Here is a 56,995-nt window from a genome sequence, read left to right as displayed (position 1 = left end):
CTCGTAGGTCGGTGGCAGGATGCCGAGGGCGTTGTACGCGGCGGTGAACTCAAGCTCGACGCGGTAGGCGCGGGCGAACCACTCCTCGTCGGTGCCGGCGGCCAGGTCGAGGACCTTGTCGTCGATGTCGGTGACGTTCCGCACCAGGGTCACCCGGTACCCGCGGTGGGTCAGCCAGCGACGCCAGATGTCGTAGACCAGCGCGGACCGCAGGTGGCCGATGTGCGGCGACGACTGCACCGTCGGACCGCACACGTACATGCTCACGTGTCCGTCGACCAGCGGGACGAGGTCGACGACGGCTGCGGCGCGGGAGTCGTGGAGGCGTACGGTCACGCCCCAAGCCTAGGACGTCAGGCCGGACGGACGACGGCCGTCGCGATCGCGGCGAGCCCCTCGCCCCGGCCGGTGAACCCGAGGCCGTCGGTCGTCGTGCCGGACACGGCCACCGCGGCACCGACGACGGCGGCCAGGGCGTCCTGCATCTCCTGCCGCCGGCCGCCGATGCGCGGGCGGTTGCCGATGACCTGCACGGTGACGGAGACGGGGACGAGCCCGGCGTCGGCGAGCAGCGCGACGGCCCCGCGGACGAAGACGTCCCCGGTGGCCCCGGCGTACCGCGGGTCAGCGGTGCCGAAGCGTCCGCCGATGTCGCCGAGGCCCCCGGCGGAGAGCAGGGCGTCGCACACGGCGTGGGCCACCGCGTCGCCGTCGCTGTGTCCGGAGAGACCGGCCTCGCCCGCGAAGTCGAGCAGTCCGACGCGGCAGGCAGCGGCGTCGTCGAACGCGTGCACGTCGACGCCGAGGCCGAACCGCACGGGCGGACCGGCGGCCGCACCGGACCGCGCCCGGACGATCGACTCCGCGCGGCCGAGGTCCCACGGGGTCGTGATCTTGAACGCGTCGGCGTCGCCCGGGACGGAACGGACGGTCCCGCCGGCGGCCTGGAACACCCCGGCGTCGTCCGTCTCGGACCGCGACGACGCGGCGTACGCCCGCCGGAGCGCCGCGAGCGGGAACCCCTGGGGCGTCTGGACGCCGACGAGGGCCGCACGGTCGACGGTCTCGACGACGACGTCGCCGTCCACGCGCTTCACGGTGTCGGTGACGAGGAGCGCCGGCACGAACCCGGCGCCGTCGCCCGCGGCGACCGCCTCGAACACCCGCGCGAACTGCGCTGCCGGCGTCAGGCACCGCGCCGCGTCGTGCACGAGCACCGCGGTGACGGAGTCCGGCAGGACGGCCAGGCCGGCCTCGACCGACGCGTGGCGATCCGCGCCTCCCGGCACGACGGCCGTGTACGCGACCGCAGCCCCGGCGACGGCGGCGACCAGCTGCCGACACTCGTCGAGGTGCGACGCCGGCGCGACCACCACGACGAGCGCGGGCGTCGGCAGGGCGAAGAGCGGCTCGAGCGCCCGCGCGAGCATGAGCGAACCGGCGACGGGCACGAACGCCTTCGCGGTGCCGGTGCCGAGCCGGGTGCCGGAGCCGGCCGCAACGACGACGACCGCCCGGTCCACCCCGTCGGGGAACCGTGCGGTCGTCGTCCGTGCTGTCGTGCTCAGTGCGATGCTGTCGGGCTCAGGAGGCCAGGACCTCGTCGAGGACGGTCGATGCCTTGTCCTCGTCGGTCTTCTCGGCGAGCGCGAGCTCGGAGATCAGGATCTGCCGGGCCTTGGCCAGCATCCGCTTCTCACCCGCGGAGAGCCCGCGGTCCTGGTCGCGACGCCAGAGGTCGCGGACGACCTCGGACACCTTGATGACGTCACCGGAAGCGAGCTTCTCGAGGTTCGCCTTGTACCGGCGGGACCAGTTGGTGGGTTCCTCGGTGAACGGCGCCCGGAGGACCTCGAACACCTTGTCGAGCCCTTCCTTGCCGATCACGTCGCGGACGCCGACCAGGTCGACGTTGTCCGCCGGGACCTCGATCGTCAGGTCACCCTGGGTGACCCGCAGCTTCAGGTAGACCTTTTCCTCGCCCTTGATGACGCGAGTCTTGACTTCAGAGATGGTTGCCGCCCCGTGATGGGGGTAGACGACGGTCTCGCCGACCTCGAATTGCATGTATCAGGCTCCGTTCCCAGACCTCCAGTTTACCACAAGGGGTGATCCGGTAAGGGGACCCTCAACGCTCCCCCTGCCCGGTGATCGCTAGGATGGACCGGGACCGTCCGGTCCTCATCGTGACTTACGGAGGAATCTCTTGCGACCTCGGGTACTCGTGTCCGTCGCCGTTGCGGCAACCATCGCGCTCGGCGCCACCGGGTGCGAGTTCATGTCGCCGGCCCACACCGTCGACATCAAGCAGATCACCGACGGCGTGAACGTCTCGACCGGCAAGGTCGACGTGCGGAACGCCCTCCTGATCTCGGACGACGGGGACGGCGCACGCTTCGTCGGCACCCTCGTGAACAACGACGACGAGGACGACTACACCGTCTCGATCGAGGTCGGTGGCGACACCCAGACCGTCGACGTCCCGGCGAACACGCACGTCGACCTCGCGATGACCTCGGGTCCCGCCAGCGACGACGAGTCGAGCGTGCAGGAGGGCGACACCACGCAGGGCACCGCCGGCGGCGACGCCGAAGAGGTCCTGTTCGACAACGCCGACGCCGTGCCCGGCTCGCTCGTCAAGGTGTACTTCTCCTACCCCGACGCCGAGGGCGTCTCGGCGAACGTCCCCGTGCTCACCAGCGCGCTCGAGGAGTACCAGACCCTCGCACCGAGCCCGACCCCGACGTCCACCTCGACGTCGCCGTCCGAGAGCGGCTCGCAGTCGACCGGCCAGGCCGTGCCCGGCACCCAGCCCGACGACTCGCAGACCGACTCGTCCGAGGGCGACAACGGCACCAACTGACGCCGACGGGCGCGGCTGACACCGCGCCAGGAGCGTTCGCACAGGAGGCCCGGTGCGAGTCCCACGGACTCGCACCGGGCCTCCTGTGCGTGCGCCTCAGGCCTCGATGCGGTACCCGAGACCGCGGACCGTCACCAGGATCTCGGGCGTCGACGGGACCCGCTCGATCTTCGAGCGGATGCGCTTGATGTGCACGTCGAGGGTCTTCGTGTCGCCGAAGTAGTCCGACCCCCACACCCGGTCGATGAGCTGCCCGCGGGTGAGCACGCGCCCGGCGTTGCGGAGCAGGAGCTCGAGCAGCTCGAACTCCTTGAGCGGCATCGGGGTCTCCGACCCGTCCACCGACACCGTGTGGCGCTCGACGTCCATCCGGATGCCACCCACCTGCAGGATGCCGCTGTCGGCCGGGTCGTCCTCGGTGCGGCGCCGGAGCACCGCGCGCATCCGGGCCAGGAGCTCGCGGGTGGAGTACGGCTTCGTCACGTAGTCGTCCGCGCCGAGCTCCAGCCCGACGACGATGTCCACCTCGGAGTCCTTGGCCGTCAGCATGATGATCGGGGCGTTGGACCGGGTGCGGATCTGCCGGCACACCTCGGTGCCGCTCAGGCCCGGCAGCATGAGGTCGAGGAGCACCAGGTCGGGGTTCTCCGCGTCGAACTTGGACAGCGCGGTCACGCCGTCGGCAGCGACGGAGGTGTCGTACCCCTCACGCTGCAGCAGGAACTCCAGGGGCTCGCTCAGGGCCGGCTCGTCGTCGACGATGAGGATCTTGGTCACGATGGCTGCTCTTCCAGTTGCTCTTCGAGTGCTGTGGTCAGTTCGGGATCCGCCTCGGGCAGACGGATCGTGAAGGTCGAGCCCTTGCCGGGCTGCGACCAGACGCGCACGTCACCGCCGTGGTTGCCGACGACGTGCTTCACGATCGCGAGCCCGAGGCCGGTGCCCCCGGTGGCGCGCGACCGCGCGGGATCGACGCGGTAGAACCGCTCGAACACGCGGTCCAGGTCGGACTCGGGGATCCCCACGCCCTGGTCGGTCACCGCGATCTCGACGAAGCCCTTGGTGCTGCGGACGCCGACACCGACACGGGTGTTGTCGGGCGAGTACTTCACCGCGTTGGCGATCAGGTTCGACACCGCGACCTGCAGCAGGCCGGGGTCGCCCATCACGCGCAGCTTCGACTTCTTGGCACGGACGATCTCGATCGACCGGGCCCGGGCGACGACCTCGTTCGCGTCGATCGCCGCCTGGACGATCTTGTCGATGCCGGTCTCCTCGCTGTTCTCGAGGGCGTCCACCGACTGCAGCCGGGACAGTTCGATGATGTCCTTCGTCAGCGCGCCGAGTCGCTCGGACTCGCTGACGAGCTGCGCGGCGAACTTCTTGACGTGCTCCGGGTCGTCCGCGGCGAGCACGAGCGTCTCGGACAGCAGGCCGATCGCGCCGATCGGGGTCTTCAGCTCGTGCGAGATGTTGGCGACGAAGTCGCGCCGGACCTCATCGATCCGCCGGCTCTCGGTCAGGTCGTCGGCGGTCAGGAGCACGTACCGGTTGCCGAGCTGGGCGGCGCGGAAGCTGAGGTAGCCGACGAGTTCGCCGTGGTGCCCCCTGGGCAGTTCGAGGTCCTCCGAGGCCATCTCGCCGCTCCGGCGCACGCGGTCGATCAGCTCGAGGAGCTCGCGGTGCACGAGTCGGCGCCGCACCACCAGGCCTGCCGTGAGCGCCTGCGGCGACGCGGCGACGACGGTGTTCGACGGGTCGATCACGACCGCCGGGTTGTGCATCGTCGCGATGACCGCTGCGACGCCGTCCGGCAGGGTCCGTTCCGCCACGTCGGCAGCACGAGCCGTGCGCTCGGCGGTGATGATCAGCACCACGACGCCCGCGCCGAAGACCCCGCCGAGGAGCATCGACAGTGGCACGAGCCACGCGTTGTCCATGCCGCCAGTGTAGGGATGGTCACGCGGGGTTCCGGTACCGTTCACCCGCACCGGAAGGCCGGAACGCGAAGCGTTCAGCCGCGCGTCACCGTTCGTTCACCTGGGCTGACGACACTCGACCGGTACGCATCAGAGAGGCACTCCCCCATGCGCGAAGTCTTCCAGCAGGAACTCCAGGACGTCCAGGAGCGATTGACCGAGATCGCCGGGCTCGTCGAGTCCGCCATCACCCGGGCCACCCAGGCCTTCAGCGACTCCGACGTCGCCCTGGCCGACGAGGTCATCGCCGACGACGTGAAGATCGACGAGGCGGCGAACAGCCTCGACGAGATCGCGATCGACATCCTCGCCCGGCAGGCCCCCGTCGCCCGCGACCTGCGCGTCGTCGTGACCGCCCTGCGCGTCAGCTCCTCGCTCGAGCGCATGGGCGACATGGCCGAGCACATCGCGCAGCTCGCACGCCAGCGCTTCCCCGAGAAGGTCGTGCCGAAGGGCCTCCGCCCCACCTTCAAGGAGATGGGCCGGCACGACGTCGCGATGGCGCAGAAGCTCACGCGCCTGCTCGCCACCGAGGACATCGCCCTGTCGGCCGAGATCCGCGACGAGGACGACGCGGTCGACGAACTGCACGCCAGCGTCTTCGACTTCGTGCTCGGCGAGACCTGGAAGGGCAACCCGATCGACACCGTCGACGCGACCCTGGCCTCCCGCTACCACGAGCGATTCGCCGACCACGCGGTGTCGATCGCGAAGAAGGTCGAGTACCTGGCGACCGGCGACTGGACCGGCGCGTCGAGCTCGGCCGTCACCGTCTGACCCGGTTCGGCGTCGTTCCGCACCACCGGGGTCGCCCCGCACCACGGATCGCCGTGGCGCGGGGCGACTTCCGTTGCGTGGCGCGCGCTCGACGGGTCGGCGCGGGTCCGCACCGCCACGGTCTGCGAGGATCGACGCATGGCCCAGGTCGCGATCATCGTCAACGGCATGCCCGGTTCCGGCAAGAGCACGATCGGCGCCGCCCTCGCCGAGGTGCTCGGTTGCCCCTTCCTGTCGAAGGACCGCATCAAGGAGCCCCTGGCCGACGTCGTCGGCCCGATGATCGCGTCCCGCCCGCTGGGCGGCATTGCGATGGACACGATGTGGGCGATGGCCGGAGCGGTCGAGAACGGCGTGGTCCTCGACGCCGTCTGGCTGCCGTCCCGTGACCGGGACCGCCTGGAGGCCGGGCTCGCCTCCGCCGGGTCGCCGCGCGCCGTCGAGGTGTGGTGCGAGACGGACCGCGCCACCGCCGCGGACCGGCTGCGCGACCGGTACGAGCCGGGTACCGTGCCGGTGCGGCACGACGTGCACGGCGACCTGGCCGGCGTGCTGTCGTTCTGGGACGAGCACGGCGACGACGCACGACCGGTCGGGTTGCCCGGCGTCCCGGTGATCCGCGTCGACACGACGTCGCCGTACGACGTCGGGGTCCTGGTGCAGGAGATCGCGTCGCACTTCGTCTGAGCGCTGCGACCGGTACGACGAACGCCCCGCCTGACGACCAGGCGGGGCGTTCGTGTGTCGTGCTACTTCTTGGCGCCCTGGGCGGCCACGGCGGCGGCACCGGCAGCGGCGGCCTCGGGGTCCAGGTAGTACGCCGGCTTGGTCGGACGGAAGTCGTCGTCGAGCTCGTACACCAGCGGGATGCCCGTCGGGATGTTCAGGCCGGCGATGTCGTCGTCGGAGATGTCGTCGAGGTGCTTCACGAGGGCGCGGAGCGAGTTGCCGTGCGCCGTGACGAGCACGGTCTTGCCCGCGCCGAGGTCCTTCGTGATGTCGGACTCCCAGTACGGCAGCAGCCGGTCGATCACGAGCTTGAGCGACTCGGTGCGGGGCAGCTGGTCACCGAGGTCGGCGTAGCGGCGGTCACCGGCCTGCGAGTACTCGGCGTCGTCGGCGATGGGGGGCGGCGGGACGTCGAACGAACGGCGCCACTCCATGAACTGCTGCTCGCCGTACTGCTCGAGCGTCTGCGCCTTGTCCTTGCCCTGCAGGTCGCCGTAGTGCCGCTCGTTGAGGCGCCAGTCGCGCTTGACCGGCAGCCAGGCCAGGTCGGCCTGGAGCAGCGCGATGTTCGCGGTCTGGATCGCGCGGGTGAGCAGCGAGGTGTACAGGACGTCGGGGACGATGCCGGACTCGGCGATCAGGTCGCCGGCGCGCTTCGCCTCCTTCTCGCCCAGCTCGCTGAGCCGGACGTCGACCCAACCGGTGAACAGGTTCTTCTGGTTCCAGTCACTGTTGCCGTGACGGAGCAGGACGAGCGTGGAGGTCATGCGCCCGAGTCTACCGAGCGGCACGCGGCCCGTACCCTGGACGCATGCCCATCGGGAACGTGACGCGCGGGACGACCGGGTACAACCGGCTCCGCCGTGTCGACCGGTGGATCGCGACGCTGCCGGCGCTCCGCCGCACCGACGATCCCCTGGTCGCCGACGTCGGGTACGGGGCGTCGCCGACGACGACGCTCGAACTGCGGGACCGGCTGGCCGCGGTCCGCCCGGACGTCGAGGTGACCGGCATCGAGATCGAACCCTCGCGGGTCGCGCTCGCGAACGCGGGCACCCGCGACGGCGTGACGTTCCGCCTGGGCGGCTTCGAGACCCCGACGCCCGGTGGCCGACGCCCGGCTGTGATCCGGGCGTTCAACGTGCTGCGACAGTACGACGAGTCAGCGGTGGTCGGCTCCTGGCGGATCATGCAGGACCGGCTGCAGCCCGGCGGTGCGCTGGTCGAGGGGACGTGCAACGAGGTCGGGCGGGTGGCCTCGTGGGTGACGCTCGACGAGGTCGCGCCGCAGACGTTCACGGTGTCGCTCCGGCTCGCCGGGCTCGACGTGCCGAGCATCGTGGCGGAACGGCTGCCGAAGGCCCTCATCCACCGGAACGTGCCCGGCGAGCGGGTGCACGCGTTCCTGCGGGACCTCGACCTGGCGTGGGCGGTCGCCGCGCCGCTCGGTACGTACGGCCCCCGGCAGCGGTGGATCGCCACGGTGCGGGGCATGCGCGACCGGGGGTGGCCGGTGCTGCACGGGGTGACGCGGTGGCGGCTCGGCGAGCTGTCCGTGCCGTGGTCGGCGGTCGAGCCCGGCTGACCGGGCACGGCCCGGGCAGCGCGGACTACGAGCGGCGGACGGCGCCGAGGCGGGGCAGGCGCGGGACGTTCGCCGTGGCGCCGGCCTCCGGCGGGACGATGGTCTCCTGCGCGGCCGTCACCACGACGTCGTCGGCCTCGAGCCGCAGCGTCGCCGTGGGGTCGAGCGAGCGCTTCACGACGGCGAGCCCGATCGGACCGAGCTCGTGATGGATCGCCGAGGCCGACAGCCGACCGACCTGCTTGTCGTTGAGCAGCACGGGTGTGCCCGGCGCCGGCAGCACCCCGTCGGAGCCGTCGAGGTGCAGCAGCACGGCCCGACGCGGCGGGTGGCCGAGGTTGTGGACCTTCGCGACGGTCTCCTGCCCCCGGTAGCAGCCCTTCGACAGGTGCACGGCGGAACGGAGCCAGTCGAGCTCGTGCGGGATCGTCCGCTCGTCGACGTCGGACAGCGTCGGGCGCCAGGCGGCGATCCGCAGGGCTTCGACCGCGAGCAGTCCCGCGACGGGGACGTCCGACGCGGCGATGGCGGCCGCGGTGCCGGGGGTGACCACGGCGATGCGGAGGGTCCAGTCGGAGCCGGGGTGGGCCTCCAGGGCGGCGTAGCCCCACCCACCGGGCGCGACCGCTCCCCAGGGGTCGACCCACTCGGCGACGGGCGGTTCGGGCAACTCCACGGACGCGAACGGGGCGTCCGCGCCGAACCAGCCGAGGGTGACGACGTCAGCGGAGCGGTCGGCGACCTCGACCCGGAGCATGAACCGCATCGAGTCGAGCCAGGCGGCGAGCGGGGCGGCGTCGGCGCGCTCGGTGAGCAGCCAGGCGACCGAGCCGTCGTCGACGACGCGAGCGGCGTGCTCGACGCGGCCGGCCTGGTCGAGCACGAGCGTCTCGGTGCTGACGCCCGTCGGCAACCCGGTGAGCTGCTGCGACGTGATCGAGTTGAGCCACGACAGGCGGTCGGGTCCGGAGACCGTGACGACCCCCAGGCCGAGCTCGACGACGGCACGGCCGCGGGTCAGCAGGCGCTGCTCCCCGATCGGGTTGCCGAAGTGCGCGGCGACCCCGTCGGCCTCGACGAACCCGTCGCGTGCCGCGAACGCCGCCATCACTCGACCTTCGCGAGCTGCCCCGAGGCGTGCGAGGTGAGTTCCCGACCGAGCGCGGCGATGTCCCACGCCCAGAACAGCTTGCCCTCGACCAGCCCGTACAGCCGGGTGGCGGCGGAGTAGTCCTTGGCGTTCGGCGAGCGCATCACGGCGTCGGTCGACAGGTCGATCCGGCCCTTCGCGACACGGCCGACGTAGAGCTCGTTGACGCCCGTCGGGTGGATGATCGCGGCTTCGACGTCGAAGCCGTCGGTCGTGTTCCGGAGCGCCTCGACGCTCTCCACCGTGCTGAACGGGGTCGGCCCCTCGCCCAGGAGCATCGCGGGACCGCGGTCGCCCGGCTCGGTGGGCCGGTCGATCCGCCAGTAGCCCATCTCGGCGGCGAGCGGGGTGCGGTCCTCGTCGAGGAGCCAGGTGGTGGACGAGTAGTTCAGGTAGGGCAGGCCGTCGTGGCTGAAGCTGACGCGCTGGCCGAACTCGTACTTGCGGACCTCGTCGTCGTCACCGACCGGGTACTCGACGACGCCGGTGCCCTCCCAGACGCCCACGAGCCACGACAGCGGGACCAGTTCGGGTGCGAGCCCCTCGGGCAGGTCGATCAACGCTGGCCCTTGAACAGCTTCACGACGACGACCACCGAGATGAACGCGATCGCGAGCGACGCCAGGCCGAGGAGGCCCACGTAGAAGAGCTCGAGCGCAAGCAGCGAATCCATGCTGCGGAGTCTACGCGGCTCCGCTCAACGCGCCAGGAGCACCACGGCGGTGACCAGGACGACGACGAAGGCCCCGGACGACGCGATGCTGATCCGCTCGACCAGGCCGTCCTTCGTCGCGGTGATGAGCTGCAGCACGAAGCTCACCATCACGCAGGCGACGAAGACGAGCAGCAGCCAGGCGAACGCATCGCGCTGCGCCAGCGCCAGCACGAGCACCGCTCCGACGACAGCGAGCACCCAGACCGGCAGGACGGACGTCAGCTGGAGGCGACGCTGGTCGGTGGGGTGCGCGGGCTCGGTCACGCGTCCCATCATGGCAGGCGGGCGCGGCGGGACGGAGCAGGCCGCCTGCTCGGTGCCGAGCGCGTGGCGGCGGCGGTCGTGGCACGGCGCGGTGCGGCGGCACCGAGCGCCGCACCGCGCGGTCCGTCCGGCCGGGTGGGCCGTTCCCGCACATCACTAGGATGTCTCCACGACGTCATCCACCTCCGGAGGTCCTGTGGCACAGCTCCTGGTACTCACCTCGACCGCGCCCGGAGACGTCCTGCCGAGCCTGGGCCTCCTGAGCCACCGGATCCGCCACGTGCCCGCCGAGGCCGCGCAGCTGGTGAACGCCCCGCAGAGCGACCTGATGTTCGTCGACGCCCGCACCGACCTGGTGAGCGCGAAGGCCCTGTGCAAGATCCTCGCCTCGTCGGGGTCGACCACCCCGATCGTGCTCGTCGTCACCGAGGGCGGGTTGACCGCGGTCACCAGCGACTGGAACGTCGACGACGTCGTGCTCGAGAGCGCCGGACCCGCCGAGATCGACGCCCGCATCCGCCTGTCGGCCGGCCGTGGGGCGAAGGGCCAGACGAGCTCGAAGATCCAGGCGTCCGGCGTCGTCATCGACGAGGCCAGCTACTCGGCCAAGGTGCGCGGCCGGCCGCTCGACCTGACGTTCAAGGAGTTCGAGCTCCTGCGCTTCTTCGCGACGCACCCGTCCCGCGTCTTCACCCGCGAGCAGCTGCTCAGCGAGGTCTGGGGATACGACTACTTCGGCGGCACGCGCACGGTCGACGTGCACGTCCGGCGACTCCGCGCGAAGCTCGGCGACCTCGAGTCGCTCATCGGCACGGTCCGCAACGTCGGGTACCGCTTCAACGTCCACGACGACGAGGCCGAGCGCCTGGCGGGCCAGTAGTGGCCGACCTCACGCGGTTCGTCGTGCCCGACGAGGCACCGCCGTTCTCCGACCAGACGCTGGTCGACGTGCGCGCGGGTCGCGCGACCGTGCTCGAGCACGGCGACGGCGTCGCGGTCGTCCGCGACGGCGAGCTGGAGCTCGTGGTCGCCCGGGAGGCCCGTGGGCGCGGCACCGGCACCGCGCTCGTGACGCAGGCGCTCGCCCTGGGCGGCGGGGCCGCTCCCCGGCTCGCCTGGGCACACGGCGACCACCCGGCAGCCCGGGCACTGGCCGACCGGTTCGGCTGGCACGCCGTCCGGACCCTGCTGCAGCTGCGTGCGCCGATCGCCGAGGCCGCTCCCGACGTCCGAGTGCCCGACGGCTACGACCTGTCGGCGTTCCGACCGGGCACCGACGACGAGACCGAGTGGCTCGCCCTGAACGCTGCCGCCTTCGCACACCACCCCGAGCAGGGGCGGATGACCCTGGACGACCTGCACGCCCGCGAAGCCGACGCCTGGTTCGCCGGCGAGGACCTGCTGCTGCTCCGCGACGCCGCGGGGACGCTGGCCGGCTCGTGCTGGCTCAAGGTCGAGGACGGCGTCGGCGAGTTCTACGCCGTCGCCGTGCGTCCGGACCTGCAGGGGCAGGGGTTGGGCGGGGTGCTCATGCGCGCCGGGACCGCTCGGCTGACCGGACGTGGGCTCACCGCCGCCGCGCTGTACGTCGAGGGGGACAACGAGCCGGCGCTCGCGCTCTACCGACGGTCGGGCTTCACGCAGTACGCGATCGACGTGCAGTACGCGGCGCCGTCGCAGTCCGGCCGGTAACATTGCGTCGTCGGCGAGGGGTCGACCATCGGGGGGATCGGGGAACGCGTGGCGCAGTACGGTCAGGGTGAGCCGCTCGGCGCGTCGTACCGGCTGGTCGAGCTGCTCGGGACCGGTGCCACCGGTGAGGTCTGGCGGGTCGAGTACACCGCCACCGGCGAGCCCTTCGCCGCGAAGCTCCTGCGCGCCGAGCTCGCCGCCGACCCGCAGATCGTCGAGCGATTCGTCCGCGAACGCTCGGTGCTCCTCGCGCTGCAGCACCCGTCCATCGTGCGCGTCCGCGACCTGGTCGTCGAGGGCGACCGGCTCGCGATCGTCATGGACCTGGTACCCGGCGGTTCCGCGCGCGACCTGCTCGCCGCGAGCGGACCGCTCACGCCGCGGGACGCCCTGACCATCACCGCGGAGACCCTCGACGCCCTCGCCGCGGCGCACGAGCAGGACGTCACCCACCGTGACGTCAAGCCCGACAACGTGCTGCTCCAGACCACCTGGGCTCCCGGCGCCACCGGGGACGTCCGGGTCACCGACTTCGGCATCGCGTCGGTCGTCGCCGAACGCGAGCGCACGACCACCGGGCTCCTCGGCACACCGCAGTACATGGCGCCCGAGTCGATCAGCCACGGCCGCTCCGGCCCGGCCGCCGACGTCTACGGCGCCGGGGTCATGCTCTACGAGCTGCTGTCCGGCCGCACACCCTTCGCCGGCCCCGGCACGGACTTCGCCGTGGCCTACCGACACGTCACCTCGAACCCGCCGCCGCTCGACGTTCCCGATGCCCTGTGGTCGGCGGTGTCCGCGCTGCTCGCGAAGGACCCGAACGCCCGTCCGTCGGCCGCAGATGCGGCGGCGACCCTGCGTCGGCTCGCCCGTTCCCTCGCGTCGGCACCCGCGCTGGTCGCCTCCAGCGACCCGGACTCGTTCGACGAGGTCGAGCGTCCGGCGACCGTCGTCCGGGGGATCCGTCCCGCCGGCGACACCGACCAGGGCGGCACCGTGACCACGGACGACGAACCGGTGGCCGGGCCGCTTCCGGAGCTCGGTCCCGCCGGGTCGCAGACCGTCATCCGGCCGATGGCGCGGCAGCCGCTGCCCGCCGCGCCGGCTGCTGCGCCCGGACCGACGCGCCGGTTCACCCGCCCCGAGTGGTTGACGAACCGTGCCCTCCTGTTCGGCGGCATCGGCGTCGTGCTCGTTGCCGCACTCGTCGTCGGCGGCGTCGTGTGGCTGCCAGGAGCCCTCCGCAAGCCCCCGGGCGCCGGCACCGCGACCGCTCAGGCCGCCAACGCCTACCAGCAGGACCGGCCGTTGCCGACCGGTCTCGCCACCACCCGCCGCGCCACCGTCGACCCGGCGAAGGGGACCGTCGACCTGCGCATCACGTACGCGGCACAGGCGGCCGCCCTCGGCGGGCCGTTCCTCGAGGTGCTCCCCGGTGCGGGATCGGGAGCGTCCTGCCCGGCCGTCACCTGGTCCGGCGAGGGCATCACCGCGAAGCGCAACCAGCCGTCGCTGACCGGCGTGGACACCGCGTGCGCCTGGAGCCTGTCCGGTGTCGAGGTCCCCGCCGGCGGGGACGTCACGGTCGAGGCCTCGGTGCCGCTCGCGTCCGTCGAGGACGGCACGGCGCTGCAGACCTGGCTCGACGGCGTCGGCGAGGCGACGACCGCGGCCGTGAACGACGACTCCGTGCGCGGGACCGCCTACCCGGTCCAGCGGCTGCAGGGCGTCGAGGTCCGCACGCCCGACCGGACGGTCAGTCAGACGGCCCTGCCGGTGACCCTGGTGCCGGTCTGGCCGAGCGGGGCCGACGAGCTCAACCCGCTCTACCGCAGTCCGAGCAGCGGTCGCCCGTCGCAGATGCTCGTCGACGTGGCCGGCGGCGAGTCCGGCGTGCGGTTCGCCGACGGCTGCTCGGGCGCGTTGGCCGTGTCGTCCGACGGGCTCGTGGTGACCGCGCTGTCCGTCGCCCCGTCCTGCACCGTCCGGGCGACCGTGGGGAACTTCACGAACCTCGAGAGCTCGCCCTTCGGGATCACGACGCGCGACTGAGCGCGTCCGACAGGCGGCTGCGCGCGTCTCTCACGCGGCTGCGCGGCTCCGCGCGTCCGGCCGCGGCTGCGCGCGTCCGTCGCGTGACCGCACGCCGGACCGGAGGCGCGTGGCGACGCCGCCACGGGCCTCCAGTCCGGCTCTCCGGCGCCCTGGTGGGGGTCAGCTGCCGGCGGACGCGGTCTGCACGAGGCGGACGGCGCCGCCGGAGGACGCGTACCCGCGGCCCACGGTCAACGCGACCGGCGCACGGCGTGGGAGCGTGACGCCGAGCAGTTCGCCGTCGTAGTCGACGTCCGGCTGCAGGAGCACGCCGCAGCGTGACTTGCGGACCGCTCGCGTCCAGTGGCTGTAGAGCGAGCGGAGGTCCGCCGAGCGACCCGCCGCGACGACGCAGAGGCCGGGACGCTCGGTCGCGAGCAGCGTCGCGATGGCCTGGTCGCCGTCGTCGAACCGCTCCGCGTCGTCGATGAGCAGCAACACCGGCCCGCGCTCGAGCCGCAGCCCGGCCAACAGGGCGGGCACCTCGTCCGGGCCGACGGCGATCCGGTCGAACGAGCCGGAGGCGAGCGGTGACCGACGGTCGCAGATCGCCCAGACCGCCGGGCGGACGCCCTCTGCAGCACGGGCCAGGGCCGCCAGCGCCAGCAGGACGGACGACTTGCCCGAGCGGGCGGGACCCGCGACCAGGACGTGCTCGCCGTCGTAGACCTCGAGCGCCGCTGCCTGCAGGTCGTCCTCGGCGATCCCGACCGGGATGCGCCACGGTTCCCCCGCGAACACCGCGCCGGCGCCGAGCTCGTCGACCAGGACGGCGTCGGGCAGGCGGCCGACCGCGCTGGCCTTCGGGGTGGCGCCGGACCAGGTGCGGGCGACGTCGGCGACGGCCTCCGCGAGGGGCACGTCGGGGGTGGCGACGTGCGACTGCAACCGCATCGTCGAGTCGATGAAGCGGCCGGGCACCGGCGGTGGGACGTCCTTGGGGCGGACCCCGATCGAGGCGTAGTCGTAGGGGTCCGCCAGGCGGAACATCCACTTCTGCGTGGTGACCTCGTCCATCGCGGACGGCACCGCCTTGGCCCGGGTCGTCGACACCGCGAACGAGATGCCGAGCGCGGGTCCTTCGGCGTAGACGCGGTACAGGGCGTCGAGCAGCTGCTGGCCCTCGAAGTCCTGGAACTCGTCGCGCAGGGCGGCGAGCCCGTCGATGAGCACCACGGCACGGCGCCCACCGGGTGCCGTGCGACGACGCTCGAGCTCGACCCGGAGGTGCCGCAGGAACCGGGTCTGCAGCTCCCCTGCGCCCGCACCGGATCCGACGTAGGCGGTCGTGTGCGGCAGCTGCGCGAGCGGAGCGAGGTCACCCGGACCCATGTCGAGCACCAGGACGTCGAGATCGTCGGGGCTCGACGCGGCAGCGAGCTGGAGCGCGATCGTGGCGAGGGCCGTGCTCGTCCCGCTGCCGGGGATGCCCATGAGCATGAGGTTGCCCTCGTCGAGGTCCCACCCGCTCGTGATCTGTCGCTGGTGGTCCGGGTCGTCGGCGAGCGCGACGGGGACGGTGCCGGGTCGTGGGTCGCTCAGGGCGGACAGCTCGACGCGGTCGCCGAGTGCCTCGGGCCAGATCGGTCGCGGCGGCGCGTACCCGGCGGCCTCGTTGGCCTCCCCGATCGCCTCGATGAGCTGGTCGAGGTCGGTGACGTCCGACGCGGTGGGAGCGGCGGCGGGCATCGGCGCGGGCACACCGAACACGTCGGTCGGCCGGACGGAGACCGGCTGCTCGGCACGCTCGTCGCGGGCGCGGCCGGTGACCAGGGCGGTCTGCACCGGGGTGATGTCGTCCTGCCCGAGCTTCACGTACGCGCGGCCGGTCTGCTGCCGCCCGATGCCGGCGGCGGCCGGGACACCGATGACGTTCGTCGAGTCCTCGCGGCTCTGCACCCGCAGGGCGACCCGCATGTTGGTGTTCGCGAGGATGTCCTCGCTGACCACACCGGCCGGACGCTGGGTCGCCAGGATCATGTGGACGCCGAGCGTGCGGCCGACGGCCGCGATGCTGACGAGCGACGTCAGCACGTCCGGGAAGTCCTTCGCGAGCATCGCGAACTCGTCGACGACGAAGAGCAGACGCGGCATCGGCTCGACCGGCTTCGTCGCCAGGTAGGCGTCGAGGTTGTCGATGTCGGCTCCGGCCGCGGCGAAGACCCGCTGACGCCGTTCGAGTTCGGCCTCGAGTGCCCGGATCGCACGGTCGGCCAGCTGCTCGTCGAGGTTGCTGATCGTGCCGATGGTGTGCGGCAGCCGCTCACACGCCGCGAAGGCGGCGCCGCCCTTGAAGTCGACGAGCAGGAAGTTCAGGCGCGTCGGGTCGTTCCGCGCTGCGAGCCCGGCGACGAGCGACCGCAGGAACTCGCTCTTGCCCGATCCCGTCGTGCCGCCGACCAGGCCGTGCGGTCCGTCGCGGACGAGGTCGATCTCGAGGACGCCGCTCTCCGACGAACCGATCGGGGTCGAGAACCCCGCGCGGGTGTCCCAGGCAGCGCGGATCCCCTCGCTGGACAGCAGGTCGGGCAGGCGGACGAGCGAGGGAAGGGACGCGCCGGGGACCGTGAGCTCCGGATCGTCGAAGTGCGCGACACTCCGGGCACTGCGCTCGGCAGTCTCGACGCTCAGACCAGCGAGCACGACGTCCTCGACGCGGGTCCGGTCCTCCGGTCGGTAGACCGTGGCCGCGGCGTCCGCACCGACGGTGATGATCGACGTGCACGCGGCGGGGAGCTGCTGCTCGTTCGTCGCGATGACGATGCCGCTGACCCGCCGGGGTCGTTCCCCGGGACGCAGCGACTGGCCGGGCACCGTGCGGCCCTCGCCGAGCAGGTTCCGAGCGGGTGCGTCGCGGCCCTCGGTGAGCACCTCGGAGTCGACCACGACGAGCAGGTTCGGGGTCGGCAGGTCGTCGAGCGACTCCCGCAACCCGCGCAGCATCGCCGCGCTCTGGTCACGCTGCGCCGACATCCAGCGGGCTCCGGTGCTGCTCCCCGCCACTCGCGCGTGCGGCAACCAGGAGGCCCAGCTCCAGTCGTCCGCACGGCCCGCGTCGCAGAAGACACCCACCGTCACGTCCGCGGGGCCGCAGTGCACGGTGGCCTGCGTGAGCAGGCTGCGCGCCAGCGCGAGCGCGCCGTCGCGGTCGCCGACGATCCCGACGACGCCCGCGTCGGACAGGTCGGTCACCACGGGTGCCGCGGTGAGGCGGCTGTCCGCGATGGCCGCCTTCGCCTCGTCCTCGAGCCTGGTCGACGCCGCGCGCTGATCGAGCCCGGGGCGCCACGGTGCATCACCCGTGCCGGCATGGAGACTGAGGAAGTCGGCGTCGTCCGAGCGCCGCTGCCACAGCAGGGTGGTGGGGAGCTCGGCCCGGCGGACGACGGTGGCCGGGTCGGGGACGAGTTCCTGCCTGCGGGCGGCCTCGACCGCTGCGGCCTCGGCGATCTCGCCCCGGAAGGACTCCACCGCCTCGGCGAAGCGGGTGTCCTCCTCCTTCAGGTTCTTCGCGCGGCGGTGTTTCTGTTCGAACCACATGCCGATCGCGGTGACCGGCGACAGCAGCGCGAACAGCGCGAAGCGGGCGTCGCCGAGCAGGAGCACCATCGCGCCGGCGAGCACCAGTGGCGCCGCGACCGTGATCCAGCTGAACTTCGAGGCCTGCGGGACCTCGCGCCTGGCCGGTGGGTCGACGGTCTCGGTGTCGGTGTTCCGCCCGGCTCGGGGTGGGCGGTTGAACGGAGCGGTCGATGCAGGGGTCAGGTTCGCCAGCGAGCCTGCGGCCGGCACGGGGACCTCGTCCAGCTCCGGGCGGACCAGGAGCACGGCTCCGCCCACGATGACGCTCGTGGTGCCGGTGAGCAGGACGCCGTCGGCGTCGATGCGTTCGCCAGCGATCACCGTGCCGTTCGTCGAACCGGCGTCGCGCACCCGGATCCCGTCGTCCTCGCGCTCGATCGTGCAGTGCTCCCACGAGGCGCTCTCCGTGGGCAGCACGACGTCGGCCTGCGGTGCCCGGCCCACGATCAGCTTCCGACTGCGCGTGACCGGCACGACGAGACCGGCGTCGAGTCCCCCGGCGAGCGTGACGCTCCACCCGTCGACCGTCTGCGGCCGCTCCTGCGGTGAGCGGCCGATGCGGGAACCCTCGAGCAGGACGAGGTCACGCAGTGGGGTCGCCGCACTGGTGCGGTGACCGTCGACCGCGAGGGTCGTCTCGGCAGGGAGTTCGACGCCGATCGCCGCCGCGATGAGCTCCCCCAGCGAGGACGCGCCGGACCACCCGTCGACCTCGACCGCTTCACGTCGGTCGTCGAGCTCGATCAACAGGCGCATGGTCGCGTGTCCTCCTCGGGGTCGTGCGTTGATGGGTCAGCGGGCGGTGGAGTCCTCGAACCACACCAGCGAAGCGGATCCGACCGCATCGTCGCCGGATGCGTCACCGGAACCAGCAGCGCCGGCGTCGCCGGGTCGGAGACCGAGCTGCTGTGCCGAGGCCGCCAGCACCGTCGCGCGCGCACCGAGCGCCTGCTGCCGCGTGAAGTCGAGCGCCGGACCGGCGATGCCGGCTGCGGAGTCGAGGTCCAGCGCGGCGAGGGCGTCGGTCACCTCGGAAGGCTCGGCACTCTCCGCCGCGCCGACCGCGCGGACCAGGGCGATCACGGCGTCGTGACTGCGCGAGTCCGCCGCTCCGGCCACCGCCGAGAACGGACGGTCACCCGTCAGGTTCTGCGCGTCCGTGTCGTCTGCGAGGACCCGGACGCCACCGAGGAACGCGGACATCGCTCGACCTTCGGCGTCCGAGGAGAGCGCACGAGCGTCGTCGGTGGCCACGCCGACCGTGCGGAAGGAGCCGCTGAGGCTGCCCCCCGCGTCCACGAGGGCGGAGCCGAAGGCCGGGCTCGTCGCATCCGGGGTGAGGACGACCGGCACGGTGACGTCGGCGGCCTGCAGCGCCGCCACGAGGGCGCCCTGTCGTTGCGCGGAACCGCTGACGACGACCGCGTCGGAGTCCGGCTCGGCCGCCGGCTCAGCGTCCGCGGCTTCCTCGGCGCCGTCGCCCGCGCTGGCCGCACCGGTCCGCGAGGCGATGGTCTCGGCGAGCGCCGTGGTGTCGGCGGTGGCGTCGCCGTCGAGGACGTGCGCGACCCGGAGGCCTGCGGGCGCACCGCCGCCGAGGTCCACCAGGAGCGGTGACTCGGCGTCGCCGAGCGCCGCGGTCATGGCGGCGCTGATCGAGTCGGCCGCCGGGGCGGTCGACCAGGAGTCCTTCTCGGCGGTTGCGTACGGCAGCACGACCGGGACGCCCTCCGCGGCCGCGGCGCTGAGGGCACCGGAGACGTGCGTGCCCGACGAAGCGACGACGATGCCCGCGACCCCGCTCCCCACCAGGGAGCGCACCGCTGCCTTCGCGCCGGCGGACGTCCCGCCGTCGTTCTTCGTGACGAGGGCGATGTCCGTCCCGCCGAGCGCCAGTCGCCGCTCGGCGACCAGCGCGCCCTGCGCCGCTTCGTTCCACTCGGACCCCTCGCCGTCACCCAGGGTGACGACGACGCCGATCTTCGTGGCGGCGGGGACGTCCTCGACGGCGATCCGCACGGGAACCGTGGCCGGGACGGCCTCGGCGGGCGTGCTGCTGCCGACCGCCCGGAAGGTCAGGACGGCGGCGACCACCGCGGCGACGAGGAGCACCGCGATGGCGATGATCACCAGCGGGCGACGGTTGCGCGCACGCCCCGCCTCCGCTCCCTCGGCCTCGTCGATCGTCTGGTCGCTCATCGGTCCGCTCCGATCCGGAAGCTGTACAGCGTGGTCGACGTCGCGCTGGCCGGCACCTCGAGCTGGAACGCCGGGAGCGTCGTCGCGGCGTCGAGCGAGGCGCGGAACTGTTCCTGCTGGATTAGGATCCCCGCGACGTCCTCGGCGCGGACGTTCGCGTACCCGGCGGCGTTCTGCGATGCCAGGGCGAGCTGGTAGTCGGCGGAGTCGGACTTCGCCGCGCTCGTGGCCATCGCGCCGAGGATGCCGGAGCCGTTCACCTTGCGGTCACCGAGGTCGAGCATCACCCGGTTCAGGTCGCCCGTGAGCAGCGTCGACGCGCCCTGCACGTCGCGCGTCGAGGCGCTCGTGCTCGCAGCGATCTGCTCGAGGCTCGACGCCGTCTGGCGGTCGACGGCTGACGCCAGCTCGGAGCCTTCCTGCTCCAGGGTTCCCCGCTGCTCGTCGATCGTGCCCTTCGAGTCCTTCGTGACCTCGCCCGAGGTGGACCGGAGACCGGCGATCGACTTGTCGAAGGCCGAGATGACGGCATCACGACTGCCGTTCGCCGTCTCGCTGACCTGCCGCACCTGCTGGTCGATGATCTCCTGGACGTCCTTCTCGGACTGGGTGGAGGCATCGGCGAAGGCCTTGCGGACGGCGTCCTGCAGTTCCGTCTGCTGCGTGCTGATCGCCGTCAGCTGCGTCCCGACCACGGCGCTCGACTCCGTCGCCTGCTCGACGAGCTCCTGGAGCTCCCGGGCCGCTCCTTCGACCGAGCCGCCGTCCTCGCGCACCGCTCGGCGCACGTCGGCGATGCCGTCGTCGAGCGCGTCGATGTCGTCCGACAACGTCGTGACCGCGCCACCGATGCCGGTCGCGGAGCGGAGGTCGGTCGCCGCGATCACGGCGTCCCACTGCTCCGCCTGGTCCGTCAGGCGTTCGTCCATCGGGGTGTCGAAGCGGCCTGCGGGCTGCAGCGTGGTGCCCTCCTCGGCGCCGGGGCACGGCGTGGCGGTCAGGTACCCGCGCAGCACGTCCGCCTGCTCGGCATCGAGCTGGTCGGTCGCCGCGAGGGCGCAGAGCTGGTCCGCGACCTCGCGGTTCTGTGCCTGCATCGAGGTGCTGAACAGTCCGTCCTCCGCGTTGCCCACCAGTCCGCGTGCTGCGAGCGCCTGGCGGTTCACCGTCGTGACGGCATCGCGGACGGGGCCGAGGTCGTCGGCGGTCTGGTCGCGGAGGTCCTGCAACGCCTGCAGGGTCCGTGCGACCTCACCGGTGCCGTCGCTGCCGAGGGCCCGCACCGCGGTGTCGATCTCGACGAGCGTGGCGCGCAGGGCGTCGGACTGCTCGATCGCCGTGTCCGCGAGCTTGGGGTCGAGCTGGTCGGCGAGCTGCTGCCCGGTGCTGACCAGACCGATCAGCGAGGTGCTCACCGCGCGCGAGGATTCCCAGAGGGCGCAGGTCAACGAACCACGGGCCTCCTGAGGGGCGCACGTCGCCGCGTCCGGCGATGCCGGACCGACGGCGCCCGCGAGCTGTGCGCTCACCTGCTGCTTGCACGCCTCGCTGGCATCGGCGTAGCCGGTGAGCTGCGCCGAGACGCGGAGGAGGTTGCCGTAGACGCTGCCGTCCGAGGACGGGGTCTTGGGCGTCGCGGCGCACCCGTTGCCGTCGAGCACCGTTGCCGGCGCGGTCGCGGACGTGTCGCCGAGCAGACCGTCGAGGCTCGTGGTGGTCTGCTGGAGCTGCTGCAGCACCGTCGACTGCGTGGCCTCGACCGTGGCGCCGAGATCGCTGTTCAGCGAGCCGAGCTGTCCGGACAGCGACTGCATCGTGCTGGCCAGTGAGGAGCTGCTCTCCTTCAGGCGCTCGGCAGTCCTGACACCGAGGGTCTCTGACGTGGTCTCGAGGTTCGAGCGGACCTCGGTGATGGTGCCACCGGCGCGCGCCAACACTTCGTTGACCTGCGAGATGAGGTCGATCGTGCGGCGCTGCAGCGCGAGTTCCGAGTCGCTGTCGGACCCGAATGCGGCGTTCACGACACCCGTCGAGGACAGGTCCGTCGACAAGCCCGGCTGTGCCGCGACGTCGATGGTCGGCGCGGCGAAGTCCTGCACGTCGGCGACGAGGTGCAGCGTGCTGCTCGCACCGGAGGTGGGCGGGGCGAGCAACCGGCCCCACTGGACGACCGCGTCGCCGTCCTCGTTGGTGCTCACGACACCGTCGGTCGAGGCGCCGGAGTCCGCCGAGTCCGTGACGACGCGGTCGGCGGCGGTTCCCGTCAGCACGGTCGACGCTGCGATGCTGAACGGAGCGCCCACGAGCGCCGGGGTCGAACGCGACGTGCCAGCGACGTCGTAGGTCAGGTTCTTCGACGTGACCGTCAGGTTCTCGATCGTCAGGTCGATCGACACCCGGCCCGAGTACCCGTCGAGGTCGGCGAGGTCCGTGCCGGTCTTCTTCTCGGTCGAGTACTGCGTCGTGATGCGCAGTGGCAGGTCGCCCGCCGCCTTCGCGGGGTCGTGCTCGGTCGTCGCCGACGAGGACTCCGTACCCGCGACCGAGATCGCGGTGTCCGAGATCGACGTGATCGAGCCGTCCGCGGCGAGCCGCGTGTCGACGGTCTGCAGCACCCGCGAGGGATCGGTCACGGCCTTGTCGTCGGAGGTGCAGCCGGCGAGCACCAGCGCAGCGATCCCCGTGACGGCGACCGTCCCCGCGATCCGTCGTCCGGTCCGTCGTGCTCCGGTGTTCCCGGCACGCTGGTTCATCACGGTCTTCCCCCCAAGAGAATCGTCGAGCACGTCGATGCTAGTTGCTGAACGGCGACAGGTCCGGGCCGGTCCGCCCCGGGAACGACCCCCGTTCGGGCCACATGCAGCGACTGAAATCCAACATAGGTCATCCGGGTCGTCGCCCGCTGCTCTCCACAGGGCGCTGGTACGGTGCTCGCATGATCCAGGGGGACCAGGGCTGCGCGCCCTCCGAACGACGACGTCTGCACGCCTGCACGGGGACGGGCCGGTGAACATCAACCTGTCGCCGGTCGTGATCGCCGTGGCGGCCATGATTGCCATCCCGGCCGCTGTCAGCGCGCTCGTCCGCCAGAGTGACCGGAAGCGACCACCGTCCACTGTGGTGGGCGACGAGGCCCACGGCGTCCTGTTCACGGTCCGAGCTCGCCGGTGGAACTACCTGCTGCTCCGGATCGTCGGGATCGTCGTCATCGTCGTGGGTGGGTTCTTCTTCCTGATCACGCTCACCCTGCTCGACGACCCCGACGCGATCGGCATGCTCATCGCCGCCGTCGGCATGGTGCTCTTCGGGCTCCTGTTCGTCTACCTCGGCGTCGGGCAGAAGCGCCGACGCATCGAGGCGTACGACTCGCAGCTGGTCGTGACGCCGATGTTCCGTGCCGCGCGGACCGTCGACCCGGCGGCGATCAATCGCATCCGTCCGACCACGAACCGGTTCGGAGGCCTGGACATCAAGGTGCACGGCCAGCGTGGCGTGATCACCGTCATGGCGATCGATGCTGTCTACCCCGAGTTCTGCGCATGGCTCGAGCAGCGGGCGCCCGCGCAGTGGGGCGAGTTCGTGCGGGTGTTCGGGCGCTGACCACGCTGACGTCGAACCGATGGCGCGTCCCGGCAGTCGGACGTCTCGAACACGACTCGCGACACCGGTAGGTCGATGCCCTCGAGGAAGCGAGACGAGCCGTCGCTGCTGTGTGCGGAGCTGACGGTGCGAGCCGTTCGGTCCTGGGTCATTCGACTGCAGCCCCGAATCCTGTCGTGCGGTGCGGGCCACCTTCGCGTCGCACCGCTTCGGAGAAGGCCAACACCAGTGCTCCCAGCTCACTCTCGTAGGGCCACGTGTCGGAAACAAGGCGGGCAGCGCCCTGTATCCCGTTGCGGTGCGCCGGATGATCGGGCGCCTGCTCAGACGCGGCGACGAGGGCAGAGCGTACGACGGCTATCTGCACAGCCGACGCGGCGTCCTCGGCGGCGTGGTCGTCGAGTCTCCCGAGCAATTCCGACAAGGTCATGTTCAGCCGAGCCCGTTTCAGCGCTGGAACAGCGAGTCCATCACGGGAACGTGCGCGTTGCTCGCAGCAGCGCGGAGTGCGACCGCTGGAACGCTTCGGTCGCAGAGACATCGCCCGCGCCGTCAGGCGTGATGACGAACATGTCACCCATGCCACCTGCACCCGAGTTCGACGCAGAGTAGATCCTTCGGTAGATCCGCCGCCGAGCAAGCCACGCTTCCTCGACACGAAGCGCCTCGGCCTGGCGGAGGTAGAAGCCCTCCGCTTCCCGAGCCCCCATCCGACTGAGGAATCCGGCCACCTCGTTGCACAGCGCGACGACCTCGTCCCGCCCACTCCTTCGTCTCAACATCACCACTTCAGCTCTCTCGTCGTCCTGGCTGTCCCGCGCTCCGCGCCGGGACAACATGGTCGAACATCAGTCCTGTGCTCGAGCCGACGAGTCCGGCAATTTGAGAGTCGATCCCCTTGCGCAATCTCGGCGAACTCATGTCCTACTGTGCTCCTTTCCGCACCGAGGTCAGCTGTGCCTTCGGGGAAGCACGCAGAACCACCCCGGCGATCACGGCAGCCGAGGCCGAACACTCAACACTTCTTCACCGCGCATCGATCCTGCGACACCATCGGCCTCCTTCCCCGCAAGGAACTCTCCGACAACCCGCCACGCCGCTTCGACGTTCAAAGTGAGGCCTCGCGCGACAGGAGCGGCAACGTTCCCCATGGCGACCTCGACGGTGTCGGACGCATCGACCGTGCTGCCGAGCGGAACCTGCCAACGCTCCTCGTCGGTCACGTCCTCTGTCCTGAACACGATGATCTCCCGTGTGGCATCACCACACACGTCGATTCGACGAGCCTCATCGACCACGACGACCAGCGTCCGTGCACGCCCGTCGAGGGCACGGACCTTCGCCTCTACTTGAGCCGCTGTCGGGGCGTTCTGCACGTATTGCCGACCGCGTATCCACCACTGCAATGCGGGTCCGGAGCTTCGGTCAAGGCCCGGGAGTCCCTTGTCGACGTGCCGCCGGACGAGTGCTCCGAGCGTCCATCCGGCGATGAGGCTCATGAACCAGGTCTGGATCGACAGCTGCGCGCCCACGAGCACGAACGTGGTTGCAAGAGGCCCTCCGAAGAACGCAACCGCAAGGCCGACCATCGCCCACCCTGAACCGATGAACCCCAGGAAGCCAGAAACGGCGACGGCGAGCAGCACGTTCGCCAAGACGGCCGGAAACGTCAGCTGTTGCAGTCCGAAGAAGAACGCGACGGCAGTTGTGAAGGTGATCAGCGTGATGCTGCCGACGACCCCCGTTCGGTCAACCGGACGGTAACGGCGCACTCGATGAGTCAATCATCCACCTCCAGTCCGCTGTTCTGGGCTCGGACGCGTTGCGGTCACGGAACGGGTCGAGCACTTGGACAAGGACGGTCCCCTTCGCATCGACGAGTGCGCAACAGCCTGTCCATCCTCGTGTTGTTTCACTCAGCTCAGAGTCGCAGCCTGCGACGGATTGCTGCCTCGGACCTGATCCTGACCACGAGATGACGAAACAATCGGGATCGCTCCACGTCTGGGGAACCATCATCAGCAGTGACGTAGCGGTCCGCCAACGTGCCCGAGCCCTCGCGAAGCATTCCTTCAACATCAGCCAGAGCCCTGATGCGTCGTTCCCTGTTCCCGCTGCGGAGGGAGATCACATCCAGTTCGAACGCCTTTGCGAAGTCCACCTCCTGCATCTTGAGAAGCAGCGGGACGAACTGCTCGATTCTCCCGATGAACCTACGCATCAGCACTCCTACGATAGCGGCCGTCGACTGTCGATCGAACCGTGCAGACGGAGACCGGTGATGAGGATCCGCGCCGCGCCACCAGGGTCGATCGTATCTCGCAACGACCGATGCGGCGCGATCGCACCGTCGCACGTTGCCGGTGTGTGGGCCACCTTCCCGGTCCCCGTGGGGATGCCGCACCGTAAGCTCGCCGAATAGCCCGCTGAACTATTCGCGCACTTCTGCATATCTGTAGATCGTAGGGGCCACCTTCAGAACGCCGAGAACCGAACGCAGATTGTAGGAGCCCGCCCCGACTTCGAATCGATAGTCTTCACCGGCATCGATTGTGGAAGCCACCTGCTTCATGTTGGATCTATCGATACCGTCTAGGTAGAGGAGGTTGCCGCAGTCAGTATCGAAAGCAACTTGCGGTTCCGAACCTCCTGCACCTTTGGCGGATCGTGAAGACGAAATACTCGCCTCCGCAGACCGGACGTTGCAAACAACTTCAATGCGATGCCCGTCGTCATACCACCCGAGGATCGACGGGCCGAATCCGAAGACGATGACCGGGATACCGATCACCAGAAAAAGGATAGCCACGGCACTCAAGCGTTCCCGTCTCATTCGGGCGCGACTCTTTCGCGGACGGGTCACTCGGGCCGGCACGTGATCTTCCGCGGGAGCGCTCACGAGAGAACTCTATCCTCGGTGCCGGCCGGTCGGCTTGTGCACGTCTGGTCCTTCAGTCCCTCCGATAACGCCGCTCCAGAAGGTCCTGCTGAGGTCGACTTTCGAAGCGTCACCGCTGGGCCGAGCTATCTCGTTCACAACGCGCGGAGGGAGATCACGTCCACTTCGAGCGCCTTTGCGAAGTCGACCTCTTGCATGCTGTGAAGCAGGGCGACGAGCTGCTCAATTCTCCCGATGAACCTACTCATCAGCACTCCTACGTTTGCGGCTGCCGGCAGTCGGCAGTCGGCAGTCGCTCGAACCGTGCAGATGGAGATGAAGGAGGTCGTTTCGCTCGACGCCACGGGGGGGTACCGCTCGACGCTCGGTTCGACGCATTGTGTCCGTCAGAGTTGCGCCACTTCGGCCCTCCAGCAGTCGCACCTCCTGTAGCTGCGCCGACGACTGCGGAAGAAGCAATCGCCCCGAGCGCACCGGTGACCGTGTGCGGCCCCGGCGAGGTTGCGTAGTCCGCAAGTCCTGTCGGGCCTCCCTCAGTCGCTCCGGAAGCAGCAAGGTCTGAGAGATCAGGACTGAGGCCGGTCGTTCCGCCGACGGCATCGTCAGCCTCGAGGGGACAGTCGGCGGCGGCGCAGTCTACTTACGGGCCGCTGGCCCACAGCAAACCTCAGTAGCATTTCGGCATGTTGGGAAAACGTGCCTCCCGAACGGGAGAGGTCCAAGTACCGTCACCTTCGACGTGGCATTCCGGTGGCCTTCGGATCACGGCCTCCGCCGAGCCTCGCGGCTTGACCCGTCGCGTCCAGATCGTCGTGACGATGGAGATCGCCAGCAACGTCGCCGTCTTCCGTGGTGAAGAGCTCTCGGCCCTCGTCAACGGGCGGGTGCAGCAGATCGAGTCTGATTCGGCTCCGATCGCCTTCCTGTTCTTCGGCGGAGAACAGGTGACAGGCGCACCTATCGATGCGGCACGACAAAACGTTCCGAGCGACGCGGTCGCTCTTGTCATCACGCCGAAAGTCGAGGCAGTTGTGCGCACGCTCACGGCGGCCGATGTCGATCGACTGCGTTCTTGGTTGGGAGACGGTGCGCGATGACCCGCGGCCCAGCCGAGTGTTGACCGAACAGCGGTCGTCTGTACCCATCAATTCACACGGGACCGATCATCGTTCCGTTCTCGGCTGCGTCGTTCCCCGCCGCCGCATGCTCACGCGATCGCCGATCGCCGCGCCACTGATCAGACCGGCAAAGGTGGTGAGAAGCCACAACCATTGAAGACCCGCAATCGGCCGAGCAGCGCCGACGAGGCCGATGAAGACCAAGATGACAACCACCATCAGCACGGCCAGCACCGCCGGACGACGGTCGCTCAGCTTCGACCAGCATCCGACGACGCCCCCGTAGCCGAGCGCAACGGCGCCGACAACGATCGCGGCGGAGACGTTGATGTCTTCGGGACTACTCTGCAAGCGCCACCAGGCGATTCCTAGGCAAGCGGCGGCTGCAACGACATCAATGATCCATGGTCGTATTCGATGGCCTGATCGGATCGTCATCCGAAGAGACCTCCCACGATCGAACCGCCAACGGCCGATCCCCACAAAGTGCCCGTGTTCTTCTGAAGGAAGTTGAACGCGCCGGACGGGGTTCGAGGATGGAAGTAGGGCATCTGCGCAAGGGTATCCACTCCGTGCTGACCCGGGAAGATCCTCCCGCTGACATAAGTGGCCGCCATACCCGTGGCTCCGTTCTGCGCCACCGTGCCGAGATCGACTCCGTCCCCGCTGATCACCTGACCGACTGCCGTCCCAGCCGCCGTCGATGCACCGCTCAACACGAGAGACGTTCCCTGAGCGAGCGCTCCGGATGCCGAGTGCCCGAGTTCCTTGGCGATCGTGCCCCCGGCCGGACCTGCCATGCCTCCGGCAGCACCAGACACCCCACCTCCGACGACGTCCCCCGCGAACTCCCAACCGTTGCGGATCTGCCAGCCGTTCTTCTGGAGGTTGGTCACACCACCACTCACAGCACCGACCCCGCCGTTGACACCCATGTTGACCGCAACGGCTCGCGCCGCCTGGCCGGCCGGCGCGCCTGCCATCGCAGCCTTGCCAAACATCATGGCTCCGCCACCGGCGGCACCGAGAACGCCGCCCACGGCCGTGTCAACTCCGACCCTGCCCCAATCCACTTCTCCGGTCTGTGCTTTCTGTGACACCACTGAGACACCCCCGCTGAGCAACGCCCCGGACCCGGCCATGAGCGCGATTCCAGCAGGACCGCCCACCCCGGTGCACATGAGTGCGATCCCGCCGACGATCGCCGCCCCCGCGACGACGTACTCCCAGTTGTCGTTCCACCAGTTCCCGACGGCAGCGATCGCACCCTGGTTCGCATCCCGGTACGCCTGCAAGTCCTTGTCCGTCGCCGGCCGCAACCCGAGCGGGTCGACGGCCTGCAACGGATCGTTGCCCGCGTACGAGTACGGGTTCCCAGACCACGCAGCACCCAGGACCGGCGCGAGCGGGTCGACCGACAGGAAGCCCCGCGCCGCGGGGTCGTACACACGGGCCCCGAGCCACTCCAGCCCCGCGACGGACACCCCACCCGAGCCGGTCAGGGACACCCCCGCGGGCAGCCCGACGTCGGTGACGGCAGCGAGCGCAGCCCACGGGTCCGCAGCATCGGTCGCGCGAGCGCTGCGCCAAGCGGGCTGCGTCACGGCAGCACCGATCGCGGTGACACCCCCCGGCAGGTCGAGCACCGACGTGTCGGCGATGCTGATGAGCGACGGCACGACCGAGGCCGAGTCCCACCACGCGGCGACCCCGCCCACCTCGGCGAGCTCTCCGAGCGCGTCGACCCAGACGTCGAGCCGACCGGTCTCGGCGTACGAGGCGTCGCGGTCGACGACGGCAGCGAGGTACCCCAGGTCGGACCACGCGTACTCGGTGGTCGAACCGTCGGCGGCGGTCCGCCGGATGCGTCGGCCGAGACCGTCGTGGACGTACTCGGTCCGGCCGGCTTCGGTCGTCGTCGCGAGCAGCTGGCCCGCGGCGTCGTACTCGTGTCGGATCTCGATGCCGCCGATGATCTCGGAGACGAGTCGGCCACCGTCGTCGTAGGCCCACGTCGAGTCACCGGCGCGCACGAGCTGTCCGGCGGCGTCGTACTCGTACGACACCGCTCCGGACGGTCTGTCGACGGCGGTGATCCGCGCGTCGGCATCGCGCCCGATCCGCGTGCTGGTGGCACCGTCGAGCGTGGTCGAGGTGTGCGCCACGAGGGCGCCACCCTCGTACGACCACGACTGCACCAGGTCGCCCGTGGCTGCCTGGACGATCCGGCCCGAGGCGTCGTAGGAGAACGTGCCGGCAGCGGTGCCGTCACGGTCCACCCCGACGACCCGGCCGACGGCGTCGCGACGGTAGGTCGTGCGGGTCCCGTTCGGGTCGACTCGAGCAGTGCGGTTGCCGTCGGCGTCGTACTCCCACGCGACGGACTGGCCGCCGCGGGCACGACGGACGAGCAGGCCCCGGCGGTCGTGCTGCAGCTCGTGCTCGATCGTTCGACCGGCACCACGGGTGTGGTCGGTCACGACGACCGTGCGGTGGACGGCGTCGCGGGTGATCTCCGACTGCACGGCACCGTCGACGAGCACGGCCCGCTGGCGGCCGGCCGCGTCGTAGGTCCACTCCGTGGTGCGGCCGTCGGGATCCGTCTGGCGGATCTGGCGCCCGGCGGGATCGTAGGCCGCCGTGGTGGTCCGTCCGAGCGGGTCGGTGACGGCGACCACGCGGTCGGCGTCGTCGTACTCGCGAGTGGTGGCCCCGCCCGCGGGGTCGGTGATCGTCACCAGGCGCCCGCGCTCGTCGTACTCGAACGAGGTGACCCCGTCGAGACCGTTGACGACCTCGATCAGCTGCCCCGCTGCGTCGTAGCGGAACCGACGACGGCCGAAGCGTGCGTCGTGGCTGGAGACGAGCCTCCCGGCCTGGTCGTACCGGAACCGCGCGGTGCCGGAACCCGGAGTCGTCTGCGTGACCACGCGTCCGACGGCGTCGTACGTGACCTCCTCGACCTCGCCGGTGGGCAGTGTCCGGGCCACGACACGGGAGTCCGCATCGTAGGTGAGCGTCGTCCGCGCCCCCGCGGCGTCGGTGGCTGCGGCGGGACGGCCGCAGGCGTCGTACTCGTACGTGGAGCGCGCGCCCGAGGGCGTGACCAACGCGACGACGCGACCGGCGAGGTCGCGCTCGAGCCGGGTCAGGCCACCTTCACCGTCGACGAGTTCGACGGGACGACCGGCGGCGTCGTAGGTGATGAGTTCGGAACCGGTCTCGTCAGACGTGGACTCGACGGGTCGGCCGTACTCGTCGAACCGGACGGTCGCGGTGTCGAAGGCGTCGCGCAGGGTCGCGACGCCGGTCGCGACATCGTCCGAGAACTCCTGGCGGACGCCCGTCGGGTCGACGGTCGCCGTCAGCTCGCCGACGACGTCGAACTCGCGGCGCCAGGTCGCGCCGGCGGGGTCGGTGACGGCCTGGAGGCGCGACAAGGCGTCGTGCGCGAACGTCCAGACCGCGCCGCCCGGCAACGCGAGCTCCGCCAGGTTCCCCTGGTCGTCGAAGGTTCGTGAGACGCGGCGACCCAGTGGATCGGTCGTGAGCGCGAGTTCGCCGTTCGGGGCGTACTCGAGCGTCGTGCGCGCTCCGAGCGGGTCCGTGATCGCGGCGATGCGGGCACCCGAGGTGTACTCGAAGCGCCAGACGGCTCCGTCGGCGTCGCGTCGTTCGACGAGGAGCCCGGCGGCGTCGTAGCGGTACTCGCTCCGTGCGCCGGAGGGGCTGATCGCGGCGACCGGGTGACCGGCCGCGTCGCGCTCGACCCGAGCGGTGTCGCCGACGGCGTTGGTGGTCGAGACGAGCTCACCGAACGCGTCGTAGGCAAGCGTCAGGACCACGCCGGTCGGGTCGACGACGTGGGTGAGGGAGCCGTCCTGCCAGGTCAGCTCCGTCCGGCCGCCGACCGGGTCGACGATGACCGACGGGTCGCGGTCGTCGCCTGAGTACTCGTAGCTCACGACGGCACCGGCCTCGGTGACGACCGTCGTCACGCGGTCCTGGTCGTCGTACCCGTAGGTCAGGTCGCCGCCGGACGGTGTGACGGTCCGGGTCTTCCGGCCGCGGTCGTCGTACGCGTGGACGGTCACCGAGCCGTCGCGCTCCGTCGCCGACACCAGGTTGCCGTGCCGGTCGTAGCTCATCGACTGGCGTCGGTCGTCGGAGTCGATGACCCCGACCAGACGCCCCTTGGCATCGGCGATGTAGGAGTTCGACCGCGAGCCGTCGTGGTCGGACACCACCGTGACCCGACCGGGCAGGTAGGCGAAGCGTACGGTGCGGCCGTGCGGGCTGATCTGCTCGACCACGCGACGCTGGTCGTCGTAGGTGTTGTCGACCTCGACGACACCGGCCGCACTCGTGACCGTGGTGATCAGATCGTCGTCATTCCAGCCGTAGGTCCGGGTGCCGACGGGGTCGGTCACCGAGACGAGTCGACCGCGCTCGTCGTACCCGTACTCGACCCGCCGGCCGTCGGAGGCGCGGAGCACCGCCACCCGCCCGTCGACGTGGTCGACGTCGATCGAGCGACCGCGCTCGTGCACCAGGCCGACGACGACGTCGTCGGCGTCCCGCTCGACGCGGACCGCGGTGCCCGCGCCGCCGCGCTGTCCGAGCCACTGCCCGGACGGCGAGAACTCGATGCGCTCACCCTGGTTGTCGCGGACGACGAGCCGGTCGCCCTCGGCCGCGAGCCAGCGGTTCTCGCCCACGCCGCGGGCCCAGCCGTCGCCGTCGCGCGGGAAGCGGACCTGGCGACCGTCGGCGCCGACGAACGACGCACCTTCGTCGTCGAGGAGCAGGCGGGTCTCGAGGATCGAAGCCCACCCCGGTCCGAAGAGCCCGACGTGCTGGTCGAGGGAGTTGTACATGCGGGTCACCTGCAGCGCCGCAGACGCACCGGTGAACGCCAGGTCGAGCTCCGGCTCGAGGAAGTTGCCCGTCGTGGTGTTCACCGGGTCCATCGAGAAGCCGGTGGTGGGTTGGGCGCCGTAGGCCGTCGGCGGTTCGAACTGCAGGTCGGTGCGGGTCTGCGAGACGCCGGCCGCGGCGAGCGCGGCTGCGAGTGCAGCGTCCGAGACCGTGGACACGGCGCCCTCGCCCCCGGCAGCTGCGAACGCGTCGGCGACGGTGTTCGCCCACGTGACGTCCTGGTCGTTGGCATCGAGCCACTTGTCGAACGCCGTCACGAGGCCGTCGGCGTTGATCGTTCCCCACGAGCACTTGCTCGCGAAGTCGGCGAGCTTTCCGCGGAGGCCGGCGGGCTTGCCGACGAGGGCTGTGTTGAGGGAGGCGGACCCGGTGGCGAACGACCGGAGGTCCTCCGGCTTGGCTGAGGAGGTCCCGCCGCCACCGCCACCACCCGCGCCGGGGTTCGGGGTCTGGCGTGTGGTCGACTTGGCACTCGCGGGCGCGAAGGTCGGAGGGTCTTCGTGCTCGACCTTGGGCGGCTCCGGTGCCCCGGCGACCTTGTCGTGTACCCACTCGAAGAAGTTCCGATCACCGTTCTCGGCGTACCAGTCGCGGGCCGTCTTGCGACGAGCGTTCTCGCGCTCGGCGGCCGCCTTCATCTCGTCGACCCAGCCAGCGACGGTACGGAGATTCGTGGCGATGTCCTCGGCGTCGCTCTTCGCGGCACCGGCGTTCTGCGTGAAGAGCTCCGAGAAGTGCCCGCGGAACTCCTGCGACGCGGTGTTGACGTAGGACTGCCGTGAACCGGCCTGCCCCTCGATCGACTCTGCCGCGCCGTTCAGCGCCGTGCTGAGCGCATCGGCCGTGCCGTTGTCGAACTCGACCGGCTCATTGCCGTGCAGGTCCACCATGGTTCATCCCCCGAGATCGTGCTGGTCGTGCTGGTGACGCGGCCCCACCGACCGCGAACGCCCGGACCGCCGCGAGCGCGGCGGTCCGGGCGGGAACAGGCTGGTGCTTACGCGCCGCCACCTGCGGTGAAGATGTCCTGCGAGATCTTGTCGAGCTGCGTGCGGAGCTGCTCGAGCTCGGTCTTCGCCTTGTCGAGCGCAGCCTTGGTCTCCGGCCAGGTGGACCCGCGGAAGGTCGCCGCGAGCGGGCCGTCCCAGACGTTCGAGTCGGAGAGGATCCGGCCCTGGGCGTCGAGCTGCGAGATCTGGTCGGTGAAGCCACCGTTGATGATCGACTGGACCTGACGGATGGCGGTCTTGGCCTGCTCGGTCGAAAGGACACGCGACATGATGAACCTCTTTCATTCGTAGCTGCACCCCCGCGCAGTGGAATCCCCCCGGAGGCTCTGACACGGCCACCATACCCACGAAGCCCGGGAGATGTCACCGTCCGCATATCGTGACGCTTCCTCCACACACCGACGGTTCACCACGGGTTTCCACAGCGGCCACCGGGGCCCCTCCGACGGCGGGAGCCGGGTGGCAGGATGTGGGGATGGACACCGAACCGCAGCTCGACGGCGAATCCGTCGCCCCCGACCTCGACGACTTCGACGAGGTCGTCGAGATCGAGCACGAGTCGCTGCCGACGGACCGCTACTTCGACCGCGAGCTCAGCTGGCTGCGGTTCAACCAGCGCGTGCTCGAACTGGGCGAGGACCGCACGCAGCCCCTGCTGGAGCGGGCGAACTTCCTGGCGATCTTCGCGTCAAACCTCGACGAGTTCTTCATGGTCCGCGTCGCCGGCCTCAAGCGCCGCATCGACACCGGCATCGCCGTGCCGACCAACGTCGGTCGCGCTCCCAGCGACGTGCTGCGCGACATCGCGAAGAAGGCCCACGAACTGCAGGACCGGCACGCGCAGGCGTTCATCGAGTCCCTGAAGCCCGACCTCGACGCCGCGGGCATCCACGTCGAGCACTGGTCCGACCTCGACGAAGCCGACCGCCTGCGGATGCGCGAGTACTTCAACGAGCAGATCTTCCCGGTGCTCATGCCCCTCGCCGTCGACCCGGCGCACCCGTTCCCGTACATCTCCGGACTCTCGCTCAACCTGGCGGTGCGGGTCCGCAACCCGAAGTCGCAGCGGCAGGAGTTCGCGCGCCTCAAGGTGCCGCAGAACTTCTCGCGCTTCATCAAGCTGCCGGACGACAACTCCGGCCGGATGCGCTTCATCCCCCTCGAAGACCTCATCGCGAACCACCTCGACGACCTGTTCCCCGGCATGGAGGTCCTCGAGCACCACGTGTTCCGCGTGACCCGCAACGAGGACGTCGAGATCGAGGAGGACGAGGCCGAGAACCTCATCCAGGCCCTCGAGCGCGAACTCCTGCGTCGCCGGTTCGGCCCGCCGATCCGCCTGGAGATCACCGAGGACATGGACCCGGTGACCCTCGACCTGCTCGTCCGCGAGCTCGACATCACCGAGGAGGAGGTCTTCCGGCTGCCGTCGCCGCTCGACCTCGGCGGCCTGTTCGAGATCGCGAAGATCAACCGGCCCGACCTGCACTACCCGAAGCACGTGCCGACGACGCCGGTGCAGTTCCAGCCGGGCGAGCCGAACACGAAGCCCGACCTGTTCCGCGCGATCAAGGCCCGCGACGTCCTGGTGCACCACCCGTACGAGTCCTTCGCGACGAGCGTGCAGGCGTTCCTCGAGCAGGCGGCGGCCGACCCGAACGTGCTCGCGATCAAGCAGACGCTGTACCGCACCTCGGGCGACAGCCCCATCGTCGAGGCGCTCATCGACGCCGCCGCGGCGGGCAAGCAGGTCCTGGCCCTGGTGGAGATCAAGGCCCGCTTCGACGAGCAGAACAACATCACGTGGGCGCGCAAGCTCGAGAAGGCCGGCGTGCACGTCGTCTACGGCCTGGTCGGGTTGAAGACGCACTCCAAGCTGGTGCTCGTCATCCGGCAGGAGGGCGGGACGCTCAAGCACTACAGCCACATCGGCACGGGCAACTACAACCCGAAGACCTCGCGCATCTACGAGGACATGGGCCTGTTCACGTCGGACGACACCGTGGGCAAGGACCTCACGCGCCTGTTCAACGAGCTGTCCGGCTACGCCATCGAGAAGAAGTTCAAGCGGCTGCTCGTCGCACCGCTCCACCTGCGCAAGGGCCTGCTCAAGCGCATCCAGACCGAAGCGGCGAACGCCCGAGCGGGCAAGCCGTCCGGCATCCGGATCAAGGTCAACTCGATGGTCGACGAGCAGATCATCGACGCGCTCTACCTGGCCAGCCAGGCGGGGGTGCCGATCGACGTCTGGGTCCGCGGCATCTGCTCGCTCAAGCCCGGCATGGAAGGCGTCAGCGACACCATCCGCGTGCGCAGCATCGTCGGCCGGTACCTGGAGCACTCGCGGGCGTTCGCGTTCCACAACGACGGCGACCCGGCAGTGTTCATCGGCAGCGCCGACATGATGCACCGCAATCTCGACCGTCGCGTCGAGGCACTGGTCCGCCTCACCGCCCCCGACCACATCGCCGAGGTGCAGGAGATGTTCGACCTCGCGATGGCCGACACCGCGAGCTCGTGGCACCTGGAGTCCGACGGCGAGTGGACGCGGCACTCCACCGACGATGCGGGCCGCCCGCTCGAGGACGTGCAGAATGTGACCATGCGGAAGATCTCGGCCCGGAAGCGCTCCACTCGGTGAGCGGCGGTCCCACGGGCCCCGTCGTCGCCGCGGGCGCGGTCGTCTGGCGTGAGCAAGACGGCACGCCCCTGGTGCTGCTCATCCACCGCGACCACCACAAGGACGTCTCCCTGCCGAAGGGCAAGGTGGACCCGGGTGAGGCCGTGCCGACGACCGCCGTCCGCGAGATCGACGAGGAGACCGGGTACCGCGTGCACCTCGGCGCTCCGCTCGGCACCGCCGAGTACGTGCTGCCGAACGGCCGCGACAAGGTCGTGCACTACTGGGCGGCCAAGGTCTCGGCCAAGGAGTACGCCCGCGCCGGCGCCTTCACCCCGAACCACGAGGTCGCGGCGCTCGAGTGGGTCACCATCGACGACGCCCGCAACCGCCTGACGTACGAGCGCGACGTCGCGATCCTCGAGCGGTTCGCCGAGCGCGCCGCAGCCGGGCAGCACCGCACGTTCGCACTGATCGCCCTGCGGCACGCGAAGACCGTGCCCGGTTCCGACTGGGACGGCCCCGACGCCACCCGGCCCCTGCTGCCCGTCGGCCGCTCGCAGGCGCGGGCCGTTGCGGCACCCATCGCGGCCTACGGCCCGAAGAAGATCGTCAGCAGCACGGCGGCTCGGTGCCTGGCGACCGTCGAACCGCTCTCCGCGCGCACCAAGCTCGGCGTCTCGAGCACCCCCGACATCAGCCAGGACGCCCACGACCGCGGTGCCGCCGACGTCAAGGGTGCCGTGCGCCGCCGCATCGACAAGGGCAAGACCGCGGTGCTCTGCTCGCACGGGCCGGTCCTGCCCGACATCATCGCGCGCATCGTCACCGCCACGGCCGACGACTCCGCCCGGTTCGACCTGCGCCGCGCCGCGATGCTGTCCGTCGGCGACTTCTCGGTCATGCACATCGCCGACGGCACGCTGGTCGCGGTGGAGACCCACCGCAACACGATCTCGGCGTAGGCCGCGGCGGCCGACGCGGGCCAGCGGTCCGACGACCCGACCACACGCCGGGACCGCACCGATCCCGAGAACGCGCCCGAGCCTCCCGGCCGCCCCGCCGCACCGGAGACGCGTCCGGAGCCTCCCGGCCACCCTGCCGCGCCCATGCGTGCGCATCTTCCGAACGCACGCACATCGCCCCCGATCCTGCTCCCCGCGGGGGCACCGCGCCCGGCGCCCCGACGGCGACAACCCCTCGTTCACCTCCCGTTCACCAACGCGGGTGATCCCGGTCACCTCACGTCCCTACAGTCGCTCCCGGGTCAGCACCGGCCCACGGGACCAGCAGCGGTCCCACCTGCAATGACATTCCCGAAGGGACCCCTGTGAACATCAAGCGAATCGGTTCGGTCGCAGCAATCGCGATCGCCGGCGCCGTCGTGCTCTCCTCCTGCGCGGCGAACGAGGGCGCGGGCAACACCGCCTCCTCCGGCTCGAACGCCAGCTCCGACCTCACCGGCACCCTCACCGCCTCCGGCTCGTCGGCGCAGGGCACCGCGCAGGCGACCTGGGCCGCCGGCTTCCAGGACATGGCCTCCGGTGTGACGGTCAACTACTCGCCGGACGGCTCCGGCGCGGGCCGCGAGAACTTCATGTCGGGCGCATCGGACTTCGCCGGCTCGGACGCCGCACTCAAGGACGAGGAGCTCTCGGGCACCTTCGAGGCGTGCGCCGCGGACACCAAGGGCATCGACATCCCGGTCTACATCTCCCCGATCGCGATCGCGTACAAGGTCGACGGCGTCAGTGACCTGACCCTCGACGCGAAGACCATCGCGGGCATCTTCTCGGGCAAGATCACCAAGTGGGACGACTCGCAGATCGCCGACCTGAACAAGGACGCGAAGCTGCCGAGCGAGAACATCACGGTCGTGCACCGCTCCGACGACTCGGGCACCACGCAGAACTTCTCGGAGTACGTCTCGGCGAACGCCGGTGACGTCTGGACCGAGGAGCCGAGCCAGACCTTCCCGTACTCGGTCGGCGACGCAGCCAAGGGCACCTCGGGTGTCGCCTCCGCGATGGGCGGCGCCTCGAACGCCATCACCTACATCGACGACTCCGGCGCCGGTGACCTGGACAAGGCCAAGCTGATGGTCGGCGACAAGGCCACCGAGCTCTCGGCCGAGGGCGCCGCGCAGGTCGTCGCCGACTCCGACATCGCGTCGGGTCGCGAGGAGAACGACCTCGCCATCGAGATCGACCGCAAGGACACCGCCGAGGGCGCCTGGCCGCTGGTCCTCGTCTCCTACGCCATCGCGTGCCAGGAGTACAAGGACGCCGACAAGGGCGAGCTCGTGAAGGGCTACCTCGACTACGTCGTCAGCAGCGAGGCGCAGGACGCCGCCGCCAAGGAGGCCAAGTCGGCCCCGCTGTCGGACGACCTCGCCGAGAAGGCCAAGGCCGCGGTCGAGTCCATCAAGTAACACCCCTCGAGCGCCCGGACGCCGGTCCCACCCATCGACCGGCGTCCGGGCACTCAGCCGTCCGGGCGGGCGCACCGCAGCACCTCCCGCGCCACCCCGGACGGCACCCAGCACGACCACCACCACCCTGAACCCGTCGCCTCCCCCGGCGTTCCTCCGACAGGAGTACCCATGACGACCGCACCGGCCCAGCCAGGGGCCACCGTCACCCCGACCAAGCCGAAGGCCGTCGTCCGCGTCGGCGACCGCGTCTTCTCCGCCGCCTCGGTCATCGCCGGCGGCCTCATCCTCTTCGTGCTCGTGCTCGTCGCCGCCTTCCTGGTGTGGCAGAGCATCCCGGCGTTCTCCGCCAAGGTCGGCGAGCTGCCGGGCAGCGCGACCAACTTCTGGGACTACGTCGGCCCCCTGGTCTTCGGCACCGTCTGGTCCGCGCTCATCGCGCTCGTGATCGCCGTGCCGCTGTCGGTCGGGATCGCCCTCTTCATCTCGCACTTCGCACCGCGGCGGCTCGCCCCGGTGCTCGGCTACGTCATCGACCTGCTGGCCGCCGTGCCGTCGGTGGTCTACGGGCTCTGGGGCATCGCGGTGCTGGCGCCGCTGGTGAAGCCGTTCTACGTGTTCCTCAACGAGTACATCGGGTGGTTCCCGCTGTTCTCCGGCCAGGTGTCCGGCACCGGCCGCACGATCCTCACCGCGTCGATCGTCCTCGCCGTCATGGCCATCCCGATCATGACCGCCGTCATGCGCGAGATCTTCCTGCAGGCCCCGACCCTCAACGAAGAGGCAGCCCTGGCGCTCGGCGCGACGCGCTGGGAGATGATCCGCCTGTCGGTCCTGCCGTTCGCCAAGTCCGGCATCGTGTCCGCGATCATGCTCGGCCTCGGTCGAGCACTCGGCGAGACGATGGCGATCGCACTCGTGCTCTCCGTGTCGACGAACGTCACGTTCCAGATGCTCACGTCGCAGAACCCCTCGACGATCGCGGCGAACATCGCCCTGCAGTTCGCCGAGGCATCGGGCACGGCCCTCAACGCCCTCATCGCGTCCGGCCTGATCCTCTTCGTCATCACCCTGGTCATCAACATGCTGGCGCGGTACATCGTCCGCAGCCGGGTCAGCTGAGAGGTCGCACCCCGATGTCCCTCGCCCTCCGTCAGACCGGCACCGCCGGCAACGTCTACGCCAACGGCAAGCTGCACCGGTCCGTGCCGTGGCTGCTGCTCGTCGGCAGCTGGGTCGCCCTCGTCCTGGTCTTCGCCCTGCTCAACGCCGGCGGCGCCGTCGAGGACTTCAACGTCGTCGCGGCCCTGTTCCTCGGCACGGTCCTGTTCGACGTGCTCATCGTCGTCGTCTCGCGCATCGTCGAGGGTGGCCGCAAGGCGGTGGACCGGCTCGTCACGTCGCTCGTCGTCACGGCGTTCGTGATCGCGGTGCTGCCGCTGGTGTCGCTGCTCTGGACCGTCATCGCGAAGGGCATCGCCCGCTTCGACGCCAACTTCTTCTCGTACTCGATGCGCGGCGTCATCTCCGAGGGCGGCGGCGCCGTCCACGCGCTGATCGGCACGCTCGAGATCACGCTCTTCGCGGCGCTCATCTCGGTGCCGATCGGGCTCCTCACCTCGATCTACCTGGTCGAGTACGGCCGCGGCGCGCTGGCGCGGGGCATCACGTTCTTCGTCGACGTGATGACCGGCATCCCGTCGATCGTCGCCGGTCTGTTCGCCTACTCGCTCTTCGCGCTGCTGCTCGGCCCGGGTGCCCGCTTCGGCCTCGTCGGCTCCGTCGCCCTGTCGGTGCTGATGATCCCGATCGTGGTGCGCTCCACCGAAGAGGTGCTGAAGATCGTGCCGATGGAACTCCGCGAGGCCTCGTACGCCCTCGGTGTGCCGAAGTACCTCACCATCCTCAAGGTCGTGCTCCCCACCAGCCTCGCCGGCATCACCACCGGCGTCATGCTCTCGATCGCCCGCGTCATCGGTGAGACCGCGCCGCTGCTGGTCACGGCCGGCTTCACCGCGAGCATGAACTACGACCTGTTCAAGGACCCGATGATGACGCTGCCGGTGTACGCGTACACGCAGTACTCGCAGCAGGGCGCCAACCCGGTGCCGTTCGTCGACCGGGCGTGGACCGCGGCCCTGCTGCTCATCCTGATCGTGATGCTGCTCAACCTGTTGGCCCGCTTCATCACCCGTCTCTTCGCCCCCAAGCTCAGCCGCTGACGTCCCGCGTCCGCGAACCCGGCAACACCACCCACCCAGAAGGATCAACGTGTCCAAGCGCATCGAGGTCGACGGCCTCAACGTCTACTACTCGAAGTTCAAGGCGGTCGAGGGTGTCGACATCACCATCGAACCCCGCACCGTCACCGCGTTCATCGGCCCGTCGGGCTGCGGCAAGTCCACGTTCCTGCGGACCCTGAACCGCATGCACGAGGTCATCCCCGGCGCATGGGTCGAGGGCTCGGTCAAGATCGACGGCGACGACCTGTACGGCGCCGGCGTCGACCCGGTGCTCGTCCGTCGGCAGGTCGGCATGGTCTTCCAGCGTCCGAACCCCTTCCCCACGATGTCCATCCGCGACAACGTGCTGGCCGGCGTGAAGCTCAACAACAAGCGCATGTCCCGCTCCGAGTCCGACGAGATCGTCGAGCGCTCCCTGCAGGGCGCGAACCTGTGGAACGAGGTCAAGGACCGCCTCGACAAGCCCGGCATGGGCCTGTCCGGTGGGCAGCAGCAGCGTCTGTGCATCGCTCGCGCCATCGCGGTCCAGCCGGACGTGCTCCTGATGGACGAGCCCTGCTCGGCGCTCGACCCGATCTCGACCCTGGCCATCGAGGACCTGATCGAGGAGCTCAAGAAGGAGTTCACGATCGTGATCGTCACGCACAACATGCAGCAGGCGTCGCGCGTCAGCGACAAGACCGCCTTCTTCAACATCGCGGGCACCGGGCAGCCGGGCAAGCTCATCGAGTTCGACGACACCGCGACGATGTTCTCGAACCCGTCGGTCAAGGCCACCGAGGACTACGTGTCGGGTCGCTTCGGTTGATCCGCAGCTGACACCGCCTGGAGGCCCGGTGCACGTCCGCCACGGACGCGCACCGGGCCTCCGTGGTTGCGCCAGGCACCACGGGCACGCCCACGTCTGGCCGGCGTGCAGGCGGGCAGGCGCGCAGGAACGACGAAGCCGCTGTCGTGTGACAGCGGCTTCGTCGTTCTGCGTCGGTGGCGTCCCGGCAGGACCGCCCGGTGATCAGACGGCGGTGGTGGGGACCGCCATGATCGGCGTCGTCGTGGGCTGGTCGGAACCGCCCTCGGGCTCGACCGTCATGCCGATGGTCGCACCCTCGGACATCGAGCCCTCGAGCACGGCCGAGTGCACGCCGTCGGCCGCTCCCTGGACCAGGCCGGCGGGCTCGATGGCGCCGCCCTGCTCCTCGGAGCCGATGTACCAGAGCTCGTACGTCTTGCCCTTCGGCGCCTGCTCGACACCGTCGAGGATCACCGCGGACTTGCCGAGGTCCTCCGACCACACGACCGTCGCGGATCCCCCGCCCTCGACCTTGGTCGTGGTGCGCTGGAAGTCCGAGGCGGCGTAGATGCGGTCGAGTCCGCTCGACGCCTGCGTGGTCCCGCCACCCTGACCGTCCGACGGGTTGAGCACCGAGTCGACGCCGAGCCCGCCGAAGAACAGCGCGGCCGCGGCAGCAGCGGTCGTCAGCATGACCGCCGGACGCTGGAACCAGCGGCGGTGCGCCGCCGAGGTGGCGCGACCACCGGCGGTGGGGCCGTCGGCGATCGAGGTGACCTGCGCTGCGGGCGCGGGCCGGGCCTCCTGAGCGGTGGTGGTCTCGTCGACCGTCGCCGCGGGGAGCGGCGCGGCCTGCGGGGTCGTGGCGATCTGGGCCAGCAGCGAGGCGCGGAGCGACGCGGGCGGCTCGACCGGTGCGACGGCGTAGGCGAGCTGCAGCGCGGTCTCGCGCAGCGAGTCGTCCTCGGCCTGCAGCTCAGGGGACGCCAGGAGTGCGTCCTCGAGGAGTGCGCGCTCGTCGTCGGACAGCGCATCGAGTGCGTGGGAACCGGTCAACAGGGCCGGGTCGTCGTGGCGTTCGGTCATGAGGTCACCCCCATCTCGTCTCGGAGTCGGATCATCCCGTCGCGGAGACGGGTCTTGACGGTGCCGATGGGGACACCGAGGTGTGCGGCCATCTCGCTGTGCGAGTAGCCGCCGTAGTACGCGAGTTGCACGGCCTGCCGTTGGAACTCGGTGAGCTTCGCGAGCGCCCGGCCGACACGTTCGTGCTCGATGCGGATCTCGACGGACTCGGAGACCTCGTCGAACCCGGCCTCGAGATCGCGGATGCCGATCTTGGTGTCACGGTCGTGCGAGGACTGCGAGGCCCGGACCCGGTCGACCGCTCGGCGGTGCGCCATGGTGAGGACCCAGCTCGCGGCCGTGCCGCGCTTCCGGTCGAAGCGGGTCGCCTGCTGCCAGACCTCCAGGAAGACCTCCTGGGTGACCTCTTCCGACTGCGCGCGGTCCCGGAGGAGCCGCGTGACCAGACCGAGGACGCGTCCGGAGAGGGCGTCGTACAGGTCGGCGAAGGCGGCTTGGTCGCCGGTGGCGACGCGGGCGAGGAGGTCGTCCGGCGAAGCCTGCGCTGGCTCGGCTGCGCTCCAGCGTTCGGTATCGCTATCCACGAGGGCAAGCATTGCAGGTTTCCCTCCTCTCGGTTGCTTCGGTGGCCCATTGCGGCCGGTCGGCTGCGGTTCGCCAGGGATGTGGCTGACGTTCCCGGCGCTCCGCTTGCGGGGAGCACGAAGCATCCGCGAACGGCGGTCGAGACGAGAGGTCGGCGTGACCCACAGGGAATTGACCGGCGGTGCCGGCCCGGGTCACGCCGGACCCCTCGCTTCGTGACGGGCATTCCGTCCGTCACGCTGATGATTCGGCGCGGTGCCCGGGGTGGATTGGATCGGGTGTGGGGATTTCTCGACGCGGGTGTGGTCGCCGCTCGGTGGGTCACGGCGCGGGCTGCTGTCCCGGCTGCTGCGCGGGCTGCTGTCGGGGCACGCCCGAGTTCCGTCCTGTCCACCCTGAGTGAACACGGTCGAGGGTTCAGCCGACGTCTCGTAGACTCGTCCTCGCCGGGCCGCAGCAAGCCCCGGGCTCCAAAATTCGCCGCTTCGAGCGGCCTCGCGCCGAGAGGCGCTTCTGCGGCCCGGTCTCTCTCTGCCCGGACGGGTGCGCTGTTCGCGTTCGTGCGTGTGCGTGGGTGCTTGCGTGCGCGCTTCGTGAGCAGGAATGGTCGGGTCGGTCGCGACCACCCGACATCTTCTGCTCACCATGTGCGCGATCGCCGGTTCGGCGTTCGTCCTGGAGGCGCGGGCCGGGTCCGCCCCGCCGGTCGCTCAGTCCAGGCTGTCGCGACGCCAGAGCGCCGCCGCCTCGGTGAGATCAGCCGCCAGCTCCGTCAGGCGGAGCGCCCGCGTCGTCAACTCACTCGCGCGCTCGGTCGCCACCAGATCGGCCTCGTCCGCCACGGCCGTCGCACCTGCAGCCGCCAGACGGCAGAACGAGGCGCCACGGTCCAGCGCCACCGCGAAGTCGCCCGTGTACAGCCCGTGCAGGATCCGGTCGGCGAGGGTCAGGATCTCCGCCGGGCCCGTCGGCTCCTCGGCACCCGCGACGGCCTGGTCGATCGTGCCGATGCGCTCGGCGCCCCGCTCGAACAGGTAGGCGATCTCGTCCGGGTTCTGCCGGATGACCACGCGCACCAGGTACACGCGCCACAGGGCTCCGGGCAGGGTGTGCGCACCGACCCGTGCCCACAGTTCCGCGATGGCGTCGATGCCGTGCGTGTCCGTGTAGGTCACCAGTCGTTCGACCACCGCCGGGTCCGGGTCCTCGCGCACCCGGTGCAGCAAGGCGTTCGCCGTCTCGTGCGCGACGCGGTTCACCAGCGCCGGGTCCTCACCGCCCTGGATGGCGGCGAACTCGGCGTCGGTGAAGTGGACGGGACGGTGGTGATCGCGAGGCACCGCAGCAGTGTAGGCGCGACCAGGGACACGCCCGCGGTCGTTCGCCCAGAACGCAACGGCGCCCCGACGCGTACCGTGATCGGGCAGGGAGGCGACCCCTCCTGGACGTGACGGAAGGACTCCCCCATGAACCCCCTGCTCATCATCCTGGCCGTGATCGCGGTCATCCTGCTGTTCGTCGGTGGCTTCACCGCGAGCCTGAAGTTCCTGCTCTGGGTCGGCATCGTCCTGCTCATCGTCGCGGTGGTCCTGTGGCTGCTGCGGACGCTCACCGGACGTCGCGGCTGACCCGGTCCCACGGTTCCGCTCTGGAGGCCCTCACCCGCTAGCCTTGCGGGTGAGGGCCTCTAGCTCAGTTGGTAGAGCACCGGACTTTTAATCCGAGGGTCGTGGGTTCGAGCCCCACGGGGCCCACAGAGCAAATCGCCGGTCAGGTCTTGTGCAGACCTGCCGGAGGTTCTGTCGATAACTCGGGCCGAGGGGCAGACGAGGGGCAGCTGCCGCCTCGCACCGTCGATACTGGGTGTGACGACTGTGCGTGGGACCATCCGCACGACCGAGACCAGCGAAGCGGAGGCGAGCGGCACCTCTGCCGGCGAGGCCCGCGCTACCGCGATCGGTGAGCTCGACCTCGCGGCTTCGAGCTGCTGCAGGGGACAACCGTCACGAGCAAGGCCACCGGCGAGGCGACGATCCGCGGCGTCGCTGGCTCGCTCGCCGCCCGACCGCACGAGGCCATCGGCCCGAACTACGAGGCCGCGCGCCAGTCGTCCCTGATGTCGGTGCCCGAGGGTTGGCAGGCGCAGGACCTCCGCGCCCGGGTTTGACATCATCTGCGCCGTTGCCGTCTGCAGTGACGAAACGGTCAACAACCCGTGGGCTCAGGTTGTGTTCGGCTGCGGTCTCTACCAGCTGGCTGCCGTCGCGATCGTCTCCACCCGCCTGCTCCGAAACATCGAGCGCGGGGCGTAGACGACGAAAGATCCCCTCGAACTCTCGAATGAACCCGAGGGGGCCTGACGCATCCCGGACTGGGGGCGAAGCCCAAGTAACACTCAACTTAGGATTGGACGCATGGGGAGCTTCATCAGCTGGTTCGAGCGCAGCTACAAGGCGATCATCATTGTGCTCGTCGCGATCATGGCCGTCACGCTCGTCATCCTCGCCCTCCAGCAGGTCAACGCGTCGAAACCCGCTGCCGGCTCCGTGCCCGGACCGATCCCGACTTTCGCGAGCGACGACGAGGAGGTGGTGGGGTTCGCCGTCGTCGGCGACAGCGTCACCGCTGCGAACAGCCCCAGCCTGGATACCGGCGTCGCAGGGGATGGGTCCTGGGCGTTCTACGCCGACGGCGACGGTGCCGACCTCGTCGGCGGCTGGGCTGAAGGTGGAGCCACCACTGAGGCGATGGACACCAACGTCAAGAAGTACGACGCAGACGTGCTCGTGGTCCTGGCCGGCACTAATGACACGGGCCTGGCCGTGCCCTTCGATGAGACCGCCGCGAACCTGCAGCGCATTGTGAAGAAGGCCGGCATCAGCAAGGTGATAGTGTCCTCGATCCCGCCCCGCGACTCCGACATCGACCTGCCCGTCGATTACAACGACCAGCTGCGCAACCTCGCCACCGACAAGGGCTGGATCTTTGTCGATGCCGCAGCCGCCCTCCGGTCAGACGACCGCTACAAGGACGGCTATACCGCCGACGGCATCCACCCTGCCCCCAGGGGCGCGAAGGCCCTCGGGGAGGCGCTGCACGACGCGATCGTCGAGGCGCGTTGATGACCATGAACGAGCGCACCGCGAAGGCGTTGCTCGAGCTGATCGGTGAGTACGTGCGTGAGCAAGACCGATCAGTGCTCGCTCTCGGCATCGGCGGCGAAGCGGAAGCTTCCTCGCTGGACGAGATCGCTCGCCGCTTCGCCACCGAGTTCAACCGCGAGCAGTAGCGCGTCGTCAGACAGCGATGTCCATCCGCGTCAGGTTCGAGCCCCACGGGGCCCACCTCCCAGCCTCTCGTCACGCTGTTGTCTAGAATCTGACGGATGGGCCGACGATCGCAGCGCGCGCGGCCGGGCACCCCCACCGGCCCGGCGACGACGCGCCGACGCCACCGCCGCCTCGTCCCGGGGCTCGCCCTCGGCGCGATGACCCTCGGCGTGACGGGCCTCCTGCTCATCCTCCCCACGGTGTCGAGCGCCTGCCAGCCGGTCTCCTCGTCGACGGCCGCATCCGTGACCAGCGCCGGCGTCTCCGGCGAACAGGTCGCGGCAGCGATCGCTCCCGGCTCCCGGGTCCTCATCGTCGGGGACTCCTACACGGCGGGCCGCGGTTCGACGAGCGGTACCCAGGGTTGGGCGCAGGACCTCGCCGCCGACCGCGACTGGGACGCCAAGATCGACGGGTACTCCGGCACCGGCTACGTCGACACCGGGCGGACGGGCTCGTCCCACTACACGTACGGCCCCCGGCTCGAACGCCACGCGCCGTTCGACCCGCAGCTCGTCATCGTGCAGGGCAGCCAGAACGACTGGCTCGTCGACGCGGACACCCTGCAGGCCACCGTCGAGCGGACACTCCGCACGGCTCAGCAGACCTGGCCGGACGCCGTGGTGGTCGCACTCGGCCCGTCCGCCCCGCAGCCGTGGGCGGAGTCGACCGTCGGACTGTCCGCCTCGGTCGCCGCCGGAGCCGCGGCCGAGGGCGTGCCGTACATCGACGCCCTGGCCGGCCGGTGGTTCACGCCGGAGAACAGCCCGGCCTACTCGGCGATCGACGGCGGCCACCCGAACGACGCCGGCTACCAGTACCTGGCTGACCGTGTGGGTGAGTCGCTGGACGCCCTCGCCGGGTCGGCCGACGGCGCTCGGTGCGCGTGACGCACACGACTCGTTCCTGAACGGGGTACACGCTCTCCCCAGGGCCCTCATGGCAGGTCCCCTGCGCACACTGGCCTGCACACAGCGGACTGTTGGGCCAGCGCCGATATCGTCGTCCCCGGATCCGATCACCGGATCCTGCAGCACCGCACCACCACGAACGAACGGGGTACACCGTGATCGAGCCCATCGAAGCCACGCAGACCAGCACCACCGGTGACGCGCGCCGCATCGTCGAGCTCGCAGCAGCGACCGGCACGACGATGAGCAACGAGCTGCTGCTCGACACGCTCCGCCGTGGCGCGAAGGTCACGACGCGGCACATCCGCACGGACTTCATCGAGGTCGCGACGGCCACCGCGGTGCTCGGGTACGTCTGCCGCCAGCGTGAGGACTTCGTCGCCCTGCGCGGTGACGACCCGGCATGGGCGCACGAGGTCGGCCGGTACGCGACGGAGTCCCTCGCGGTCGAGGCGCTCCGCATGCGCCGCGGCTGACGCGCCCGGCGTCCCGGACCGACGCGAGGAAGGCCCCACCGGACACCCGGCGGGGCCTTCCTCGCGTCAGCGGTGGTGCCGCCCGGAGTCCTCAGGACCAGACGCGTCGGATCCCCCACGACCCGGTCCAGGTCTCGTCGGGCTCGAGCCAGCGCAGGCCCTCGCCGGAGTTCAGCGCGTTCGCGGGCGCCGTCATCGGTTCGACCGCGACGGCCAGGCCCTTCCCGTCGCCCCGCGGGTACTCGCGCGAGGTGAACACCTGCACGTAGGGGAACGAGGCGTCCTGCCACAGCTCGACGCCGTCGCCCTCCGGCCCGTGCATCGTGGTGCGGCGGACCCCGTCGGTGTCCGGGGTGATGTCCTTGTACGCGGTGTCCAGATCGGCATCGCCGGCCCGGACCCCCTGGCGCAGGTCGTACGGCGTGCCCTCGACCGGCACCGTCCCGTTCGGCACCTTCTGCTCGTCCACGGTGAAGGCGGTGTCGGCGTCGAGCGTGACCACGAGGTCCTCGGCGGGGGTGTCACCGGCGCGCAGGTACGGGTGGGCCCCGACGGCGACGGGCGCGCGGACGCCGGAGCGGTTCGTGATCTCGTGCGTGACCCGGATGCCGTCGTCGACGAGCTCGTGGAGCACGCGGGTCTCGAGCGTGAACGGCCAGCCGTGCTGCGGGTGGATCGTGGCCTCCTGCTGCACGGCGGTCTCGGTCTGCGACACCACGCGGTACGGGGCGAAGCGGAGCAGGCCGTGCGAGGCGTTGCCGTACTTCGGCTCGGAGACGTCGAGCTGCTGGCGCGCGCCGTCGAGCTCCCACACCCCACCGGCGACCCGGTTCGGCCACGGCACCAGGACGATCCCGTTCGCCCCGGGCGGCTGCTCGGTCACCGGGAACGGCTCGGTGATGTCGAAGCCGGCGACGCGGAGTTCGCGGATGCCGGCGGCGACCTCGGTGATCACGGCCTCGACGACGCCGTCCGGTCCGGCGTGGTGGAGGCGGTACTGGCCACCCGTGGGTGCTGCGGTCATGGTGTCTGGTCCCTTCCGACTGTGTCCGACCCGTCCGCGACGACGACCTGGACCCCGGCGGCCCGGATCGGGCCCACCTCGTCCGCCGTCGTCCCGGCGGTGACGACGACGTCGATGTCCTCGAGCGCGCGGACGACCCCGATGTGGGCCCGGCCGAACTTCGACCCGTCCGCGACCACGACCGTACGCCGAGCCACGGCGGCGAGCATCCGTTTCGCCTCGGTCTCGGGCAGGTTGACGTTGGTCAGGCCGTGGTCGACGTCGAGTCCGGTCCCGCCGAGGAACACGACGTCGGCGGCGATCATCGGCAGGACGGCCCCGTTGAAGGGGGCGACGAGCGAGTGTTGCAGGGGCCGGAGCGTCCCGCCGGTGACGATGACGGTGAAGCGCGGGACGGCTCGTTCGAGCGCGAGGGCCGTGGTGAGCGAGTTCGTGACCACGGTCACCCCGGTCAGCTCCGTCCGGGCCACCAGGGCCTCGGCGACGGCCGCGGGGGTCGTGCCGACGTCGAGCACGACGCACTGCCCGGGACGCACGAGCTCCGCGGCCGCCCGTCCGATGGCCGCCTTCGCCACCTGGTGCTCGACGGCGGTCTCCTCGAACGGCCGCTCGGTCGACGCGACCCCGAGGCGGACCGCACCGCCGCGCACCCGGCGGATCCGCGCCTCCTGGTCGAGGACGGCGAGGTCCTGGCGGACCGTCACCTCGCTGGTGCCGAGCGACGCGGCCAACGCGGCGGTCCGGACCAGACCCGGTGCGCCGTCGACGATCGAGACGATGCGGTCCTGGCGCAGCGGCGCGGGCAGCGCGCCGGCGAGGAAGGAGAGGTCGTCGTCGCTCATGCCCCCAGTTTCGCCCGCTTCCGATGTCTTTCGCAACGCTTCGGATGCGCGCTAGGCTGGGCCGGTGATCACCAAGCGCTCGACGAAGCTCGCTGACGGACGCGACCTGTTCTACTTCGACGACGCGGACAGCACGCTGCCCGCCGAGCGGAACGTGGACGAGCGCGTGCTCGACCCGCGTCCGGACACGGCCCGCATGCGGCAGGACGTGCTGACCGGCGAGTGGGTGTCGATCGCGGCATCCCGGCAGAACCGTGCGTTCCTGCCGCCGGCCGACCAGGACCCGCTCGCGCCGCAGACCCCGGCGAACCCGTCCGAGATCCCGAGCACCTACGACGTCGCGGTCTTCGAGAACCGGTCGCCGTCGTTCGGCCCCCTGCTCGAGGCCGACGACGCCCCCGAGTCATTGGCGTCCCTGTCCGACGTCGGCCTGAACCGGCAGCTCCGGAGCGTCGGCCGGTGCGAGGTCGTGTGCTTCTCCCCCGCGACCGAGGGCTCGTTCGCGTCGATCACCGAGTCGCGCGCTCGCACCGTGGTCGAGGCCTGGGCCGACCGCACCGCCGCGCTCTCCGCGATGCCCGGCATCCAGCAGGTGTTCCCGTTCGAGAACCGCGGCCAGGCGATCGGCGTCACGCTGCACCACCCGCACGGCCAGATCTACTCGTACCCGTACATCACGCCCCGCACGCAGCGGCTGCTGGCGAGCATCGAGCGGTTCGGCCCCGACCTGTTCGAGCAGCACCTGGCGAACGAGCGGGCTTCGGAGCGCGTGGTGCTGCAGGGCGAGCACTTCACGGCCTTCGTGCCGTTCGCCGCGCGCTGGCCCATCGAGATCCACATGCTGCCGCACCGCCACGTCCCCGACTTCGCCGGCCTGACCGACGCCGAGAAGGACGAGCTGGCGCACATGCACCTGCGGCTCACCCGCGGGCTCGACGCGCTCTACGGCGACCCGACCCCGTACATCGCCGCGTGGCACCAGGCCCCGGTGCACACCGCCCGGGACACCGTGCGGCTGATGCTGCAGATCACCTCGCCGCGACGTGCGGCGGACAAGTTGAAGTTCCTGGCCGGCAGCGAAGCCGCCATGGGTGCCTGGATCGGGGACCTCGTGCCCGAGCAGGCCGCCGAGTTCATCCGAGGAGGGATCGAGCGCGCATGACGTTCCAGCAGGTCTACGGGTACGAGCCGACGGTGCGGTACTCCGCGCCCGGCCGCGTCAACCTGATCGGTGAGCACACCGACTACAACGACGGCTACGTGCTGCCGTTCGCCATCGATCGGCGCACGACCGCGGCGATCGCCCGCCGCGACGACCGGGTGATCCGGGTCGCGTCCGCCTTCGACGAGGCCGGCGGTCCGGTGTCGCTCGGCCTCGACGACCTGGCACCGGACGCCATGGACGGGTGGTCGGCGTACGTCTTCGGCATCGCCTGGGCGCTGCGCGAGCAGGCCGGCGTCGACCTGTCGGACATGACCGGCTTCGACGTCTTCATCGACTCGGACGTGCCCGTCGGCGCAGGCCTGTCGTCGAGCGCGGCGATCGAGTGCGGCGTCGCGCTGGCGTTCAACGACCTGTGGGAGCTCGGACTCGACCGCAAGACGCTGGCTCGGGTCGGGCAGTACTCCGAGAACCACGCGGTCGGTGCGCCCACGGGGATCATGGACCAGTCCGCGTCGCTGCTCGGCGAGCAGGACGCCGTCGTGTTCCTGGACTGCCGCACGCTCGACACCGCGGTCGTCGACCTCGCGCTCGAGGCGAACGGCCTCGAGGTCCTGGTCATCGACACCCGCGTCGAGCACGCCCACGCAACCGGCGGGTACAAGGCCCGCCGCGAGTCGTGCGAGCGCGGCGCGCAGGTCCTCGGGGTCGAGGCGCTGCGCGACGTCAGCGTCGACGACCTGCCCCGCGCCCAGGAGCTCCTGGACGACGAGACCTTCCGCCGTGTCCGCCACATCGTGACCGAGGACCAGCGCGTCCTCGACACCGTGCGCACGCTGCGCGAGCAGGGTCCGCGGGCGATCGGCTCGCTGCTCGTCGCCTCGCACGAGTCGATGCGCGACGACTTCGAGATCTCCGTGCCGGAGCTCGACCTGGCCGTCGCGACGGCCGTCGCGCACGGCGCGGTCGGTGCACGCATGACCGGCGGCGGCTTCGGCGGCGCGGCGATCGCGTTGGTCGACCGGGAGGCCCGTGCCGGCATCGCCACGGCCGTCACCGCCGCCTTCGCCGACGCCGGGTACCGCGAACCGACCGTGTTCACGGTGCACGCCGCGCAGGGCGCCCGCCGCGACTGACAGCCCGCGACCGGTCAGCGGGTCATGTGGCCCGTCGTGACCGAGACCCCGCCCCACGGGAACCCGTGTGGGCGCAGGACCTCGTGCTGCACCTGGTCCATCACGACGTGACCCTGCCACACCGTGTAGACGAGCACACCGACCACGACGACCACCGGGACGGCGAGGTACGCCGCGTACCGGACGACGTCGCCGAGGGCTCGCTGGCCGTGCCGTTCGAGCGTCGGCGGCAGGAACACGCCGACCACCACGACGAGCAGCAGGACCGCGAGCGCGACGGGCGCCGTGTGCCCCTCGACCTGCACGGTGGGCGGCGCGCTGGCGACCCGGTTGCCGGCGTTGTCGATCCAGTTGCCGGCGGTGTCCGTCCCGCCGTAGTCGGCCGAGATCGACCACGTGGTGATGCTCGGCCACAGCGCGACGGCGACGATGCCGACGACCGCCAGTCCCCACCCGCGCGGGCGGAGCCGTCGACCGGTCGGCGCCATCACGGGCACGGTCTGCACGGTGTCCCCCGTGGTCGGGACGCCAGCACCTCGCGGGGCGCTCACGGCTGGTACCCCGGACGCTCGATCGACGACGAGACGTCCCCGATGGTGAACGGGTGCAGGTTGCCGTGCGCGACCGCCCAGTACACCCACTCGTACTGCACGATGAACAGCACCCACACCAGCACGGTCACGCCGACGACCCCGGCCAGACCGAGGGCGAGCACACGGTCCTGGTCCCAGCGCGCAGCACCGCGTCGAGCGACGCCGACGACGAAGCCGGCGACCGCGAAGCCGAGCGTGAGCACGACCCAGCCGATCCACGGCCGCGCCTGGAACTCGACGGTGCCCACGGTCGCCTCATCGGTGCTCCCCGGCAGCAGCGGAGCAGCCGACCAGTTCTGACCGATCGCCTGCAGGAACAGGCAGATCAGGGTGATCCAGACGAGCTTCCGGGCGTCCTTCGTGAACAGCGTCTCGCGTCCCTGTGGCTCCGCGGCGGTCGTGGTCATGCTCGAACCGTAGCGCGGCACGGCCCGCAGCAGAACCGCCCGTCCGAGGGGCGGTCCCGGACCCGGCCGTCCCCGCGACCGGACCGACGGGGCGGGGGCGGGCCGCGCCTCCTGGCCGCCCGTCGTGAGCAGGGCGAACGCCCGCGCCGCGCCCGCGCCGCCCGCAGCGCCTAGTGCAGGTGGCGCTCGGCGGCCTCGACCACGTTCTTCATGAGCATCGCGCGGGTCATCGGCCCGACGCCGCCCGGGGTCGGCGACAGGAAGCCCGCGACCGACGCCACCGCGGGGTCGACGTCGCCGTGCAGCTTCGCCTTGCCGGTCTCCTCGTTCACCACGCGGGTGATGCCCACGTCGATCACGGCCGCGCCGGGCTGCACCCAGTCCGGCTCGACGAGCCCGGCGACCCCGGCCGCGGCGACGATGATGTCGGCGCGACGGCACTCCGCGGCGACGTCCGCGGTCAGCGAGTGCGTCAGGGTCGCGGTCGCCTCGAGGCGGGTGAGCAGCAGGCCGAGCGGGCGCCCGACGGTCAGGCCCTGCCCGATGATCGTCACGTGGGCACCCCGGATCGGGACCTCGTACGCCTCGAGCATCGCGACGATGCCCCGGGGCGTGCAGGGCAGCGGGGCGTCGATCGTGCCCGCGCCGCCCGGTACGGCGAGGACGAGCTCACCGAGGTTGGTCGGGTGCAGGCCGTCGGCGTCCTTCGCCGGGTCCATCAGCTCGAGCATCGGGATCGGGTCGATGCCCTGCGGCAGCGGCAGCTGCACGATGAACGCGGTGACCCGAGGGTCGTCGTTCATCTGCAGGATCGCCGCTCGGATGTCGGCAGCACTCGCCGACGACGGCAGGTCGATGCGGACCGAGTCGAGCCCGATCTGCGCCGAGTCCTTGTGCTTGCCGGCGACGTAGGACACCGAGCCCGGGTTCTCACCGACCATGATCGTGCCGAGCCCGGGGCGGAAGCCGTGGTCGTGCAGCCGGTCGATGCGGGTCTTCAGGTCGTCGAGCGTGCGGGCGGCGAGGGCGGTGCCGTCGATGCGGACGGCACTGCCCTCGCCCGCCCAGCGCTCACGCGGCATCGGCGCGAGCGAGGACGTGGCGGTCACGCGTACAGGGGGAACGCGTCGGTGAGGGCCGTGACCCGGGCCGAGAGCGCGTCGATGTCGGGGTTCGGCATGAGCGTCAGCGCGATGATGTCCGCCACCTCGGCGAACTCGGCGTCGCCGAAGCCGCGGGTCGCCAGCGCTGAGGTGCCGATGCGGACACCCGAGGTGACCATCGGCGGGCGCGGGTCGAACGGCACGGAGTTGCGGTTCACGGTGATGCCGACCTCGTGCAGCAGGTCCTCTGCCTGCTTGCCGTCGACCTCGGACTCGCGCAGGTCGACGAGCACCAGGTGCACGTCGGTGCCACCGGTCAGGACGTCGATGCCCGCGGCCGTGGCGTCGTCCTGCGTGAGCCGGTCGGCCAGCGCCTTCGCACCGCGGAGCGTGCGCTCCTGGCGGTCCCTGAACTCCGGCTGGCCGGCGAGCAGGAACGCGGTGGCCTTCGCGGCGATCACGTGCATGAGCGGGCCGCCCTGCTGCCCCGGGAACACCGCGGAGTTCAGCTTCTTGAAGAGCGACTCCTCGTTGGACAGGATGATGCCCGAACGCGGACCGGCGAGCGTCTTGTGCACCGTCGACGACACGACGTGGGCGTGCGGCAGGGGCGACGGGTGCAGGCCCGCGGCGACGAGCCCGGCGAAGTGCGCCATGTCGACCCAGAGCGTCGCGCCGACCTCGTCCGCGATCTCGCGGAACTTCGCGAAGTCGAGCTGGCGAGGGTAGGCCGACCAGCCGGCGATGAGGACCTTCGGCTGGTGCTCGATCGCCTTCGCCCGGATGTCGTCGTAGTCGACCTCGAAGGTCTCCGGGTCGACGCCGTACGACACGGCGTTGTAGATGCGGCCGGAGAAGTTGAGCTTCATGCCGTGGGTCAGGTGACCACCGTGGGCGAGCTCGAGGCCGAGGATGGTGTCGCCCGCAGAGGCGATGGCGTGCAGGACCGCGGCGTTCGCGCTGGCGCCGGAGTGCGGCTGGACGTTGGCGTAGGCGGCACCGAACAGGGCCTTCGCCCGGTCGATGGCGAGCTGCTCGGCGACGTCGACGAACTCGCAGCCGCCGTAGTAGCGCTTGCCCGGGTAGCCCTCGGCGTACTTGTTGGTGAGCACGGAGCCCTGCGACTCGAGGACGGCGCGCGGCACGAAGTTCTCGGACGCGATCATCTCGAGGGTGTCGCGCTGGCGGCCGAGCTCCTGCTGCAGGACGGCGGCGATCTCGGGGTCGACCTCGCTGAGCGGGGCGTTGAAGGCGGCGCGGGCCGCGGCCTGGTCGACGGCACCCGCGGGGGCCTCCGCCGACTCGGACACGAACGGGGGCAGATCGGCAATGGACACGGGACTCCTACGGTGTGCGGACGACCAGCTGGTCGCACTCGGACGGTCGGTCGGTGCAGCCCAGGCGTACGGCCGCGCACCGTGTCGGTTGTCGCTCCCCGATGGTGACCCATCCAACGCCAGTCGCGACGTGACGATCGTACCGAGCGACCCTGCCCTGTGTCACCCTGGGTGCATGACCCTGCTGTCGCCTGACGTGGACGAACGCACGCGTGCCCGGACGGACTCGCCGTGGGTCACCGTCGTGTGGGACGACCCGGTGAACCTGATGTCCTACGTGACCTACGTCTTCCAGCAGCACTTCGGGTTCTCCCGCGAGCGGGCCGAGCGCCTCATGCACCAGGTCGACACCGAGGGACGGGCGATCGTCGCCACGGGACACCGCGAGGCGATGGAGGCCCACGTGCAGTCGATGCACGGCTACGGCCTGCAGGCGACGGTCGACCGGGCGCCTGAGGCGTGATCCCCTTCGTCCGCCGGGCCGACGGCGTGCACCTCGGCATGTCCTCCGGCGAGCGCGCCCTGCTCACCTCGCTGACCGAGCAGCTGCGGCAGGTGCTCGACGGCGACCTGACGGACGACCCCGTCGCCGAGCGGATGTTCCCGGACGCCTACCCCGGTGACGACGACGCGAGTGCGGAGTTCCGGGAGTACACGCAGTCCGACCTGCTGAGGCAGAAGACGACGAACGCGACCATCGTGCACGAGTGGCTGACGGGCGTGCGTGACGGTCCGCTCGACACCGAGGACGAGCAGGCCTGGCTCCGCACCCTGACCGACCTGCGGCTGACCATCGCGGAGCGGCTCGGCATCGCCGACGCCGACGACGAACAGCGCTCGGTCGAGGCGGACGCGGGCGTCGGCCTCCGCGACGTCTACGACTGGCTCGGGTACGTGCAGGAGCACCTGGTCACGACGCTCACGTCGCACTGACCGAGCGCGGACTGGAGGCCCGGCTCACCTCCGGCACCACCGCTCACCCCAGCAGGTCCCCGCGGTGGGCTCGCGCCCAGTCGGCCAGGCTCCGGGGCGCGGTGCCGGTGATGCGCAGCACGTCGTCGCTCATCACGTCGGCCCCGTCCAGCCCGCGGCGCACGACCCGACCGAACTGCTGCCGCAGCCCCTCCGCCTGCCACGCCGGCACCCCGCTCAGGCGGAGCGCGCCCGCGTAGACCCGACTCGGCAGGTGCAGGGGGCGCACCGGCCGCCCGAGTCCGGCGGCGAGCGCGGCGGCGACACCCCGTGCGTCGAGCAGGTCCGGACCGGTGAGCACGGGCTCGGTGCCGTCGTGCCCGTCCTCGGTGAGCACGCGGACGGCGGCGCGGGCGATGTCCTCGGTGTCGATCCACCCGATGACCCCGCGACCCGTGGTGTGCGGGAACCACCCCCGTCGGATCGCCGGCGCCGATGGCTGCACGTTCGTCATGAACGACGAGGGGTGCAGGATCGTCCACGCCAGGCCGCTCTCGCGCACCAGCCGGTCGATGTGCCAGGCAGCACGCGCCCACGACATCGGGGAGTGCTCGGCGGCGTCACCGCCGGACAGCTGCACGATCCGACCGACCCCGGCCCGCTGGGCGGCGCGCACGGCGGTGGCCCCCTGCTCGCGCTGCCGCTGGCTCACCGGCGTCACGAGGAAGAACCGGTCGACCCCCTCGAGCGCCGCCGTCAGCGCGTCCTCGTCGCCCAGGTCGGCCAGTCGGGCGTCGATGCCCCGCTCGCGGAG

General features: G+C 70.8%; 53 protein-coding genes, 1 tRNA gene and 1 riboswitch (2 of these 55 only partly in view). Of the genes, 25 read left to right on the top strand and 29 right to left on the bottom strand.

From position 1 onward, the window contains the following. From cysS to LEL83_RS04325, 3 genes are all read right to left on the bottom strand, one after another. A protein-coding gene (gene cysS, locus LEL83_RS04335) for a cysteine--tRNA ligase (protein WP_225557906.1) crosses the window boundary here: on the bottom strand, window positions 1-336 show its start. 1,074 nt of this gene lie to the left of the window's left edge; the window shows 336 of its 1,410 coding nt (coding positions 1-336); the start codon lies at window positions 334-336; the stop codon falls past the left edge of the window. 17 nt (window positions 337-353) lie between these two features. Further along, window positions 354-1,523, bottom strand: coding sequence for a 2-C-methyl-D-erythritol 4-phosphate cytidylyltransferase (ispD, locus tag LEL83_RS04330; protein WP_225557905.1), 1,170 nt, complete (start codon window positions 1,521-1,523; stop codon window positions 354-356). Between the two features lie 61 nt (window positions 1,524-1,584). Further along, on the bottom strand, window positions 1,585-2,067 hold the full coding sequence (locus LEL83_RS04325) for a CarD family transcriptional regulator (protein WP_017888066.1): 483 nt from the start codon (window positions 2,065-2,067) through the stop codon (window positions 1,585-1,587). Window positions 2,068-2,224: 157 nt separating this feature from the next. Here LEL83_RS04325 and LEL83_RS04320 point away from each other — a divergent pair, with 157 nt between their 5' ends. Continuing rightward, on the top strand, window positions 2,225-2,863 hold the full coding sequence (locus LEL83_RS04320) for a hypothetical protein (protein WP_198656863.1): 639 nt from the start codon (window positions 2,225-2,227) through the stop codon (window positions 2,861-2,863). 96 nt (window positions 2,864-2,959) lie between these two features. On the opposite strand, the gene LEL83_RS04315 is transcribed toward LEL83_RS04320, so the two are convergent. Together LEL83_RS04315 and LEL83_RS04310 are read right to left on the bottom strand one after the other, a co-directional pair. After that, window positions 2,960-3,640 (bottom strand): response regulator, encoded by a 681-nt coding sequence (locus LEL83_RS04315; RefSeq protein WP_198656864.1) that lies wholly within the window; start codon window positions 3,638-3,640, stop codon window positions 2,960-2,962. Next, window positions 3,637-4,803 carry a sensor histidine kinase gene (locus LEL83_RS04310; protein WP_198656865.1) on the bottom strand — a complete coding sequence of 389 codons (1,167 nt, stop codon included), beginning with the start codon at window positions 4,801-4,803 and terminating at the stop codon, window positions 3,637-3,639. The genes LEL83_RS04315 and LEL83_RS04310 overlap by 4 nt, the downstream gene beginning before the upstream one ends. 147 nt (window positions 4,804-4,950) lie before the next feature. On the opposite strand from LEL83_RS04310, the gene phoU reads away from it, so the two are divergent. Together phoU and LEL83_RS04300 are read left to right on the top strand one after the other, a co-directional pair. Then, window positions 4,951-5,619, top strand: coding sequence for a phosphate signaling complex protein PhoU (gene phoU, locus LEL83_RS04305; RefSeq protein WP_198656866.1), 669 nt, complete (start codon window positions 4,951-4,953; stop codon window positions 5,617-5,619). 138 nt (window positions 5,620-5,757) lie between these two features. Next, entirely contained in the window at window positions 5,758-6,306 is a 549-nt protein-coding gene (locus LEL83_RS04300) for a P-loop nucleotide/nucleoside kinase family protein (protein WP_225557904.1), read from the top strand. Window positions 6,307-6,368: 62 nt separating this feature from the next. Here the strand turns inward: LEL83_RS04300 and LEL83_RS04295 are convergent, their stop codons facing one another. Next, complete coding sequence (locus LEL83_RS04295; RefSeq protein WP_198656868.1) at window positions 6,369-7,115, bottom strand: phosphoglyceromutase; 747 nt, start codon at window positions 7,113-7,115, stop codon at window positions 6,369-6,371. A gap of 44 nt (window positions 7,116-7,159) precedes the next feature. Between LEL83_RS04295 and LEL83_RS04290 the strand changes: the two genes are divergently transcribed. Continuing rightward, window positions 7,160-7,933, top strand: coding sequence for a class I SAM-dependent methyltransferase (locus LEL83_RS04290; RefSeq protein ID WP_225557903.1), 774 nt, complete (start codon window positions 7,160-7,162; stop codon window positions 7,931-7,933). Between the two features lie 25 nt (window positions 7,934-7,958). Here the strand turns inward: LEL83_RS04290 and ygfZ are convergent, their stop codons facing one another. From ygfZ to LEL83_RS04275, 3 genes are all read right to left on the bottom strand, one after another. Continuing rightward, window positions 7,959-9,041, bottom strand: coding sequence for a CAF17-like 4Fe-4S cluster assembly/insertion protein YgfZ (gene ygfZ / locus LEL83_RS04285; protein ID WP_225557902.1), 1,083 nt, complete (start codon window positions 9,039-9,041; stop codon window positions 7,959-7,961). Then, a complete protein-coding gene (locus LEL83_RS04280) occupies window positions 9,041-9,643 on the bottom strand; it encodes a heme-binding beta-barrel domain-containing protein (RefSeq protein WP_198656871.1) in 603 nt (200 codons plus the stop codon). The genes ygfZ and LEL83_RS04280 overlap by 1 nt, the downstream gene beginning before the upstream one ends. A 137-nt stretch (window positions 9,644-9,780) precedes the next feature. Further along, on the bottom strand, window positions 9,781-10,062 hold the full coding sequence (locus LEL83_RS04275; protein ID WP_198656872.1) for a hypothetical protein: 282 nt from the start codon (window positions 10,060-10,062) through the stop codon (window positions 9,781-9,783). Between the two features lie 196 nt (window positions 10,063-10,258). On the opposite strand from LEL83_RS04275, the gene LEL83_RS04270 reads away from it, so the two are divergent. From LEL83_RS04270 to LEL83_RS04260, 3 genes are read left to right on the top strand one after another with little or no spacing between them, the layout of a single operon-like run. Continuing rightward, window positions 10,259-10,942 (top strand): response regulator transcription factor, encoded by a 684-nt coding sequence (locus LEL83_RS04270; protein ID WP_225557901.1) that lies wholly within the window; start codon window positions 10,259-10,261, stop codon window positions 10,940-10,942. Further along, window positions 10,942-11,754: a mycothiol synthase gene (gene mshD, locus LEL83_RS04265; protein WP_225557900.1), complete on the top strand. Its 813-nt coding sequence runs from the start codon at window positions 10,942-10,944 to the stop codon at window positions 11,752-11,754. The genes LEL83_RS04270 and mshD overlap by 1 nt, the downstream gene beginning before the upstream one ends. A 48-nt stretch (window positions 11,755-11,802) precedes the next feature. Next, window positions 11,803-13,806: a serine/threonine-protein kinase gene (locus LEL83_RS04260; RefSeq protein WP_225557899.1), complete on the top strand. Its 2,004-nt coding sequence runs from the start codon at window positions 11,803-11,805 to the stop codon at window positions 13,804-13,806. A 162-nt stretch (window positions 13,807-13,968) separates the two neighbouring features. Here LEL83_RS04260 and LEL83_RS04255 read toward each other — a convergent pair whose 3' ends face one another. Genes LEL83_RS04255 through LEL83_RS04245 form a run of 3 tightly spaced genes read right to left on the bottom strand, consistent with a single transcriptional unit; the run spans window position 13,969 to window position 22,415 of the window. Further along, window positions 13,969-18,186: a type VII secretion EssC family protein gene (locus LEL83_RS04255; protein ID WP_225557898.1), complete on the bottom strand. Its 4,218-nt coding sequence runs from the start codon at window positions 18,184-18,186 to the stop codon at window positions 13,969-13,971. A 36-nt stretch (window positions 18,187-18,222) separates the two neighbouring features. Further along, complete coding sequence (locus LEL83_RS04250; RefSeq protein WP_225557897.1) at window positions 18,223-19,629, bottom strand: type 1 periplasmic-binding domain-containing protein; 1,407 nt, start codon at window positions 19,627-19,629, stop codon at window positions 18,223-18,225. Further along, window positions 19,626-22,415 (bottom strand): hypothetical protein, encoded by a 2,790-nt coding sequence (locus LEL83_RS04245; RefSeq protein WP_225557896.1) that lies wholly within the window; start codon window positions 22,413-22,415, stop codon window positions 19,626-19,628. The genes LEL83_RS04250 and LEL83_RS04245 overlap by 4 nt, the downstream gene beginning before the upstream one ends. Before the next feature lie 220 nt (window positions 22,416-22,635). Here LEL83_RS04245 and LEL83_RS04240 point away from each other — a divergent pair, with 220 nt between their 5' ends. Beyond that, window positions 22,636-23,229: a hypothetical protein gene (locus LEL83_RS04240; protein ID WP_225557895.1), complete on the top strand. Its 594-nt coding sequence runs from the start codon at window positions 22,636-22,638 to the stop codon at window positions 23,227-23,229. Window positions 23,230-23,377: 148 nt separating this feature from the next. On the opposite strand, the gene LEL83_RS04235 is transcribed toward LEL83_RS04240, so the two are convergent. The 4 genes from LEL83_RS04235 to LEL83_RS04220 all read right to left on the bottom strand — a co-directional run bounded on the left by LEL83_RS04235 (window position 23,378) and on the right by LEL83_RS04220 (window position 26,020). Next, window positions 23,378-23,659 carry a hypothetical protein gene (locus LEL83_RS04235; protein WP_225557894.1) on the bottom strand — a complete coding sequence of 94 codons (282 nt, stop codon included), beginning with the start codon at window positions 23,657-23,659 and terminating at the stop codon, window positions 23,378-23,380. Window positions 23,660-24,221: 562 nt separating this feature from the next. Beyond that, on the bottom strand, window positions 24,222-25,001 hold the full coding sequence (locus LEL83_RS04230) for a hypothetical protein (RefSeq protein ID WP_225557893.1): 780 nt from the start codon (window positions 24,999-25,001) through the stop codon (window positions 24,222-24,224). Window positions 25,002-25,150: 149 nt separating this feature from the next. Further along, a complete protein-coding gene (locus LEL83_RS04225) occupies window positions 25,151-25,450 on the bottom strand; it encodes a hypothetical protein (RefSeq protein WP_225557892.1) in 300 nt (99 codons plus the stop codon). 210 nt (window positions 25,451-25,660) lie between these two features. After that, window positions 25,661-26,020: a hypothetical protein gene (locus tag LEL83_RS04220; protein WP_225557891.1), complete on the bottom strand. Its 360-nt coding sequence runs from the start codon at window positions 26,018-26,020 to the stop codon at window positions 25,661-25,663. Window positions 26,021-26,916: 896 nt separating this feature from the next. Between LEL83_RS04220 and LEL83_RS04215 the strand changes: the two genes are divergently transcribed. Then, entirely contained in the window at window positions 26,917-27,225 is a 309-nt protein-coding gene (locus tag LEL83_RS04215; RefSeq protein WP_225557890.1) for a hypothetical protein, read from the top strand. 66 nt (window positions 27,226-27,291) lie between these two features. Here the strand turns inward: LEL83_RS04215 and LEL83_RS04210 are convergent, their stop codons facing one another. The 3 genes from LEL83_RS04210 to LEL83_RS04200 form a co-directional block, all read right to left on the bottom strand. Then, complete coding sequence (locus tag LEL83_RS04210; protein WP_225557889.1) at window positions 27,292-27,684, bottom strand: hypothetical protein; 393 nt, start codon at window positions 27,682-27,684, stop codon at window positions 27,292-27,294. Next, window positions 27,681-33,074: a DUF6531 domain-containing protein gene (locus tag LEL83_RS04205; RefSeq protein WP_225557888.1), complete on the bottom strand. Its 5,394-nt coding sequence runs from the start codon at window positions 33,072-33,074 to the stop codon at window positions 27,681-27,683. Before LEL83_RS04205 ends, LEL83_RS04210 begins: the two co-directional genes overlap by 4 nt. Before the next feature lie 107 nt (window positions 33,075-33,181). Then, window positions 33,182-33,463: a hypothetical protein gene (locus LEL83_RS04200; RefSeq protein ID WP_027466625.1), complete on the bottom strand. Its 282-nt coding sequence runs from the start codon at window positions 33,461-33,463 to the stop codon at window positions 33,182-33,184. A 206-nt stretch (window positions 33,464-33,669) separates the two neighbouring features. Between LEL83_RS04200 and LEL83_RS04195 the strand changes: the two genes are divergently transcribed. The 6 genes from LEL83_RS04195 to pstB all read left to right on the top strand — a co-directional run bounded on the left by LEL83_RS04195 (window position 33,670) and on the right by pstB (window position 41,296). Continuing rightward, window positions 33,670-35,835 (top strand): RNA degradosome polyphosphate kinase, encoded by a 2,166-nt coding sequence (locus tag LEL83_RS04195; protein WP_225557887.1) that lies wholly within the window; start codon window positions 33,670-33,672, stop codon window positions 35,833-35,835. After that, window positions 35,832-36,779, top strand: coding sequence for an NUDIX hydrolase (locus tag LEL83_RS16150; RefSeq protein ID WP_225557886.1), 948 nt, complete (start codon window positions 35,832-35,834; stop codon window positions 36,777-36,779). Before LEL83_RS04195 ends, LEL83_RS16150 begins: the two co-directional genes overlap by 4 nt. 365 nt (window positions 36,780-37,144) lie before the next feature. Continuing rightward, entirely contained in the window at window positions 37,145-38,245 is a 1,101-nt protein-coding gene (locus LEL83_RS04185; RefSeq protein ID WP_225557885.1) for a phosphate ABC transporter substrate-binding protein PstS, read from the top strand. Window positions 38,246-38,416: 171 nt separating this feature from the next. Continuing rightward, a complete protein-coding gene (gene pstC, locus LEL83_RS04180; protein WP_198656879.1) occupies window positions 38,417-39,367 on the top strand; it encodes a phosphate ABC transporter permease subunit PstC in 951 nt (316 codons plus the stop codon). Window positions 39,368-39,381: 14 nt separating this feature from the next. After that, window positions 39,382-40,467, top strand: coding sequence for a phosphate ABC transporter permease PstA (gene pstA, locus LEL83_RS04175; RefSeq protein ID WP_225557884.1), 1,086 nt, complete (start codon window positions 39,382-39,384; stop codon window positions 40,465-40,467). A gap of 49 nt (window positions 40,468-40,516) precedes the next feature. Further along, the gene (gene pstB / locus LEL83_RS04170) at window positions 40,517-41,296 is read left to right on the top strand and encodes a phosphate ABC transporter ATP-binding protein PstB (protein ID WP_225557883.1); all 780 of its coding nucleotides are present in this window, start codon (window positions 40,517-40,519) and stop codon (window positions 41,294-41,296) included. Between the two features lie 204 nt (window positions 41,297-41,500). Here the strand turns inward: pstB and LEL83_RS04165 are convergent, their stop codons facing one another. From LEL83_RS04165 to LEL83_RS04155, 3 genes are all read right to left on the bottom strand, one after another. Continuing rightward, window positions 41,501-42,364 carry an anti-sigma factor gene (locus LEL83_RS04165; RefSeq protein WP_198656882.1) on the bottom strand — a complete coding sequence of 288 codons (864 nt, stop codon included), beginning with the start codon at window positions 42,362-42,364 and terminating at the stop codon, window positions 41,501-41,503. Then, the gene (sigK, locus tag LEL83_RS04160; RefSeq protein WP_198656883.1) at window positions 42,361-42,960 is read right to left on the bottom strand and encodes an ECF RNA polymerase sigma factor SigK; all 600 of its coding nucleotides are present in this window, start codon (window positions 42,958-42,960) and stop codon (window positions 42,361-42,363) included. The genes LEL83_RS04165 and sigK overlap by 4 nt, the downstream gene beginning before the upstream one ends. A 699-nt stretch (window positions 42,961-43,659) precedes the next feature. Continuing rightward, a complete protein-coding gene (locus LEL83_RS04155) occupies window positions 43,660-44,289 on the bottom strand; it encodes a DNA-directed RNA polymerase subunit beta (protein ID WP_198656884.1) in 630 nt (209 codons plus the stop codon). A 126-nt stretch (window positions 44,290-44,415) separates the two neighbouring features. On the opposite strand from LEL83_RS04155, the gene LEL83_RS04150 reads away from it, so the two are divergent. The 6 genes from LEL83_RS04150 to LEL83_RS04125 all read left to right on the top strand — a co-directional run bounded on the left by LEL83_RS04150 (window position 44,416) and on the right by LEL83_RS04125 (window position 47,665). After that, window positions 44,416-44,577, top strand: coding sequence for a DUF2207 domain-containing protein (locus tag LEL83_RS04150; RefSeq protein WP_146249745.1), 162 nt, complete (start codon window positions 44,416-44,418; stop codon window positions 44,575-44,577). Between the two features lie 53 nt (window positions 44,578-44,630). Then, window positions 44,631-44,703, top strand: a tRNA-Lys gene (locus LEL83_RS04145). A gap of 660 nt (window positions 44,704-45,363) precedes the next feature. After that, window positions 45,364-46,071: an SGNH/GDSL hydrolase family protein gene (locus LEL83_RS04140; protein ID WP_225557882.1), complete on the top strand. Its 708-nt coding sequence runs from the start codon at window positions 45,364-45,366 to the stop codon at window positions 46,069-46,071. Beyond that, window positions 46,071-46,238: a hypothetical protein gene (locus LEL83_RS04135; RefSeq protein ID WP_225557881.1), complete on the top strand. Its 168-nt coding sequence runs from the start codon at window positions 46,071-46,073 to the stop codon at window positions 46,236-46,238. Before LEL83_RS04140 ends, LEL83_RS04135 begins: the two co-directional genes overlap by 1 nt. 96 nt (window positions 46,239-46,334) lie before the next feature. Next, complete coding sequence (locus tag LEL83_RS04130; RefSeq protein ID WP_198656889.1) at window positions 46,335-47,168, top strand: SGNH/GDSL hydrolase family protein; 834 nt, start codon at window positions 46,335-46,337, stop codon at window positions 47,166-47,168. A 176-nt stretch (window positions 47,169-47,344) separates the two neighbouring features. Beyond that, entirely contained in the window at window positions 47,345-47,665 is a 321-nt protein-coding gene (locus LEL83_RS04125) for a hypothetical protein (protein ID WP_198656890.1), read from the top strand. 91 nt (window positions 47,666-47,756) lie between these two features. Here LEL83_RS04125 and LEL83_RS04120 read toward each other — a convergent pair whose 3' ends face one another. Continuing rightward, window positions 47,757-48,689: an aldose 1-epimerase family protein gene (locus tag LEL83_RS04120; protein ID WP_225557880.1), complete on the bottom strand. Its 933-nt coding sequence runs from the start codon at window positions 48,687-48,689 to the stop codon at window positions 47,757-47,759. After that, complete coding sequence (locus tag LEL83_RS04115) at window positions 48,686-49,531, bottom strand: DeoR/GlpR family DNA-binding transcription regulator (protein ID WP_225557879.1); 846 nt, start codon at window positions 49,529-49,531, stop codon at window positions 48,686-48,688. The genes LEL83_RS04120 and LEL83_RS04115 overlap by 4 nt, the downstream gene beginning before the upstream one ends. A gap of 64 nt (window positions 49,532-49,595) precedes the next feature. Here LEL83_RS04115 and galT point away from each other — a divergent pair, with 64 nt between their 5' ends. After that, window positions 49,596-50,693 carry a galactose-1-phosphate uridylyltransferase gene (galT, locus tag LEL83_RS04110; RefSeq protein WP_198656893.1) on the top strand — a complete coding sequence of 366 codons (1,098 nt, stop codon included), beginning with the start codon at window positions 49,596-49,598 and terminating at the stop codon, window positions 50,691-50,693. After that, window positions 50,690-51,829: a galactokinase gene (gene galK / locus LEL83_RS04105; RefSeq protein WP_225557878.1), complete on the top strand. Its 1,140-nt coding sequence runs from the start codon at window positions 50,690-50,692 to the stop codon at window positions 51,827-51,829. Before galT ends, galK begins: the two co-directional genes overlap by 4 nt. A 14-nt stretch (window positions 51,830-51,843) precedes the next feature. On the opposite strand, the gene LEL83_RS04100 is transcribed toward galK, so the two are convergent. The 4 genes from LEL83_RS04100 to glyA form a co-directional block, all read right to left on the bottom strand. After that, on the bottom strand, window positions 51,844-52,380 hold the full coding sequence (locus tag LEL83_RS04100) for a hypothetical protein (RefSeq protein ID WP_225557877.1): 537 nt from the start codon (window positions 52,378-52,380) through the stop codon (window positions 51,844-51,846). Continuing rightward, window positions 52,377-52,829 (bottom strand): hypothetical protein, encoded by a 453-nt coding sequence (locus LEL83_RS04095; protein ID WP_198656896.1) that lies wholly within the window; start codon window positions 52,827-52,829, stop codon window positions 52,377-52,379. The genes LEL83_RS04100 and LEL83_RS04095 overlap by 4 nt, the downstream gene beginning before the upstream one ends. 170 nt (window positions 52,830-52,999) lie before the next feature. Further along, entirely contained in the window at window positions 53,000-53,911 is a 912-nt protein-coding gene (locus LEL83_RS04090) for a tetrahydrofolate dehydrogenase/cyclohydrolase catalytic domain-containing protein (RefSeq protein ID WP_182066614.1), read from the bottom strand. Between the two features lie 23 nt (window positions 53,912-53,934). Continuing rightward, complete coding sequence (glyA, locus tag LEL83_RS04085; protein ID WP_225557916.1) at window positions 53,935-55,242, bottom strand: serine hydroxymethyltransferase; 1,308 nt, start codon at window positions 55,240-55,242, stop codon at window positions 53,935-53,937. Between the two features lie 78 nt (window positions 55,243-55,320). Then, window positions 55,321-55,406, bottom strand: a riboswitch (ZMP/ZTP riboswitch). A gap of 38 nt (window positions 55,407-55,444) precedes the next feature. Here glyA and clpS point away from each other — a divergent pair. Together clpS and LEL83_RS04075 are read left to right on the top strand one after the other, a co-directional pair. Beyond that, window positions 55,445-55,732 carry an ATP-dependent Clp protease adapter ClpS gene (gene clpS / locus LEL83_RS04080; protein WP_225557876.1) on the top strand — a complete coding sequence of 96 codons (288 nt, stop codon included), beginning with the start codon at window positions 55,445-55,447 and terminating at the stop codon, window positions 55,730-55,732. After that, the gene (locus LEL83_RS04075; RefSeq protein WP_225557875.1) at window positions 55,729-56,202 is read left to right on the top strand and encodes a DUF2017 family protein; all 474 of its coding nucleotides are present in this window, start codon (window positions 55,729-55,731) and stop codon (window positions 56,200-56,202) included. Before clpS ends, LEL83_RS04075 begins: the two co-directional genes overlap by 4 nt. A 43-nt stretch (window positions 56,203-56,245) precedes the next feature. Here LEL83_RS04075 and LEL83_RS04070 read toward each other — a convergent pair whose 3' ends face one another. Further along, on the bottom strand, window positions 56,246-56,995 hold the 3' portion of the coding sequence (locus LEL83_RS04070) for an NAD(P)H-binding protein (protein ID WP_225557874.1). Its footprint extends 123 nt past the window's final position; only the last 750 of its 873 coding nucleotides appear in the window; its start codon lies off the right edge, out of view; its stop codon occupies window positions 56,246-56,248.

It is taken from the genome of Curtobacterium oceanosedimentum, assembly GCF_020297365.1.
GTDB lineage: Bacteria > Actinomycetota > Actinomycetes > Actinomycetales > Microbacteriaceae > Curtobacterium.
The sequence above is the reverse complement of the archived record's forward strand: the minus strand, read 5'-3'. Positions and strand labels throughout refer to the sequence as shown.

What these genes read in the sequence shown, in the direction of transcription:
- LEL83_RS04205 (WP_225557888.1), bottom strand. Translation starts at nt 33,074, where the DNA reads ATGGTGGACCTGCACGGCAATGAGCCGGTCGAGTTCGACAACGGCACG.
- LEL83_RS04210 (WP_225557889.1), bottom strand. Translation starts at nt 27,684, where the DNA reads ATGACGATCCGATCAGGCCATCGAATACGACCATGGATCATTGATGTC.
- LEL83_RS04295 (WP_198656868.1), bottom strand. Translation starts at nt 7,115, where the DNA reads ATGACCTCCACGCTCGTCCTGCTCCGTCACGGCAACAGTGACTGGAAC.
- LEL83_RS04115 (WP_225557879.1), bottom strand. Translation starts at nt 49,531, where the DNA reads ATGAGCGACGACGACCTCTCCTTCCTCGCCGGCGCGCTGCCCGCGCCG.
- LEL83_RS04225 (WP_225557892.1), bottom strand. Translation starts at nt 25,450, where the DNA reads ATGCGTAGGTTCATCGGGAGAATCGAGCAGTTCGTCCCGCTGCTTCTC.
- LEL83_RS04140 (WP_225557882.1), top strand. Translation starts at nt 45,364, where the DNA reads ATGGGGAGCTTCATCAGCTGGTTCGAGCGCAGCTACAAGGCGATCATC.
- galK (WP_225557878.1), top strand. Translation starts at nt 50,690, where the DNA reads ATGACGTTCCAGCAGGTCTACGGGTACGAGCCGACGGTGCGGTACTCC.
- LEL83_RS04235 (WP_225557894.1), bottom strand. Translation starts at nt 23,659, where the DNA reads ATGACCTTGTCGGAATTGCTCGGGAGACTCGACGACCACGCCGCCGAG.
- ygfZ (WP_225557902.1), bottom strand. Translation starts at nt 9,041, where the DNA reads ATGGCGGCGTTCGCGGCACGCGACGGGTTCGTCGAGGCCGACGGGGTC.
- LEL83_RS04165 (WP_198656882.1), bottom strand. Translation starts at nt 42,364, where the DNA reads ATGACCGAACGCCACGACGACCCGGCCCTGTTGACCGGTTCCCACGCA.
- LEL83_RS04150 (WP_146249745.1), top strand. Translation starts at nt 44,416, where the DNA reads ATGAACCCCCTGCTCATCATCCTGGCCGTGATCGCGGTCATCCTGCTG.
- LEL83_RS04195 (WP_225557887.1), top strand. Translation starts at nt 33,670, where the DNA reads ATGGACACCGAACCGCAGCTCGACGGCGAATCCGTCGCCCCCGACCTC.
- LEL83_RS04200 (WP_027466625.1), bottom strand. Translation starts at nt 33,463, where the DNA reads ATGTCGCGTGTCCTTTCGACCGAGCAGGCCAAGACCGCCATCCGTCAG.
- LEL83_RS04120 (WP_225557880.1), bottom strand. Translation starts at nt 48,689, where the DNA reads ATGACCGCAGCACCCACGGGTGGCCAGTACCGCCTCCACCACGCCGGA.
- LEL83_RS04090 (WP_182066614.1), bottom strand. Translation starts at nt 53,911, where the DNA reads ATGCCGCGTGAGCGCTGGGCGGGCGAGGGCAGTGCCGTCCGCATCGAC.
- pstA (WP_225557884.1), top strand. Translation starts at nt 39,382, where the DNA reads ATGTCCCTCGCCCTCCGTCAGACCGGCACCGCCGGCAACGTCTACGCC.
- LEL83_RS04135 (WP_225557881.1), top strand. Translation starts at nt 46,071, where the DNA reads ATGACCATGAACGAGCGCACCGCGAAGGCGTTGCTCGAGCTGATCGGT.
- LEL83_RS04255 (WP_225557898.1), bottom strand. Translation starts at nt 18,186, where the DNA reads ATGCGCCTGTTGATCGAGCTCGACGACCGACGTGAAGCGGTCGAGGTC.
- clpS (WP_225557876.1), top strand. Translation starts at nt 55,445, where the DNA reads ATGACCCTGCTGTCGCCTGACGTGGACGAACGCACGCGTGCCCGGACG.
- LEL83_RS04300 (WP_225557904.1), top strand. Translation starts at nt 5,758, where the DNA reads ATGGCCCAGGTCGCGATCATCGTCAACGGCATGCCCGGTTCCGGCAAG.
- LEL83_RS04310 (WP_198656865.1), bottom strand. Translation starts at nt 4,803, where the DNA reads ATGGACAACGCGTGGCTCGTGCCACTGTCGATGCTCCTCGGCGGGGTC.
- LEL83_RS04130 (WP_198656889.1), top strand. Translation starts at nt 46,335, where the DNA reads ATGGGCCGACGATCGCAGCGCGCGCGGCCGGGCACCCCCACCGGCCCG.
- LEL83_RS04325 (WP_017888066.1), bottom strand. Translation starts at nt 2,067, where the DNA reads ATGCAATTCGAGGTCGGCGAGACCGTCGTCTACCCCCATCACGGGGCG.
- pstC (WP_198656879.1), top strand. Translation starts at nt 38,417, where the DNA reads ATGACGACCGCACCGGCCCAGCCAGGGGCCACCGTCACCCCGACCAAG.
- sigK (WP_198656883.1), bottom strand. Translation starts at nt 42,960, where the DNA reads ATGCTTGCCCTCGTGGATAGCGATACCGAACGCTGGAGCGCAGCCGAG.
- LEL83_RS04095 (WP_198656896.1), bottom strand. Translation starts at nt 52,829, where the DNA reads ATGACCACGACCGCCGCGGAGCCACAGGGACGCGAGACGCTGTTCACG.
- phoU (WP_198656866.1), top strand. Translation starts at nt 4,951, where the DNA reads ATGCGCGAAGTCTTCCAGCAGGAACTCCAGGACGTCCAGGAGCGATTG.
- LEL83_RS04290 (WP_225557903.1), top strand. Translation starts at nt 7,160, where the DNA reads ATGCCCATCGGGAACGTGACGCGCGGGACGACCGGGTACAACCGGCTC.
- LEL83_RS04250 (WP_225557897.1), bottom strand. Translation starts at nt 19,629, where the DNA reads ATGAGCGACCAGACGATCGACGAGGCCGAGGGAGCGGAGGCGGGGCGT.